Source organism: Butyrivibrio proteoclasticus P6B7, assembly GCF_000622085.1.
In the GTDB taxonomy this organism is placed as follows: Bacteria; Bacillota; Clostridia; order Lachnospirales; family Lachnospiraceae; genus Butyrivibrio; species Butyrivibrio proteoclasticus_A.
In genome coordinates, this window is the sequence record NZ_KK211398.1 from 1 (window position 1) to 50,935 (window position 50,935).

Sequence of the window (50,935 nt, forward strand, 5' to 3'; positions counted from 1 at the left end):
CATGGCTGGATTTGGGCCTGCGGTCTTGTGATCCTGGAGCGTATCGGAAAAGCGATAAAAAAGCCTGCCAAAAACACATTGGTAAGCTTTGCGGCAAGCGAGATCGGAACCGGAAAAGGCTTTGCCTATCAGGAGTTTCTGGATCAGCTTGGCGCGTTTCTCGGACCGGTACTGCTTTTTGTAACAGCTCTTGTAAAAGGTACAGACGACCTTTTTACAACATATAGAATCTCTTTTGCGATACTGCTTGTTCCTGCAATGATCACAATAGCTCTTGTTTTGACAGCAAAGATAAGATACCCTGATCCGGAGATCTTTGAAAAGCAGGAAGATAAACCGGCAAGCTTTGAATTCAGGAAGTCATTTGTTCTGTTCATGGCGGCCATCTGCTTTTTTGCTTTTGGCTTTGCAGACTTCACCCTGATCACACTTCATTCGGCTAATACCGGAGCATTTAATGAATCCATGCTCAGCCTGCTATATGCTGGGGCAATGGCTGTGGATGCCTTTGCTGCACTATTCTTTGGCTGGCTTTATGATAAGGTCGGGCTGAAGGCTCTGATCATTTCCACACTATGCAGCACATTCTTCTCATATTTTGTTTTTATGACTGGAAATGCCTGGTTGATCGGAGCTGGGATAATTCTGTGGGGGATTGGAATGGGTGCGCAGGAAAGTATTATGAAAGCAGCTGTCAGCGGAATCGTTCCGCGTTCCATGCGAAGCACCGGTTTCGGAATATTTGAGACAGGATTAGGTATTGCGTGGTTTCTGGGCAGTTGGCTTCTCGGTGCCCTGTATGATTTGAATCCTGTGTATCTTGTCACTGTGTCTGTGGTATCACAGTTTCTGGCGATTGTATTTTATGCTTTATGCCTCCGGTGCAATAAGACAGAGTGCTAACAATTCGAGTTTGTTGGAATGAGCATTATACCGGAAGTTATGATATGTGTGCTTGACAAAAATACTCCTATATCGTAGTATAAAACTACGATATAGGAGTATTAAATTATGAAGACAAATGGTGGATTTCTTGTTACAAAAATAAAACAGCTGGGTGATCGTATATTTGAAAGGATACTGGCAGAAAAAAACATTGATGCATTTAACGGAGCTCAGGGAAGGATTCTTTATGTCTTATGGCAGGAAGATGGTGTTCCTATTAAAATTATTTCCGAGAAAAGCGGACTTGCAATTACTTCACTTACAACCATGCTTGAGCGGATGGAAAAAAACGGACTGATAAGCCGCAAAACTGATGAAGCTGATAAGAGAAAAACTCTTCTGTTCCTCACAGATAAAGCCAAAGAACTTAAAGAAGCTTATGACTCCGTATCAAATGAGATGGGGAGTATTTATTATCGTGATTTTACGGATAAAGAGATTCTTCAGTTTGAAGAGTATCTTAACCGCATCAGGGTAAACCTTGAGGAATGGAGTGACAAATGAGTATTTGTATTAAAGATCAGATTCAGAACATGAATCTTGTTATAGGGTGCACTGTTGGATGTCCGTACTGCTATGCCAGAAACAATACGAGGCGTTATCACATCATAGATGATTTTGAAAAGCCACAGTTTTTTCAAGGAAAGCTTCGTATGATGGAAAAGAAAAAGCCGCAGAATTTTCTGCTGACCGGCATGAGCGATCTCTCGGGCTGGCATGAGGAATGGAGAGAGGAAGTCTTTAAAAAGATAGCAGAGAATCCTCAGCACCAGTTTCTTTTTCTTACCAAACGACCGGATCTTCTGTCTTTTGAAACAGATCTTGATAATGCATGGTTTGGCGTTACAGTTACGAGAAAGTCTGAGTTATGGCGTATTGATGCACTGCGGAGCAATGTGAAGGCAAAAAAATATCATGTTACCTTTGAGCCTTTGTTCGATGATCCGGGTAAGGTTGATCTTACAGGCATTGACTGGATTGTGGTGGGAACCATGACAGGTGCAAAGAGCAGGACTGTTAAAACAGATCCCGGGTGGGCTTATTCATTGACAGAACAGGCTCATGAACTGAACATTCCTGTATTCTGGAAAGAAGATCTTGTCCCGATTATGGGAGAAGAAATGATACAGGAAATGCCGGATGCTTTTAACAAAGTGCTGGAGGAACAGAGGATATGGAACAACCAGAAATCAAAGTAAATCATATAGAAACAAAAAGTGTAATGACAAAATCGAATACTCCTATTGGAGGATATTCGGTGAATCCCTATGTGGGGTGTCCCCATGCCTGTAAATACTGCTACGCATCTTTTATGAAACGCTTTACAGGGCATACGGAGGAATGGGGAACTTTCATGGATGTGAAAGACTGGCCTGAAATAAAGAATCCAAAGAAGTATGCCGGCCAGAAGGTGATCATTGGAACAGTTACGGATGGTTATAATCCGCTAGAGGAAACATATAAAAATACAAGAAGACTTCTGGAAGAACTAAAGGACAGTGGTGCAGACATACTTATCTGCACAAAGTCAGACCTTGTACTAAGAGATCTGGATCTGCTAAAAGAGATCAATGAAAATAGCAGACTTACAGTATCATGGTCAATCAATACTCTCGATGAAGAGTTTAAAGATGATATGGATGCGGCAGTAAGCATAGAAAGAAGGCTTGCTGCAATGAAAGAGGTATATGCGGCAGGCATTCGTACAATTTGCTTCATTTCACCCGTGTTCCCGGGGATTACGGATATAGAGGCAATCATAGACAGGACAAAAGATCAGTGTGACCTTGTATGGCTTGAGAATCTGAATCTTCGCGGAGGTTTTAAGGCAGATATCATGAAATACATTTCCGATAAACATCCGGATCTGGTGCCGCTGTATGACGAAATCTATAACAAAAAGAACCGCAGCTATTTTGAAGCGCTGGAAAAGAAAGCAGAAGAGCTGGCTAAAAAGTATGATTGCAGGTTTGTTGATAATGAAACTCCGTATGAGAGAGTAGAGAAAGGACATCCAACAATCGTAGATTACTTTTACCACGAAGAAGTAAGAGGAACTGCCAATAGTGGAAAGAGAAATGTAATACATAATCCTTGATGGAAGAATAAACCGGAATTTAACCCCGGAAATTGTTCTAAAAAACACCTAACCACTTCACTACGTTACCAATTGAAAAAATGTCCCCAAATGTCACCCAAATTCAAAAGATAAGGGGCAGCTTCGGCTGCCCTATATTTGTTATAATAAGGTGGTTGATATATATACAAAAGGGCGAAATAAATGGAGAAGAAAGACTACAAGTTTTGGGGCTGGGAGAACGCCAACGTTTCTCCAGTGACAGATGAATACAAGGGCATCAACAATCCACGAGATCTGTACGATGCTTTGTCAGAGATATGGTGTGCTGATACATGTGCACCAAGGATGAGAGCAGATTGGACCGAGGACAATAAGACTATGGGGCAGTGTTCAATAACTGCATTCCTTGCTCAGGATATTTTCGGGGGCAAGGTGTATGGCATCGAAAGAGCTGGTGGAAACTTCCATTGTTATAACGTAATTGGAGACTGCGCGTTTGATCTGACCAGTGAGCAGTTCGGAGATGAGAAGTTGGACTACACTGATAATCCCGAACAGTCCCGTGAGGTGCATTTTGGAAAAGAGGAAAAGAGACTCCGCTACGAGTTTCTTAAGAAGAGGTTAAAAGAGAAAAACAATGAGTAAACTAAAAGTTTGCCTTAGGCATATTTCAGAAGTCTTTTTATATGAATACTACTGTCTGGGCGATGATGAATATGAGATATCTGATGAGGATACGCTTACACCACATAAGGAGAAGTCAAAAGAGCTGCTTCTTTCCGGCAATTATTCTGGCGCTCAGCAGGAGTGGCTTGCCGCACATCTTGAGAATCCTGTGGATATGGAAGTGATTCTTGGAATCATCCTGTGCTGCAAACAGCTTGGGGATGCTGAAGGCGAGTATTCATACACTACTGAGTCATACAATTATTGCTGCACCAGAGCAGAGCTCGCGGCTTACTACAGAAACCTTGGCTGGTATTACCTGGAGAAGTACCAACCGGAAGTCTCAGCTGCATGTTATCTCTACAGCAAATACTTCGAGGATTCTCAGCAGGCTGATGCGGAACTGGAATTCCTGGAGAAGGCTATTGGTAAGAAAATTGCAGAAAAAGATCTGAATCAGATCCAGAAGCTTCTTAAGGATAACGAAATTCCTACAGAAGCCAATCCTGTGACGCTTGCTCTTTTGTACAAGGCTGCAGAAGAGGCGGAGAATGCTGGCGACAAAGATCAGGCACTTGACTGTTACAGGATGGTTTATGATCTAACTGCAGATGAAGAGGTTGGCAAAAGAATTAGTGGGTTCAGCTCATGACACTTAAAGAAGCCTACAAGATCCTCGGCGCGTCCAAACAGGATGACGACCGGGAAATAAAAGCAAAATACAAAAAGCTTCTCATTTTGTACCATCCGGACTCAGATCCAACCAGAAAAAGGAATCCTGAGGACGATGAAAAGATAAGACAGGTTATTGAAGCTTATAAGAAGATAAAAGAATCTGAAGGAGAATCTTACTTCGATACTTATGAATTTACCTGGGATGCTTTTGAGAACAAGGCAGCATTCTCCGAGAGGAATATCTACGTTCAGTTCAAGATGTATGATGAGGAACTGCCACTTTCCAAGATGGCCAGAGGAAGATTTGTCTGGGATCCTGATATGGAGGAGTTCAGGCTCTTTTCCAAAAGCGTTCTGGAAGCTTGCAAGGATATCATGACAGACTATAGCGCAATACTCGCACCCGACAAGGTAAAAGATATCTTTCATCTTATGATGCAGGAGTATGTTCTTCCAGCAGATGCAGCCAGGAAGATTGGAAAGAAGGTCCGTGAGGATGGCGATGTAGAAGTTTTTACTTTCAATGGATTTGTAAAAGAGAACCCTTCAGATCTGAAAGCTTCAGCACCAACTATAGGAGAGCCTTTGAATATTTTCCTCAGAGAAGATAGGGCTGTGGTAGAAGAAATAGTAACAGGCAAGGTGCTTGGGACAGTATCCTTTGATGAGGATGAACTTTACTATGTGGTGCTTCCGCTTCTGGAAGATCCTAAGGTTCAGGCACATGCTTCAGTTACCAAAGTTGAAAAGAGTCGCAGAGCTGGGAAACGCATGAATGTTGTGATAGAGCTTACAATACCAAAGAACCTGAAAGATACTCCTGTTGCTAACGGAAAACTTATAGAAAAATTGATACGGGCATAAAAAAGTACCTCCACCGGGAGCCTGCCGCAGTGAAGGTACCTTTACCTTTTTGGAAGATTGTTCATCGTGTATCTTCCTCCTTTCTCTTGCTACCATGTATATCGGATAGTAGCATCAAGGACTTAACCAAATGAAATGGTTTTCCTTTGATGATAATATCTTAATCAATTTTAGATACAGAATACATAACAGAATCCGCGTGATAACGACATTTATTTTGCTTTTTGAGATAAGACTTAATACAGATTCCTAAGACTTCGTTGCGATTGTGATGGAGTCTTTTTTGTTTTGCGACACAATATATTGTACTTTTTATGGTGAAATACGCTTCGGAGGCCACATCAGTTACTATTCACAGTTAATTGCGTAAGATGTTCTTTATTTTTTCTATCATGAAGATTACAATATTTCTGTTTGCATTTGGGAGGTATTGTTATGCTTAGAAAAATAATGAAGTATAGTGACTTGGATGAGAGAAAACTGATGGATATATATCAAGAGAGTAATTATGATAATACCGAGTATTTTTATCCAGACGAAAAGGATAAAGAAAAAGCAGTTAAGCTTGTGGAGACGAATTTTTGCGATTTTTTAAAGAATGATTTTTTCAAGCGAGAGGATAGTGTTTACTGGATATATGAAGAGAATGGAGAATGGCTCAGTGCACTAAGAACCAACATGGTTGAGCCTAGATTGTTCTATATTGAAGCTCTTGAAACACCTCCGGAAAGCAGAAAGAAGGGATATGCTGCGCATCTTATCAATCTTGTCCTTGAAAATTTGAAAAAAGAAGGAAGTTTTAGAGTATGTGACTGCGTGAGCAAAAAAAATACAGCATCATTGAAAACACATGAGAAATGCGGCTTTAAGATTGTTTCCGATAAAGGTTATGACTATCTTAGTAATGAAGAAAGCGATAGAGACTATAGCCTCGAGTATAACTATGTAGTTGATTAAATATTTATTAGTTGATGTGTATTCTAACCAGGCGGAGTTATGCTCCGCCTAATAGTTCTTCTACAGTATATGGTTCTCCAGAAGTCAGTCTTAAGAGGGCAGTGAATTCATTAACACCATTTCTGGCACTGGTTTCAAGATAAGTCCTGATATCTGCAAAATATGATGCGTATTCTATGCTCTGGAACTGGCCGGAGACCTTGCCTTTAGTCTTTACATATCTGAGCGACCTCTCGCTGAGGTTGTTTGTTGTCGGGATGGAGAAATCATTAACCCAGTCAAAGTAATTGCTCTTGTACTCTCTGATCCTGTTGAGAAGAGCATTCTCATCACTTTCATAATAATGTCCCAAGGGAGATTTTGAAGGCGAAGAACTGGAGGATGAGTGATTGCACTAAGCAATGGAGGAGCAGTATGAAAAGATTTTGTGTTGTTATGGTAATGCTTATGACGATTGCCACTGTTGGATGTGGAAATAACAAAGTATCAGATAGCGGAGCTGCTTCCAGCACAGTGAGTGAACCGGAAGCGGTTGAAGCCAGCACTCTTGGTGTGCCTGCGGTGAAAGACGGAGTTTTGAGGCCGGGAGAAGACTGTGCAGAGGTTGTTTTCGAGTGGGATCCGGTTGAGGGTGCTGAAGGATACGAAGTCTCTGAGGAGAATAAGTACTATTCAGAAAAGGAATACAGAGAACCTGAAACAGTTGAGATTACCGATAATTCTTACGTTACCGGTGCGCAGGATTATTTCGATTTCAGAATAAGAGTAAGGGCATTTAAAGGCAACGGAGCCGAGAGAGTTTATGGCGAATGGAGCTCTTTTGCCACAGGAAGTGCCTATGAAAAGCAGATAGTTTCAGTGGGCGGACCCTATGGAGAGATGTCTGTAGTTGTTCCGGAAGGATGGACAGCGGAGATTTCTGCAGTGGATGATGGGAAGCTCACTTATGGTTTATACGGATTGATACTAAAACCAAAATCTGCAGATGCAGGGCAGATAGAGCTCTTTTGCTCAGACGGTTTTGGCGTTTGCGGAACAGGACTTTCCCAGGAAGAGATTACATTAGCGGGATATACTGCGCATGTTGGCACATATGATGATCATGAGCATTGGGATTTCATTACTTTTGGAGATGAGCGTCCGCAGATAGTTGCCCAGAGCATAGACTGCGATTCCTGGATAAGCCATATGTGGGAAGAAGCAGATACCATTTTGGATACGCTTAAGTTTGATACCAGCAAGACTGAAGGCGGAATAGGACAGTACATTTCAGATTCTGAAGTTGAGGCTATTGGGCTCATGATGAGTGTTAGTAATGTGACGCCCTCAGGACTGACTGTTCATTTCAGGCAATACGAAGATAAGAATACCGGCGAGCTGATATATGGAGAAGACTACACACTTGAGAAACTTGAAGGTGAGAAGTGGGAAGCTGTTCCGATGATAATTGATAACGGAGTTTTTACTGATATCGGCTACAATATTCCAAAGAATGGGGAAGCTGAGATTGAAACTAACTGGGAATGGCTTTACGGAAATCTTGAACCTGGAACATATAAGATAACCAAGACAGTTTTGGATTCAGGAGCCAGCAGCGAAGGTGATAGTTTGAATCGGTATACTTTGAGCGCACAGTTTTTAATTGCCGGATGAGGGAGAATGAGATATGTTGAAATTCACTTGGACCAGAGAACCGAAGAGTTACAGCGTGACAGAGGATAAGATTACTGTGACGACATTACCGCATACAGATTTATGGCAGAGGACGTACTACCATTTCAGGAATGATAATGCTCCTGTGTTTCAAATGGAGACATAGGAAAAGTTCTTTTCCTTTGTGGTGAAAACAGATTTTGCTGACAGCCATCACCGCTTTGATCAGTGCGGAGTTGTGATGTACCTGGATAGTGAGAACTGGCTTAAGGGCTCAATTGAGTATGAGAACGAGGAGTTCCAGCACCTTGGATCAGTTGTTACCAACCACGGTTATTCTGACTGGGCAACTACTGAGATTCCTGCGTCAGTGAAGTCTATGTGGTATAGGCTGAGCCGCAGGGAAGATGATTACTGTATCGAGTGCTCAGATGATGGAAATAAGTGGAAACAGATGAGAGTTTGCCATATGCATGAGGGTGCTGGCAAGGTGAGATTTGGAATATATGCATGTTCGCCGGAAGACAGCTCTTTTACCGCAGAGTTTACAAACATAGCCCTGACAGAGTGTGCGTGGAAGGCACATGATGGACAGAAGCCGGATGAGGGATGAAATGAATAATTGTTTAAGACCCCACCATGGGATGTGCTTTGGATTAATGAAAAAGCACTCTCACTTCCAACAGAGTGAGAAATCAAGAAATATAATATCAGTGATTTTTAGGTCGTTATCCGTGTAGATGACGACCATATTTTAATTGTGTGATAGGCTTGTTTATGCAGATGATACGAATCGTGTCATACATGTCACCAAGCGTTTCTTTAGTTTTTTCATGATTCTTGTTACGGTTCATATAGCCTCGCGAACAAAACAGAAAGGATTATGAGAAATGAAAAGAAAAGGATTTAAGAGTTTATTATTTGGAGCATTGTATTTAATTGTATTTGTAGTCTGGACATTACTGATCCAAATCGTTGATGTTCAGCCTGTCGGGCAAAATGGGACAGACATAGGTTTTGCCACGATCAACTGCTATTTTCACAAATTGACCGGGGTTCATATGGTCATATACACCATAACTGACTGGTTGGGACTTGTGCCTATATTCATATGTTTGATATTTGCAGGTATCGGTCTTACCCAGTTGATACAAAGGAAGAGCCTGTTTAGAGTCGATTACGACATAATAGTACTTGGGATATACTATATTATAGTGATATTTGGATATCTGATATTTGAAATGATCCCAATCAATTACAGACCGGTCCTGATAGATGGATTTATGGAGGCATCTTATCCATCGTCTACAACACTCTTGGTATTAAGCGTCATGCCTACTCTCTGGTTTCAGGCGAAAAGAAGGATGAAGAATGAAGTCGTACTGAAATATGTATGCTTCTTTTCGGCGTTGTTCTCCATTTTTATGCTTGTAGGAAGAACCGTAGCTGGAGTACATTGGCTGACAGATATCATGGGATCAATTCTCTTGAGTACGGGATTATTTCTTTTATACAGGGCTGTTGTTCTTATCATTGATGACAAAGCAAAAGCCTGACAGGGGGTAAAATGGAGTTTGGCGAAAAACTGCAGGAACTTAGAAAGAATAAAGATATGACTCAGGAAGAGCTGGCAGAGGCTCTATATGTTTCAAGGACTGCAATTTCCAAGTGGGAGTCAGGTCGTGGGTACCCGAGCATAGATTCGTTAAAAGAGATATCGAGATTCTTTTCAGTATCTATAGACGAACTTTTGTCGGCAGAAAAGATGGTATCGATTGCCGAAAAAGAGAATAGGGACAATATCAGATATATTTGCGATATGCTTCTTGGAATCATAGATGTGCTTGCGATGATAATGATTGTCCTGCCCATATATCCCAATAGGATCGATGGTGTCTATTATGCGGTGAGTCTTCCTGATTATGTTCAGGCAGGAAGACTGAAGTGTATGCTCTACTGGGCTGTTTTTATTTTGTTGGTAATCATCGGAGCAGTTAAGATTCTTTTGACAAGACTGAGGCAGGAAAGGGGAAGCAGGATCATTACAGCCATATCAGTGATAGTGGGAATTACCGCAGTACTTCTTCTCGCAATGGGCAGGGAAGCCTATGGAGTTTCAATGCTGTTTCTGATGATTGTGGCAAAGGGAATTGTAATCTACAAAATGAGATAAATCATGTGTTTCAGGAGGGATTATGTCAAAGCATTTAGTAAGGAATACAGTTTTAGCAACAGTTACGGTTCTTTTGTTCTACTTTGCCCAGGGGGCTGCGGTGGTCATGGGACAGCTTGAGGGTCTTAAGGCTATTACAGCACAGGCGGCTATCATATGGAGCTGTGCATTAGTAGCAATTGCATTTTTTCTTGTCAAGGATCACAGTCTTAGAGGGCTTGGCTTTCAGAAGCCCGTGAGCGGTATAGCTACAAGGTTTTTGTATTACGTTCCACTTATAATTGTGGCCCTGGCTGCTTTTGCCGGTGGAATCATGTCTGATGACAGCGGACTGTTTATTCCTAATCTTATTTTTACACTGGGGATAGGACTGACAGAGGAACTATACTTCAGGGGTATCATTTGCAATATGTGGAAAGAAAAGGAGACAAAGGCCATCATTATTTCATCAGTTCTTTTTGGAATGAGTCATCTGCTGAATGTAATGGGTGGGGCTGGACTTGCAGAAACACTTTTGCAGATGGCGTTTGCATTTACCTACGGAGTTGTAATGGCTTTTGTGATCCTCAGGACAAAGAGTATCTGGCCATGCATTTTGCTACATGCATTTCATGATTTCTGCGGTTTCATCACGAATGAAGGTGATATGAAACTGAACATAATAGTTGGAACTATCCAGTTTGCAGTGCTTTTGGCGTATTGCCTATATCTGGTTAGGTTAATCACTTGGCGAGGTACTGACGAGCCTAGTGAGTAAGCTAGTTCTGACGAACGTAGTTCGGGCAGAACTTCATTATAAAGGAGAATGAAAACAATGAGTAATTATATAATTCGCTTAGAAGAACAGAAAGATTATAGAGATGTTGAAAATCTTGTAAGAGAGTCATTTTGGAACGTGTATCGTCCCGGATGCAGTGAGCACTATGTAATTCATGTGCTGAGGGACGATCCGGCATTTGTTCCGGAGCTTGATTTTGTCATGCACCTAAGCGTTCAGGAGAATGATCCGGGTGATCATTCTGTCGCAGAACAGGACGGAATGCTTATCGGTCAGAACATGTTTATGAAAACTGTTATTGAAGCTGATGATGGCAGGGAGATCCCGGTACTTACCATGGGGCCAATAGGAATCACGCCGGAGCTTAAGCGCAAGGGTTATGGTAAGAAGCTGCTTGATTACTGCCTTGAGAAAGCAACAGAAATGGGATTCGGAGCAGTTCTTTTTGAAGGAAATATCGGATTCTATAGCCACTGCGGATTCGACTATGCAAGCAAGTTTGGAATTCGTTATCATGATCTGCCTGAAGACGCAGATTCATCATTTTTTCTGTGCAGAGAATTGATCCCGGGATACCTTGATGACGTAACCGGAGTATATCAGACCCCTCAGGGCTACTATGTTAAAGATGAGGATGTAGAAGAATTCGATAAACAGTTCCCACCCAAGGAAAAGAAAAAGCTCCCGGGGCAGCTGTTTGATTGATGACAGAGGGAAGGGAGTCTTATGTTTGAAACAGGTCATGGAGAAGCATGTAGCGTTAATGGAGTCAGCTATATAGTTAAGAAGCTCATTGGCAAGGGTAAGGGAGGATATTCATACCTGGCAGTAAAGGATGGTAAGGAGTATGTCTTAAAACAGATACACCACGAGCCTTGTGCATATTACCAGTTTGGTGACAAGATCCAGTCTGAAATAAATGATTACAGAAGACTGACGGCGATTGGAATCAGAATGCCCAAAATGATTGATGCTGATATTGATAAAGAACGCATTGTGAAGGAATACATAGACGGTGAGACTATCTATGAGCTTGTTGCCAGAGATCAGATGGACCCTGATTATATAAGACAGGTAAAAGCAATGTGTGAACTCCTATATCCTGCAAAGACCAATATTGATTATTTCCCGACGAATTTTGTTGTTCATAATGGAGAGCTTTTCTATATTGATTATGAGTGCAATGACTATATGGAAGAGTGGGACTTCGAGAACTGGGGAATAAAATACTGGTCAAAAACTCCGGAGTTTTTGGAATACTATAAGGAGCATATGTAGATTGTAAGGCGATTATTACCCGGGTATAATTGTGAGAGACATATTTACTGATAACCAAAAAGAAGTGGGTTGATATGAAGGATTACAGAGAGCTTGCATGAGGCATATTTGAAATGGTGCAACAAAGCAAGAAAGGTTCTGGCATGAAAAGGATTATAATTTATTTCTCATTAGAAGGTAACACAGAGTATATAGCAGATGAACTGGCAAAGGTACTTCCAGCAGATAAATTAAAACTTGTTCCAAAGAAAGCGTATTCGACCAGTGGATTCTCAAAGTTTTTCTGGGGTGGGAAGAGTGCTGTTATGGCAGAAAAGCCCGAGCTTGAGGCATACGATCTGGACGTGTCAGCTTATGATGAGATTGTTTTTGGATTTCCTGTTTGGGCAGGAACGTTTACGCCTCCGCTTCGGACGTTTATTTTGGAGAATAAAGAGAACTTGAAAAATAAGACTATAGCTGCATTTGCCTGCCAAAGCGGTTCCGGGGCAGAGAGAGCTTTTTCTAAGCTAAAGGACTGCATTGGAATCACCAGCTTTGCCGCGACTGCGATTTTCATTGATCCGAAAGATAAACCTTCAGAAGATAATACGCATAGACTCAGCGAGTTTTGTCAGATGCTATAGCAGAATTTTAAGTAGTGTAAAACAGACCTATATCCGTGTAAAGGTAGGTCTGTTTTTGGTTTTAAGATAATATGAAATCAGGAGAAATAAAGAGGAGAATGATGATAAAAACAGAAAGAATAAAGATATATCCCGCTAGTAGGGAGCAGATGGAAAGAATAATCCAGGCGGAAAAGGATGATGAGCTTAAGAAGGCATATGGTGAAATGCTGGAGGGGTGCCTTACGCATCCGGATCAGTGGGACTGGTATGCCATGTGGATGATTGAAAAGACAGATGGAACACATATCGGAGATCTGTGTTTCAAGGGGCTTGAGGAGAAAAATCCTGAAATCGGATACGGAATTTTAGATGAGTTTCAGGGACATGGCTATGCAACAGAGGCTGTGAGCCTGACAATAAAATGGGCATTTGAACATCCGGAAATAGTGGCTGTTGAGGCAGAGACAGATCCTGACAATGCGGCGTCTCAAAAGGTGCTGATGAAATGTGGATTTGAAGTGAGTGGAGAGATCGGAGAAGAGGGTCCCAGGTTTATTGTGTATAAGGAGTAGGAATAATGTATTTCAAGAAATATGCAGATAATGATTATGAGGCAGTATGTGATTTCCTTATAGAACTAAATGCTCGAGATACAAGCTATATTAATTGGAACTGGGCGAGATTTGAGTGGATGTATGAGCATCCGGAATTCAATAAGGAATTGATTGAGTCCATTGGGCTTTGGGTTGATGATGGTAACGTTGTTGGTGCAGCAATCTATGATATGTATTTCGGTGAGGGATTTTGTGGAGTCTTACCTGATTATAAGCAGTTATATCCTGAAATATTAGATTATGCCTGCACCAATCTCATGGATGATTCTGGATTTTCCCTTGCAGTCTGCGATGACAACACAGATGAAATAGATTTGGTCTTAAACAAGGGCTTTATCAGGAATGAGCAAACAGAAAATATCATGGAGCTGGACCTGGAAAGGGAATTTGGAGCTCCTATGCCAGAGGGCCTTAAGTTTGTGAACCCGAATCCTGTTAAGGATATTTATGAGCTATCATGGCTTTTTTGGCAAGGGTTTGATCACGGAGAAGATAAACAAAGGTTTGAAAAAGAAGGAATCGCTACTCCAAGGGCGCGTAGGCACTTTAACAGGGATATCTGTGTGGCTGCATGCAATGAGGAGGGAGAACTCATTTCCATATGCGGTCTATGGTATAACCCCAAGACGGACTACGTGTATGTAGAGCCTGTCTGTACTATCCCAAGCTATAGGGGAAGAGGAATAGCTAAGGCTGTAATTCATGAAGCGCTGAGTAGGGCAAAGAGGTTAGGTGCTAAGAGAGCTTTTGTAATATCAGACATGGATTTTTATTACAGACTTGGATTCAGAAACAAATACCACTACAGTTTTTATCAAAACAAGGGGATTGAGAAATAGAACAATTATGATTGTGTAGGAGGTTAAGAAAGTGAATAAGTATATTGCATATTGTGGACTAAACTGTGAAGCATGTGAAGCACGTATTGCAACAGTAAATAATGATGATGATCTGCGTGAAAAAGTTGCAAAGGAATGGTCAGAAATGAATAAAGCTGATATTACACCGGAAATGATTAACTGTGCGGGATGCAGAACCGCCGGTGTTAAATTCCCCTATTGCGATTCAATGTGTACGATCCGTCAATGCGCTATGAGAAATGATTATGAAACCTGTGGAACTTGTAAGGAGGTGAAGAGCTGCGACAAAGTGTCTATGATTATCGGGAATAATGAAGAAGCGCGCCGGAATTTGAATCTTTGACGAGGTGTACTGGTTCTTATTAGTTTGTTTTTCTTTGACACATGGAAGTAGGAGGTCGTTTTGAGCAAACGAACTATAACTAAAGAGGAACTAAAGTCGGCATTGCAAAAGCTTGGAATTGAAAAAGGAATGACTTTGGAAGTACATTCTTCACTTAGCAGTTTTGGAGAACTTGAGGGCGATCCATATGGACTATGGGGGTTACGGTGATGATTTTGGAGGAGTACAAAAAATGACGGATACTGCAAGATTTGTTTTGGGAATTATCGGAATAATCGGGGGAATCCTGTGTGCTATAGCTGATCTGCTTTTGGACATTAAGGGACCGGACAACAAAAAGCTTGGGAAGATGGGAGTTATTGATAGCGCATGGGAGAGAATGGCTCATTTTAGATTTGTGTTGTCAGGTATACTGGCTATGTTTGCAGTTCCCATGTATTCATGCGGATTTATTTCACTTATGCAGATGGACGGGAACTATGCGATAAGTGCCATGATCCTCAGAATTATTTTTTTATGTGGTGCCATGGGTGGCTTTATGATACACATATTCCTATGCCTGCAGCCAACCATATATCAGGTTATTATGAAAAAAGATAATCAGGAGCTTGCGGAAGAGGTAATAAATTCGATTTTCAGACAGATATATGTTCCGTTCTTTGCACTGTATACGATGCTTGTGATAATTCCCGCTATAGCAGTTATGACTTTTATAATAAAAGGGGTCATGCCATTGCCTCTGTGGTGCGTACTACTTAACCCTGTTGTTTTTCAGATAGTTGGCTTGCTACTAAGGGCAACAAAGCTAAAAATATTTATTGATGCGCCAAGCTGCTGTGCTGCGAGTCTTGGATTGGCTTCTTATGGAGTACTTGCGCTTTTTGGCTTGTAAAGCTGTAGGATCAAACTTACACACAGAGCATTGGCAAGAAGGGAAATATCATCATGAAAATAGCTGTAATACAGGCAACTTCACAGATAAATAAGAATGGGCTTCTTTTTGATGCTGTAAATCAGACAGGATTCAGTGTAAAAAATTCTGTCTGTTTTATATAGATATAAAATGGTAGTGGAGATAGTGGTAGAATAATTACGTGTGATGTAAAACGCGGGGGGAATTCATAATGCTTCGTATAGCAATATGTGATGATGACAGATCCGACAGAGAGCGGATATGCGGGTTTGTATCTGAATATCTAAAAGGAAAAGAAATCCGGGCTGAAGTAAAAGTATTTGACCATCCGGACAAACTGATTCAGGACTGTGAGACCTTCAGACCACAAATATATCTTCTTGACATAGTAATGCCTATGGTCACAGGTATTCAGGCGGCAAGGGAACTTAGGTGGAATCAGCCTGATGCGCAGATCATTTTTGCTACTTCTGAGAGTTCATATGCATTGGAATCCTTTGATGTAAATCCCATAAACTATATACTAAAGCCGGTGGCTAAGGACAAGCTCTTTTCAACTCTTGACCTTGCACTGACGCGGATCGAGACAGATGACGGGAAATCTGTGACGGTCAAAATAAAGGGCGGTATGTGCTCCTTAAGGCTCGATGACATAATGTATATTGACTACCGCAATCATGTGGTCAGCTATCACATGGCAGATGGGGAGGTTGTTTCTACTCCAACTCTCAGGATTGGATTTATGGAATATATGGATGAGAACCATTCAGGGCAGGATTTCATCAGATGTCATGAGTCCATTAGTGTTAATCTTACTGCCATTGATAAACTTACGAAGACAGACATTACTCTTCGAAGTAAAGAGGTGGTGCCGGTATCCAAGAGCAGATATGCCGAGGTCGCTGACAGATATATGGATTACAGATTGGAGTAAAGACGAATGCATGATTTTCTTTTAGGCGCCATGATTATCAGTATATTCGCCATGTTCCTTGAAGGGTTCATTGTTTTTAGGAACCTTAAGAACAAGCTTCATGGATATCTTTTCATTAATTGCATGGTGATGCTGGTAAACAATACAGGCTACCTTTTGGAACTTTTATCGAAAACAGAGGATGAATATATTGCTGCGTTGAAATTTTCGTATGCCGGGAGAGTATGGATCATTTTCTCTCTTTTTATGTTTACGGTAGAGCTTTGTCATATAAGGGTTCATAAGCTTTTGGTAAGAGCATTTGTATTGTTTAACGTGTTGGTCTATATTTTTGTCTTCACACTGGAAAGCCACAATCTCTATTATTCAAAGATCTGGTTTGATAAGGATGGGCTTTTCCCGGTTCTTTTGCATAGAAGCGGCATTGTACATCAGGTGTTTATGCAGTCTCAGGCCGCTGTTATTATAGTTGTGTTTTACCTGCTGTTTAAGAGTCTGAAAAGCTACAGGGGCAAAATTGCAAAAAAACGAGCGATGATAATAATTGCTGGGTTCCTCATTGAGGCAGTTCTTTTCATCTGCCAGATCTCACATATATTCTTTGTCACATACTTTTTTGACATATCTGTATTTGGAAATGTGGCAGTCACGATCTCCATGTTCATTGCAATATTCAGATATAACCTTTTGGGAATTATCGACATGGCAAGGGAATATATTGTGGACAGGCTCTCTGAAGGTGTTATAGCTGTGGACCCGGATGGAAGGCTTCAGTACTACAACGAGCACGTAAAAGAGCTGTTTCCGGAGGTAACAAAGGATGCGGAAGGCGTTGTGGAGCGGCTTAGGGAGGCTATCGTAAAAGGGGATACGCTGGCAATAGGCGAAAGATTCTTTTCTCCGGAAGAAAAAGAGCTTTATGCAGATGGTGAACTTATTGGAAAGCTGTATGCTCTGGTGGACACGACTGTTCTTAAACAACGGGAATATAAGCTAAAAGCAGATGCTGCCATGCTGGAAATGGCGGCAGACAGCATGAAGGAGCGACTTGGCGCCACAGAAGAAATGCTCAGTCAGGACAGGGCAATGAGACATGACAGGAGACATTTTGAAGCTCTTATTCTATCCCTGATCCAGGATGGTAAAGTGGAGGAAGCCAGGAAATGCCTTGAGGAAAGGCTGTCCCAGGAACCCCGTTCCGGCCAGCGGTACTGTGAGAATCCCACAGTCAATGCAGCTATCACGCATTATGTAACAGTTGCTGAGAAAAATAACATTAAGGTAAACGTGTCTGCAAATATCCCTTACAATCCGGGTGTTGATGAGATGCAGCTTGCCATTGCGATAAGTAACCTCTTCGAGAATGCCATCCACGCCTGCGAGAAGGTGACCGAGAGCGACCGCTTTATTGATATTACAGCCAAGTTTAAGCAGCAGCTACTATTTGAGATTGTAAATTCCTGTGATGGAAAAGCAGAGCTTAATGAAGATGGTTATCCTGTCACAACCGAGGTGGGGCATGGTATCGGAACCCGCAGCGTTCTTGATTTTGTGCAGAAGACAAACAGTGAAATAAGATATATTGCTGAGGACAATAAGTTTAAAGTGAGAATGATCATATGAAACGAGTAGCATTGTTTTTATTAACCATAATCATATGCGCAGCTATTATCGCCGGTTGCAGTGTGGGCGCCGATAAAGGTGTAACTACCGTAACCTTCATGACCTGGAATCCGGCAGATTACGGTCCTGACAGTCCTATCTATAAGATCATAGACTCTTTTGAGAAAGAAAACCCTGATATCAGGATCAAATATATTTGTGAAGGTTCGGGAGACTACCAGAATCACCTCAGGGTAAAACTGATGGGAAGCAGTGGTCCTGATGTGTTTGGCATCGCTACCGGTACGGATTTTGATACCACCAGGGCATTCGAGGAGGAACTTACGCCATATTGCATCAAGGCCTGGGGAGCGGACTGGCAGAATAAGTTCATTGATTCCTGTATAGAGAATGTAAGCGATGAGAACGGGAATGTCTACGGACTTCCTCTGGGGCAGACCTACGCCGGATATCTCTGGGCAGATGTAAATATGCTTAAGGAATATGGCTGCAGCGTACCAACAAACTATCAGGAAATGCTTGAAACCTGCAATAAGCTACGAGAAAATGGCAGCTATCCCATGGCAATCGGAGCTAAGGATGCATGGCTTGATCAGGATATGTGGATGTCTATAGCAGCTGACTGTGACAGGGATGCATTATATGATGCCATAGAGGGCAAGGCATCCTTTGAAACAGAGCCTATTATAGAATCCTTCAGGATATGGCAGGAGAGTTTCAGTAACGGAGTGTTTCAGGACAAAGCCATAAAAATGACGTTGTATGACGACGTTAATGATATGTTTCAGCGTCAGGGAAGCATTCCAATGTTTGCAAATGGTTCCTGGGCCATGAACATGTACACTCTTCAGGATGAAAAGACCTATGAAAATTTCCATGGTGAAGGTGCAGATCATGAAGTTTTCCTTATTGACTGGAATGGCGATGGAATGATTGCGCCGGTGACAGCGGCTACAGATGTGATTCTCTGCATGAATCCAGAGTCAAAAGATAAGGAAGCAGCATTTCGCTGGATGAATTATCTTGTTAATGAAGGGCAGGAGATTCTTGTAAACCAGTATCTTGAGTACATGCCCTCCAGAACTGACATGGAACTGAATGTACAGGGGCTTAATGAGGATGGGCAAAAGAACCTTGAGTACATCGTTGAAAACGGTAAAACAAATGTTGCTGGATCAAGGATAATACCTTATGAAGACCTTTACATAGCTGTTCGAGATGCTCTTGCAGATCTGGCAAAAGACGAGATTACCCCGGAAGCAGCCGCAGCCAGAGTTCAGAAGGTCTCGAGAAAAACATTACGGTAGGAATGACAGTATCATTGAGGCACTTAAATGTGACGCCATGTAAAACAATACAGTGTAAAACAGACCTTTATCCGTGTTCGGAAGGGTCTGTTTTTTTATGCGTGTTAGATTGTATATGAGCAAAGAAGTAAGTGCTATTTATGAGGAGGAAAGAGCGGTAAATGGAAATAAATTCAAATAGATATGAAGTACCCAAAAGAGATGGAAGCGTCTGGCCGGAGGATATCTGTCCTGCATATACACCAAGAGAGGATGCCATACCCTCAATACAAGGCTGTTGGTACTGCAAATATGCAGATTTTCACCTTAAAGAAGAACGTGCTCTTGAGGTTGGGATATGTAAATGGCCTGAGAAAATTATTGAGTAGCTATAAGAATATAAGAGATGAGAATCGCAGTAATCCAGGCAGCATTTGAAAATTGGAGGAATCAATGAAGCTTACTAAACTTGGCATATGTGGTATTCTGAGTTTTATTTCTTACACTGCAATGGTAGTGTTTTCGCCACTTGCATATCCTGGATATGACTGGCTGAGCATGGCTGTGAGCGATCTTTCTGCGGTGGGTGCACCATCTCGGGATCTGGCAAACCAGCTTAATGCATTATATGGACCATGCGGACTTGTATCAATCATGGCAGTTTGTGTGGCGATTCAGAACTGCAGATCACAGCTTTTAAAGCTTGGTATATACTTTTTTGCTGCAATGGAATGGATATCCGATGTGGGATATAAGCTCTTTCCATGGGTCAGCGATGTTCCGGACACACATCCACAGAATATAATGCATCTTGTGGTTACTGCCGCAGTAGTTATCTTTTCTTTGGCTGCTCTGGTGCTCACAATTATTGGTGCAGCAAAAGAGAACATGAAATCCCTTTCCGTACTGGCAGGAGTATGTCTTTTGGCAATGTTGATGGGACCAATTGGAATGGCTCTTTTCCCCAAGTCGGTCTTTGGATTATTCGAAAGGTTCAGCACAATGTCAGCTGTAACATTTAATGCAGGTCTTGGTATTTTTCTTTTTGCTGGAAGGCTTGGAAAGGATTCTTAATAAGGACCGTTTTTTAAATCAGTGTATAGCAGGTCATTATCCGTGAAAAGGGTGGGCCTGCTTTTCTTTTGCTGTAATGTATGCTTAACGGCATCCCCCCACCTTTCCACGGATGAAAATGGAGGAAGAAAAAATGTTTAAGATCATAAAAAGATTTAAGAAGAAACCATTGGGATTAGTTACTGCAGATTATGAGATTAGATATCGCAGACAGATGCAGGGGGTCATAAGATAGGAGGAATAATAATGCTTATTGGATTAATTGGAGAGAATTGTAGTGGGAAGTCAACGTTGGCAAATAATATAAAAAAGCACTTTGGCGCGGAGGTAATCACCGGCAAGGATTATCTCAGGATGGCAAAGACAGAACAGGAAGCAGTCAGATTATTTAAGGAAAGGATTTGAAATAAATGAATTCAGTAAAAAAAACTCGGGATGGATTATTTGGTTCCGGTAAATTTTATAAAAATGCGCTCTCAATAGCTGTACCGATAATGCTGCAGCAGCTCATACAGAGTATGGTTTCTTTGGTGGATAACTTCATGGTCTCAGGACTTGGAGACGTGGCAATGTCAGGAGTTAATGTGGCGGGGCAGATCTTATTTGTCTTTATGGTCTATGTCAATACCATATGCATGGCCGGTGGAATATTCATGACGCAGTACTTTGGAGCAGATGATGAGAATGGAATGGGGCAGGCCTTCAGATTTAAGCTTGTCATGGGAATGCTGGCATTTATTCCGTATTACCTTGTGTGCATGGTGTACCCAAGACAGATTCTGTCTCTGATGGTAATAGGAAATTCTCAGGCAGACATGATACTTGACCAGGCGGTTAGTTACATGGGAATCCTTTTTTACGTAGGTCTGCCTATGACGATTTCCGTATGTATAGCAAGTTCACTCAGGGATATGGGAAAGGTAAGGATACCACTGGTAATAACAGTTGCAGCAACCCTGATAAATACCTGTCTTAACTGGGGACTTATCTATGGACATCTTGGAGCCCCGGCATATGGAGTAAAGGGGGCAGCTTACGCGACTGTCATCGCAAGATATATGGAGTTTATCGCTTTTATTGTGGTATATATCGTGATAAAACCGGACTTCAGATTCAAGATGACGGAGTTTTTCAGAATCGATGGAAAGCTCTTTGGAACAATGCTAAAGAAAGGTGCATTGATGCTCTTCTGCGAGATGGTGTGGGTTCTGTCTGAAACCATGACAACCGCGATTTACAATGGAAGAGGCGGAGCAGATGTTGTATCCGGTATGGCATCAGGCTTTGCAATTGCAAATCTGTTCTTTGTTGCCTTTAGTGGTATCTACTCCGCTACGGGTGTCATAATCGGAAAGACTCTTGGAACAGGGAAACTTGAAGAAGCTAGGACTCAGAAGAAGTGGATTCTGTCAGGCGCGGCGGTGCTAGGCATAATAATGACATTTGTGGGCTTTGGAACTACACTTGTTGTTCCGGTTGTATTTGGAAGATTAAGCGACAGTGCAGTAGATATTTGCAGAAGTATGGTCGTTTTGCTTTCATTCTTCATGCCGGTATGGGTTATCATGAATGCACAGCAGGCCATAGCCAGGGCAGGCGGCGACACTGCAATGGGAATGTACACAGATGCTTTTATCACGATCCTTGTAATGCTTCCCATGCTGTTTGTTCTTGCAAGATACACAAATGTCGGACCTGTAACAATGTATTTTGTGATCAAACTCCTTGATCTTGTTAAGGTTGTTATTTTCCATATCTGGCTTCGTAAGGGGCGTTGGCTTAAGAACCTTACTGTGCCACAGGCAGCCTGAATATGTTCATGCCAACTTTATATTGATCGTTGCACTTACACTTTCAAGCCCTTCGCCTGATACTGTAAGAGTACAGGTTCCGCTTGTATAGCCGCTTCTTATAATAGCAGTTGTACGGCCCCTGTAGGCTGTAAATGAGCCGGTTGTATAATTCTCGTCTGTTATTGGATTGGCTGAGCCAAAGGCGGCAAGAGAGCCTTCTCCCGTAACTGTTGCAGTAAGCTTGTTGTCAGCATCGGGAACAATATTTCCATCGCTATCTAAAAGCTTTGCCTGAACGTAGGTCACACTGTGGCCATCAGCAGGCATTTCCTGCCTTTCGGCAATCAGCTTAATGGAGCTTACAGCGCCGGTTGTTGCCAGAGTGTCTTTTGAAATAACATCGTTTCCCTTATAGCTTACAGCTTCAAGTGTTCCCGGAACATAGGTGATATCAAAGAGGAATGACTTTGGCAGACCACATGCAAGTCTTTCTCCCTCCTTGCAGATACCCATTGATTTGCCGTTAAGGAAGAGCTCAACACGCTCTGCGTTTGAGAATACGGCAACAAAAACAGGCTTATTGTCTGCATCCTTCCAGTTCCAGGACTTTCTGACATCGGTAAATCCCCAGTTGCTGATCAGCTCTTTTTTGTCGTGAGTGGCAGGATCGTAGGAGTACAGGTAAGTCTTATCACTTCCCCAGACAACTGAGCGATATTCGCCCTGAGGCAGAATATGTCCGCTTATATCTACATCCGCGTCGTTGGCAAGTCGCCATGGATAGGGTGATCCGTGTGACATCAGGGCAAAACCACCTATTTTGTGCATGGGATCATTTTCTTCTAAGAAGACGGATTTTCCGATACCTGCTTCACCTATATAGTCAAAGGCTGTCCAGGTGAAATCACCGATAACGTATGGGGTGGATTCAACCATGGGCCAGCGAATGCCGATTTCTTTGGGGTAATTCTCTGAGCCGAGGATAACGCGCTCAGGGAACATCTCGTGGTCAAGAGTGTATTTGTCTTCCATGTAGTTGTATCCAACAATATCAAGGCTATTGGTGAAGGCTTCAGAGAATTCCTCCCAGCTGGTGTCATTCTTACCGCCGTCTGCGTTCTGAAGTGGAGGATTGCCGTCAGCATCGACGCCGATGACCTTTTTCATATTTTCAGCAGCGAGCTCATCATCAAGACCGCTCCAGTAAGAGCAGATCGCATTTGAAACGGGGCGACTGGGGTCAAGGCTGTGAGCCTTATTTGCGAGTCGAGTTGCAAGGGTATAGCCGTTTCCAAGGCCTCCTCGCTCAGGAATCTCATTACCTGTGGACCAGATAGTAACTGATGGGTGGTTTCTGTCACGTTTCATGAAGGCTGTAAGGTCTTTTTCCCAATCCGTATCAAAGTACTGGTTGTAGTCCCCGGGCTGCTTCATGATCCCCCAGGCATCAAAGGCTTCATCAAAGACATACATACCAATACGGTCGCAGGCTTCCATAAGCGCAGAGGAAGGGGGATTGTGAGTGGTTCTGATGGCGTTGAAGCCTATCTCTTTCATTATGGAGAGCTTTCGCAGCTCTGAGTCATATAAAGAAACTGCACCAAGCATTCCGTTGTCATGGTGGAGACATCCGCCCTTTAGCTTGACGGATTTGCCATTGATCCTAAGGCCGTTGACAACGTCTGCAGTTACGGTCTTAATGCCGAATAAAACTGAAGTTTCGTCGCAGGTTTCATTGTCTGCCGGAATAAAGTGAGTCCTGAAGGTGCCAAGATCAGTCACAGAGCCACAGAGCCTGTAGAGGTTAGGATTCTCTGCATCCCAGAGCTCAGGTTTATCAAGAGTAATGCTGATATAGGCTGTCTCCGATGACGCAGGATTAACCTGGATCTTCTGGGATCGTGAGATTATTACCTCATCGCTTCCGTCTTTTGTCAGAAATGCGCTGACACCGGCCATCTTATTGTCCAGGGTGTTATTCTGTACCTGAATTTCTACGCGAATATAAGCCCTGAGGGCATTTCCTTCAGAGTCATACTCAATGCTTTTGGTGTAGCCGAAAATTCCTTCATCAGCGATGTGGAGCTTTGGAAAGTGAAGCAGTTCCACGCTTCTGAAGATTCCGGCGCCGGTATACCAGCGGGAGTTGGGCTGCATGCTGGGATTAACCGTTATTGTGACGCTGTTCTCCCTGCCAAAATAGATGTAAGGCGTGATATCTACAGAAAAAGGAGCGTATCCGTAGTGCTGAAGAGCCACTTTGCAGCCGTTTACAGCTATAGTAGCATTCATCATGACGCCGTCAAACTTAAGGTAAACATCGTCATTTTCCCACTCTGCGGGGATCATTACCTTTTTGGTGTAATAGGCTACACCCTCAGTAAAAAAGCCGCTTGAAGCCCCGGCAGGAGCATCTTTTTTTACAGAGCTGAAAATCATATAGTCGTGAGGGAGATCTACTTCACGAAGTGTACTTTCCCTGGATGGGTCGGGAAAACCATCTATAGTTCCGTAATTAAACTGCCATCCTTTATCAATATTCTGATTACGCATAGGTGAAAATCTCCTTGTTTTTTTCTAAATCATATATACAGGAGAAACAAAAGACAAGGTTTAATATTTACGACAAAATAGGCTTTTACGAACATAAAATCGACGAAAGAAAAATAATATACTCTAAAAGACTTCTTTATATTAAAAAATGTTCGAAGGGATAAAAAGATTTGGCATAGGCATGAGAGAGATCTCTGGGATAAAATTATCATGTAGAGATTATATTTTGACCGGAGGAAATTGTGAGAAACGTATATAAGATAAATGATAACTGGACCTTTAAAAGAGGCGAAAAAGCCCCTGAAACAGTCAGTATACCTCATTGTTACAACGCCGTGGACGGTCAGGACGGCTCAAAGATGTTCCGTGGAGTTACGACTTATGAGAGAGACCTGGAGGTAACGAGCGAGGATCTAAGGCGCACTGTAATCCTGGAAGTTGGTGCTGCGGCCCTTAGCAGCAGAGTATTTGTCAACGACAAGCTCTGCCATGAGCTTAGATGCGGCTTTTCAATGTTCAGAGCAGATATTACGAAGCTTCTGACTATCGGCAGCAATACAATCCACATAGAAGTCGGCAATGCAGTAGATAACACAATTTACCCCGCTATGGCCGATTTTTCTTTCTACGGCGGAATATACAGAGATGTAAACATCATAATTGATGATGATCTTCATTTTGAAGAGATAGGTAAAGGGCTTGACGGAATATATGTAAATCCCAAGGTTTGCGGGGATGATGGAGAGCTCTTTGCAGATGTTTTTGTCAAAAGAGAAAACGGATATGCAGGGAATGCAACCTGTATGCTCAAAGTCATCGACAGAGAAAGCGGTAAGGAAGTGGCCTGCGCATCTGCAGAAACTCAGGGCAGTCACACTAATTTGACCGCTACCATTTCGGAAGTGAGCCTGTGGGACGGAGTCAATGGTCCATTTTTATATGACGCAGTTTTTGAACTCTTTGACGAAAGTGGCAATCTGTGCGACAGAAGGACCATCCCTGTGGGCTTTAGAACAATCGAATATTCCCCGGAGAAAGGTCTTTTGCTAAACGGAAAGCCATACAAGCTCCACGGTGTAGCCAAGCATCAGGATTTCGGTGGCCTTGGGAATGCCATTACGGAAAAAGAGATGCAGACAGATCTTGCACTTATCATGGAAATGGGTGCCAATTCCGTGAGATGCTCTCATTACCAGCACTGTGACAGATGGTATGAGCTGTGTGATGAAGCAGGTCTTTTGGTTTGGGCGGAGATACCGGTCATAAGCTCAGTTCCGCAGAAGGCAGAGGCCGATGAAAACGCTATGAAGCACCTGGAGCTCCTTATAGATCAGGTCAGAAACCACACCTGCGTTTACTGCTACGGCGTGCAAAACGAAGTCTGCATGGTTTCCAAGAACCCCTACACCTTTGACCTTGTGGACAGGCTCAGCAAAAAGGCAAGAGAGCTGGATGAGAGCCGCTTTATAGCACAGGCCAATGAGTATGGCACCGAAGATGATTCACCGATCCTTAATTCCACGGATATTCTGGGCTACAACTTATACTATGGCTGGTATTACGGACAAATAGAGGATCTTCAGCCAAGGCTTGACAGTATACACTCTGCAAATCCGGACAAACCTCTTATACTGACGGAGTACGGAGTTGATACCAACGTAAGATTCCACAGCACAGAGCCAAAAGCCAACGATTACAGCGAAGAATATCAGCTGTTATTTTCTGAGAACGCCATAAATGCTGTAGAAGAGCGCAGTTTTATGGCAGGCGGATATGTATGGAACATGTTCGATTTTGGCAGCGCCGGAAGAACAGAAGGCGGAGAAAAGGGCAAGAATCAGAAAGGCCTTGTGACCATAGACAGGAAGATCAAAAAGGACGCTTATTATCTGTACAAAGCCCACTGGTCCAAAGAGCAGTTCATTTACATCGCAGGCAGGAGGTACGTCAACAGGCCCGGCGATATGACGGATATTACAGTCATTTCCAATGTAAAAGAGCTTTCGCTTAAGGTTAACGGTACTGATATAGATAAGAGGCCTGTAGAGGGCGCAATGACTGTATTTAAGGATGTAGCCATTAAGCCCGGTGAAAATGAGATTGTGGCTTATTGCGAAGAGCTTAGCGATCAGATCACTGTCAATTCGGTAAAAGAGCCTGATCCTTCCTATATCTGTGAGAAAAAGACTGACTCGGATAACGCTATTAACTGGTTTGAGGGGCTTGATCCCGTGACCATGGAAAAAGTGGATAAAACCGAGCTGGATCCAAGCTGCTTCACTTTTGAGGACCAGATCTGCGATATTTTCGAAAATGATGAGGCTAAAGCAGTGTTTATCAAGTACCTGAAGCCTATAACAGAGGGACCACGATTTGATCCTTCATCACCGATAACAGTAAATGCACTGCTTGGCTTTGTAAAAGCCCTGAACATACCGGAGTCGCTTCTTGTTTCCTGTGAGCAGGAGCTTAATAAGATTAAGAAATGAAGAGGTGAAAAATGAGTTTTTCAAAGGATTTTTTATGGGGAGCTGCTTCCGCAGCACACCAGATTGAAGGTGGATACTTAGATGACGGCAAAGGACTTGGAATCTGGGACCATTTCGAGCACGAAGAGGGACGCATTGAATTTGGCGAGAATGCTGATGTTTCCTGTGATCACTACCATCACATGAAGGAAGATATTGCTCTTATGAAGCAGATTGGCTTAAAGAGCTACAGATTCTCCGTAAGCTGGCCAAGGGTTATGCCTGAGGGAATCGGAAAGGTGAACGAAAAGGGACTTAAGTTCTACTCAGATCTTGTGGATGAGCTTAAAAATGCCGGAATTGAGCCCATGGTAACTCTTTTCCACTGGAATCTTCCCATGGCGCTCTATGAAAAAGGTGGCTGGAAGAACCCTGAGATTGCAGACTGGTTTGCTGAATATGTAGAGGTAGTGGTCAAGTGCCTTGGCGACAGGGTTAAATACTGGATGACCTTCAACGAGTATCAGATGTTTGTGGGACTTGGCTATCAGATCGGTGCAATGGCACCCTTTGAGAACAATGATATTAAGACCATGCTGGATATCTCGGTAAATGTCTTTAAATCTCACGGAAGAGCCGTTTCTGTTATCAGGAAATACAGTAAGCTTGAGGCCAAAATCGGAATGGCTCCCACAGGAAATGTGTGGGTTCCAAAGGATGACACTCCTGATGAAGTTGAGAAGTGCAGGAAATTGTCTTTTGCCATAGATCCGTATGGTTTCCTTATGGGAAATGCATGGTGGGCAGATCCGATATTCTTAGGACATTTCCCGGAAGGCTCAGAAGAAGCCTTTGGAGACATGCTGCCAAAGCTTACCAAAGAGGAGTGGGATGAGATAGCTCAGCCCCTTGATTTCTACGGCTTTAACGTCTATGAGGGAACAGTAAGATATCCGCTTGATCCAAACAACTACGGACCATACGAGTATCAGGGAAGCGCGTACACAATGATGGGCTGGAGCGTTACGCCAAGAGTTCTGTACTACGCACCCAAGTTCTTCTATGAGAGATATCATAAGCCGATCATGATCACCGAGAACGGAATGGCCGGCATGGACTGGAAGGCCCTTGATGGCAAGGTTCATGACTACCAGAGAATAGATTTCACAAACAGATATCTCTTAGAGCTTGAGAGAGCAATTGATGACGGCATCGAGGTCATCGGCTACCAGCACTGGTCAATCATGGATAATTTCGAGTGGTGCCACGGCTACAAGATGAGATTTGGCCTTATCTATGTCGATTATGAGACAATGGAGAGAACCCTTAAGGACTCTGCTTACTGGTATAAAGAAGTGATTGCTACAAACGGCGAGAGCCTTCATAAACATTAAAAATTCACCCCTGTTCCTTGGAACAGGGGCTTTTTTTACTTTATTCGTTTGATCTCGGCGAATCGGATCTCGAGAGGAGCCAGAACAGGCGAATATTCGTAGACTCCGCTTTCAATCAGCCTGTATTCTTTGTGCATTCCGGGAACGCAGTAGCCTTTTATTATCTCAACATCGCTTGGATCCAAGGGAACAGCACCCATCTTAAGCCAGATGTCATAAGCGCTTCCGTATTCTCTATTTACAAAGAGCTCTTTGATGCAATAGTTGCCATCCTCAAGATCTGTGAGCTTTATCTGGAACTGGAGGCTGTTTGTCATGTCAAAAGGCGTGTATCTGTTGGTTTCCGTCATATCAAACAGCTCACCCGAAGCAAACAGATTACCGTAGTGCACGTAGTTATAAGTGATGATCTGGTATGCATCTATGCTTCTTGTGATAAAGTACCCTTCTCCTCCGGCTATGAGTTCATCTCCCAGAAGGCTTGCAAAATAGAAGCTGTAGTATACGCTCTTTCTTATGCCGTTTGTGGTGTAGATGCCAAGTCCTCCGTGGAAAAGAGTATCCGGCAGAGCATTTTCTTCCAGAAGGTCTGTCAGTGACCAGTAGCCGAAGCTATCGAGCCTGTCGTAGTTCCTGAGGAGGTTTTTAAGTATATAGCAGGATTTAAAGCAGGTGTCACTGGCAAGATTTCTGTGGGAGAGGGTGAAGTTCCACTCTGTCATGTATATTGGCAGCGAGCCGAATCCTGCTGAGGAAAAGATCTTTTTGATGCTTCCGATCCATAGCGAGAAATCGTCAGTTCTTTTCGGGAAGGAAAAAGAAACGCTTCCGATAGTTACATTCTGCTTGGCTGTGATAGGAATAATGTCGGAATAGTAGTGTACATTCAAAAACTCCGGTTCACAGTTATTCTTTTTGGTATATGCAAGGAAATCTTTGATCCACTTGTCAGTTCCTAAGTTTTCCATATACAGAATTGAAGGGGATCCAAATACAAGCTTGTCGTCAACTCTTTTTACTGTGCGATAAGTGGCTTCGTAGAAGCGCATAAACAGTGGGTCATCGCCAAAGCCGAACATGGACTTGGGTGTTACAGGTTCATTCCATACGCAAAAGAGCCATGATCTGACTGTGTTGGTGCCATAGCGCTCCAAAAGATGCCTTGTGAAGTTGTCGATGAACTGTTCCCACTCTGACATGTGTTTGGGTGGGCTTGTTATCATCGGCGAATAGAAAATAGTCTTATTCGGATCGGCAGCGAGGTCCCTTGGCATGAAAGAAAGCTGTATAAGGGGCTTTAAACCGATGGAAATAAGGAAATCAAGCGCCATATCAACCAAAGTGTAGTGGAAGGTCAGTTTGCCATTAATTCTTGAAACGACCATCATGTCATCGGAAAGAAGGCCATGAAACTTGATGTATTCATAACCAATGTTATTTTGAAGGTCTATGAGCATGTTCTGAATGTCCATGTTTAACAGCTCTTTTGCCCTTCCGACGGTAATAAATTTCTTAAAGGTATGCTTTAAGGTTCTTACACCGCTGCTGACTGAAGCCACCACTTCCTCGGACTTTACGATGTTCCTGGTGCTGATGGTGTGTGGCTGATCTTTGATATCTCCAAGATACTTTGTCAAAAGATGCAGATAATTACTGGGCTCCATTTGCAGATAGTTCAGTGTTGAGCTGGCTTCAGCGGTCGCAGGAGTCTGGCCCCTTTGCTTTCTGTATGTACTTGGCAGTGTTCCGTACTGTTTTTTAAAGCTGCGCACAAAGGAATGAGATTCGGTAAAACCGTTCCTGACAGCGATGGTCTCAATGGAATCATTGGTTGAGAGCAGGTCTGAAAGGGCATGGTTCAGCTTGACTGTTGTGTAATACTGCGAAAACTTAACGCCCATGTTCTTGTCGAAAAAATTAGATAAATAGGGAACTGACAGATCTTCCTCTGCAGCCAGATCACTGAGGGAAAAGTTCTCAGCGTAATGGTCTTCAATGTATTTAAGCAGTCTTGTGAGTCTTGCTGCGTATTTCTGCTGGGTTTTAATGGCATTTGTGATCGGAACACTGAAATTTGCCAAAAGCTCAGCAACAAGATAATAAGCCAGGGAATAGTTTCTGTACTGGGATTCATATGAATTATGAGCATTCTCGTTGAGCATGGTGGCAATTGCGAACTTTAAGCCATCAAACTTGGATAAGTCATCTGTTGTTGTCGTATTGCAGTCAAATACCATTTCATCGAGGTTGGCATCAAACTGGTTCATTCTTGATAAATCTATCTGGATAGCGATCATAACGGCGCTTTCAGACCTTAGGGAATGAATGGTATTGCTATTAATAAGAATGATATCCTCGCTGGATAGTTCATATTCGGTATTGTCTATTGAAATGGTTATAACTCCGTCTAAAACCATCAAAAGTTCTATGCTTCTGTGCCAGTGATTATCAACAGAGCCCAGTTTATGCATGAAGATTTTAAGGGGAATATTAGGCGGGAACTCTATTATCTCGTGACGCTCTTCAAGATACATGATAAAACCTCATATAAGAAAAAATGTACGTTATTTGCACCTAATTTAAGGATATATCAAATGTTTTTTTCGGTAAAGGCAAAAAGGTACAAAAATTAATGTGTTGAATCGGCAAAAAGAGACCTGAAAATTAAAAAACAGTTTTTTCTTAAAAATTGTACATGTTTTTAGAAAGGGGTGACCTAGGGATGGGTACCCTGTAATTTGTATAATTGTTTCATCAAGAGAACAAGTGATTATTCCATGACATGGAGGAACCTATGGAACAGGAATTGATAATTGAAGTAAAAAACATGACCAAGAACTTTGGGATCACTAAAGCGCTCAGGGGAGTCGATGTAAAGTTTTACCGCGGTCAGATCCGTGGTCTTATCGGAGAGAACGGTAGCGGTAAATCAACCATAACATCAATCCTTGCAGGTATGCAGAAGGCTACCAGCGGCGAAGCGTTTTATAAAGGACAGCCCTGGGATCCCGACAGCATGGTAGAAGCTCAGAAGGCCGGAATCAGCATGGTACTTCAGGAAGCAAATACAATTCCTAACTGTACGGTTGCTGAAAACATCTTCGCAGGACGCTTCGATGAATTCTCCAGGTTTGGAATAGTAAATATGAAGAAGCTCAATGCTGCGGCTCAGAAGATGCTCGATGATTTCGATATCAAACACATCAAGGCTGCTGACAGCATCAACAAATACGGCTTCGAGGACAGAAAGCTTATTGAGATCGTGAGATGTGTTTCTGAGGATACAGAAGTTTTTGTTGTCGATGAGACAACCACAGCACTCTCTCATGAAGGAAGAAAGCTCATATACGACCTGATCCACAAGCTTAAGGACAACGGCAAGTCAGTAATCTTCATCTCCCATGATATGGAAGAGATCCTGGAGCAGTGTACAGACCTTACAGTCCTTAGAGACGGCGAGATAATCGGTCATCTTAACAGAGAAGAGATGGACATGCCCAATGCGGAACAGGTTATCAGATATATGATGGTCGGCCGTGAGATCGGAGATGCTTATTACAGAGAAGATTACGACATTTCACATGGCGATAAGGTTGCGCTGGAACTAAAAAACGTAACACTTGGAGAGATAAAGGACTTTTCACTCCAGGTTCACGAGGGCGAGATCATAGGATTTGGCGGACTTAGCGGCTGCGGAATGCATGAGATCGGAAGACTTGCATTCGGACTTGAAAAGCCCGAATCCGGAGAGGTCATAAGAGAAGGTAAGAAGATACACAACTGTAATGACGCCATCTCAGCAGGAATCGGATATATATCCAAGAACAGAGATACAGAGGCACTTATTCTCGAGGGTTCTATTCAGGACAATATCACACTTCCTTCAGAGAAAGACCTGGCAAAGAAGCTGTTCATCAAACCTTCCGATGAAAAGAACTTATCGGATAAAGAGATTGATTCCTTCAGGATCAAATGTAATGACGGTAATCAGTGGGTCAACACTTTGAGCGGTGGTAATAAACAGAAGGTTTCATTTGCAAAGTGGACTGCCAAGGGTTCTGATGTGATCATCATGGACTGTCCTACACGAGGCGTAGATATCGGTGTTAAGCAGTTTATGTACGCTCTGATCGCAGAGATGAAGAAACAGGGCAAAGCAATAATCCTCATCAGTGAGGAGATGGCAGAGCTCATCGGTATGGCAGACAAGATCGTGGTAATGAAAGATTTTGCCATCAGCAAAGAGTTTACAAGAAGTAAGGATCTGTCAGAGACAGATATTATCGAATACATGATCTGATCTAGGAGGAAAGAGATGTTTTCAAAAGCGTTTTTTAAAAAGCATGTATATGATATCGCGGCGTATGCCGGTCTGGCAGCGACTTTTATCCTGTTTCTCATATTTAGTAGAGAGAACCTCTCCTACAACGTAGGAACAGTACTGCAGGCAGCATCAGCGTATGCGATCTTATCCCTGGGAGCTGTGTTCGTTTATTCCATGGGATTTATGGATGTATCAATAGGACAGCAGATAGGTGTTTACTCCATCCTGATGATACTTATCTCGAATAAAATGGGCGGAAGCATTGCAGGAGTGGTACTTGGTTTTGTTGTTATCCTGGTCATCGCTCTGGTGTGCGGAGCCTTCAACGGAGCAGTTGCCGTATGGCTCAAGCTTCCATCAATCGTAACTTCGCTGTTCCTTATGTTCTTCTTTACAGGAGCACAGCTCCTTCTTATGGAGAGCACAGGAAATAACACAATTTCCATTGAGGCATGCATTAAGCCCTCAAGCAGAACAGCTTATAACTGGATCATTCTGGCAGCAATTGTGTTAGTTGCACTGGTTGTTACATTCCTCTTCAACTACACAAAGCTGGGAAAATATACAAAGGCAATCGGAGCAAATGAAGTGGTTGCAGCTCAGAGCGGAATCAACACCACCAGATGGAAGGTAATAGCATATATGACCTTTGGTGTGTGCGTAGCAATTGCATCCTTCATCATGCTGATGAGAACCGGAACAGCCGGAAAGGGAACCGGCGGCGGATATGCAATGGACGTAATGATCTGCCTTATCCTGGGCGGAATGCCTCTTTCGGGAGGAATGGTCTCAAAGGTAAGAAGTGCTCTGATCGGTACATTTACTTATGTGTTGCTGACAAATGATCTGACGACAATGGGTGTAGAGCTCAATTACATCAATTTCGTCAAGGCAATCATTTTCATAATCATTATTCTTATAACATGTCGCAAGAATAATGGGGTGTTACCAAGATGATTTTTACTGCTTTTGCAGGAAAAATACTTAATTTAAGGAGGAATTTATGAAGAACGCAGTAAAGAAGTTTTTAGCAATGATGCTTGCAGGCGTAATGTCAGTTTCACTTATGGCTTGCGGATCAAGCGGAAGTGGAGCAGCTAGCACAGAGGGTGCTGCATCAAGTGAAAAGGCAGGCAAGAACTGCACAATCGGTGTAGCTTTCTATCAGGACAGTGGTCTTGCAACAGAGGCAACAAAGGCTTATCTCGACAACATGGCAGATACATTAAACTGCAAATTTAAGTACACAGTATTATCTCAGACTGACGAAGGTGTAAACCTTACAAAGATCCAGGAGCTCATCGCTTCAGGAGTTGACGGAATCATCTGCACAATGGATTCCGGTACAGCAGCTATCGTACAGGAGTGCGAGGCAGCTAACGTATATATCGGCGGATACCTTTGCGACTACGATATTTCTTACACACAGGCTTATGATGCTGTATTTAAGAACGATCATTTCGTAGGAACAGTAATCGATGGTTATGCTCCTGATAACGTAGTAGTAGGACAGCAGATGTTTGACAGCCTTCTTGAGTACAACGAGAGAAACGCAGATGCTCCTATAACACACGTTTCACTGGCTATCTTCCCTGTATGGGCTTTCCCTGCGCAGACACTTGGAGCTCAGCAGTTCATCGCAGCTGTTGACGAGTACAACAAGACAGCTGACGTTCAGATCACATGCGATCCTTTGAATGAGGAGACAGACGTTTTAGCATTCTCACCTATGGACAGCACATACTTTGCTAAACACGAAGGTATTCAGGCAATCATGAGCTTCGCAGCAGGTACAGGTTTCGTATATCCTGTAATGGTTCAGACAGGCAACGACAAGAACATCAAGCTCTTCACAACAGGTTTTGACGGTGGTGAGGAGAAGAACTTTGGTTCAGCAGGAGCACAGACATATCAGCAGAACTGTGTAACAGCTGTTGAGACTATCACATATCCACTTGTACTTCTCTTAAACAAGATCAACGGCGTAGAGTTTAAGGACCAGCCTGAAGATGCAGAGAGAGTAAGCTGCGATCAGTTCATCATGAACAGTGATGAGGATATGGCAGCATTCCAGAAGAATATTTACTTCACAGCAAATGCTTCTGATGCCCTCTTCACACCTGAAGAAGTACTCAACATGACAGCTTATGCTAATCCTGATGCTACTTACGAGCAGCTCAAGAAATCTATTTCAACACTTACAGTTGATTCACTTAAGTAATTAAAAGAAATACTAATGAAATGGTAATGATGTGGGGGATATTTATTATCCCCCAGGCATCATCCTGGTAATGAGGAAACGATATGAATACAAATAAAGGCTTAGAGATATTCAAAAAAATAGGGTTATCTGTCATTTTTCCATTATTGATGTTTGTGGTGATGCTGATCATTACCGGTACTAATGAAAAATGTTATGTCAATGGAAAGCTGATCTTCCTGTCGGGAGATATGGTGCAGCAGGTATTTCTTAATGCTTCCATGACAATCTGCGTGGCTCTGGCAATATGGATCCAGCTCAAAAACGGAAGATTTGATTTCTCCGGAGGAGCAACCATGATCCTTACAGCAATTGTTGCAGGACACATTGGTTATGACACCAGAAACCCATGGCTTGCGCTTATTATTGCAGTAGTACTGGCAGTTGTCTTAAGCATGTTCACAGCAACCGTGTACATCTTAGGTCGCATTCCGATCATCATCTGTACGATCGGTATGACTCTTTTCTATGAGTCACTTACATACCTTGTATTTGGTGGACAGGGTATCAGAGTATTTTACTCCACCGTGGAGACATCAGTATTCGGAAGACTTCCCGGAATCTTCCTTCCTGCAGGACTCGCAATACTTGCATTTGTGGTATTTACCTACTTTACCGCAGCCGGAAGAAAGGGAAAGATCTTATCAAACAACCAGAGAGCCGGTGTAAACATCGGTATCAATGAGAAAAAGAATGTATTCACAACATACATTTTTTCAGGAATGATCCTTGGATTTGCAGCAATCATCTATGTATCACAGAATGAAGTTGGTCCTCAGTCAGGACTTGCCACATCAGGAATCATGTTCTCTTACATCGTTCCTGTATTTATGGGAACCTTCATTGGACTAGCAAGCTGTGACGTTGTTGGTATCGCGATCGCTGCAATCGGTATGGAAATCATGAACTACGGACTCAACTGTCTGAACCTTGGAGCAGGCGGATGGCAACAGATCATCCTCGGAATCTTCGTACTTGGATTCTACTCATTCTCAGCTCAGACAGATAAGATACAGGCATTATTTGCCAGAATGAAAGCCGGAAAGGCAAAAGCATAAAGAGGTTATTTCAATGGATTTAAAGGCAAAGCCATTTTATTTATCAGATGAAGATATTAAGTGGGTTGAAGAGACCAAGGCTTCTCTTACATTAGATGAAAAGCTCGGACAGCTCTTTTTCCCAATCGGATATTCCCCAAATGAGCAGTATCTGCAGTATGAGATACTCTCCAAGAATCCCGGCGGACTTATGTTCAGAACCGGCAAAACTGAAGAGCTATTTGATGCATATTCATATCTTCAGACAAACAGCAAGGTTCCGATGCTTCTTGCAGCAAATCTTGAGGCAGGCGGAGACGGAATCGTACTCGAGGGAACATCATTCGGAAAGCAGATGCAGGTTGCAGCAACAGGTGACCCCGAGCAGGCATACAGACTTGCAAAGGTTAGCTGCAGCGAAGGACAGGCAGTAGGGTGTAACTACGCATTCGCTCCTGTAGTGGATATCGATTATAACTATCACAGCCCCATAACAAATGTCAGAACCTATGGCTCTGACCCGGAGAAGGTCAAGAAATTCGGACTTGAGTATATGAGAGGGGCAAAAGAGTGCGGCTCAGCAGTAGCCATCAAGCACTTTCCCGGAGACGGCGTAGATGAAGTTGATCAGCATATATTAACCAGCGTAAACAGTCTCAGTTGTGAGGAGTGGGATGCGACATACGGCGACGTATACAAAACCCTTATCGACGAAGGCGCTCTGTCAGTAATGGTTGGGCATATCGCGCTTCCTTCTTATCAGAAGAAATTTAACCCGGGCCTCCCCAAGAAGCTTATACCGGCTTCACTCTCCCCTGAGCTTTTACAGAATCTACTCAGAGATCAGCTTGGATTTAACGGAATGATAATCACGGATGCTACCCCTATGGTTGGCTTCCTCTGCGCAATGGATAGAGAAAAATCAGTTCCGTACTGCATTGAAGCAGGTTGTGACATGATCCTTTTCAACAAGGATTATGACGAAGACATTCAGTTTATGAAGAAGGGCTACGAGGAGGGAATTCTCTCTGAGAAACGTTTGGATGAAGCACTTACGCGTATTCTTGCCATGAAGGCAGCGCTGAGGCTCCATGAGAAAAGAGCTAATGGAACTCTTGTACCTGACAAAAAGAATCTGCCTGTTATCGGCAGCGATGAGCACGTTGCCTGGGCAAAAGAGTGTGCTGATAAGTCGGTGACACTGGTAAAGGATACACAAGCTCTTTTACCTATATCTCCTAAAAAGCACAAGAGAGTACTGTATGAGATCATGGGCGGATGCGCTTCCGAGAAGAGAGTAGAAGAGACCTTCGTAAAGCTCATGGAAGCTGAAGGCTTTGAGATGATCCCCTATGTAAAAGAGGAATTTGATTTCAACAAGCCTATCAAGTTTGAGTCAGTTACCGAGTTCAGGAACAAGTATGACCTTGTTATCTATCTCGGAAATGTGGAGAATGCTTCAAATAAGACCACAGCAAGACTTAACTGGCACACAATCTTCGGAGCAGGCAACAATATTCCGTGGTTTGTGGAGGTTGTTCCAACAATGTTTATTTCACTGCAGATTCCGTATCATCTTCTGGATGTGCCTATGATCAAAACATATATCAACGCATATTCAAACCATGATTACGTGATCGAGTCAGTGGTAGAAAAGATCCTTGGCAGAAGCGAATTTAAGGGTGTAAGTCCTGTGGATCCGTTCTGCGGAAAAGAGTACCTGGCATATTAACTTTGGAGGTAGACAAATATGGTAATCGACAAATTATCGGATTTTGAAGGCTTTTTAGAGGTGGTAGAACAGTGTAAGGGAGAGGTTGAACTTGTCACACCTGAGGGCGACAGACTTAATCTTAAGTCCAAGCTTTGCCAGATCATAGCATTATCCAGCGTATTCCCTCAGATTGCTGAGATCCCCAATGTTGAAGTGTTCGCGCATCAGCCTGAGGATATGGAGAGGATCGCAAAATTCTTATTTAAGTAATTTGTAGCCTGGATATGAGAAATTCATGTCCGGGCTAATTCTCATATTTGATAAAGGGAAAACTAGTATGAAAATCGTTGATGTAAAGATAAATGGAATTGAAAATCCGATAGGGTTCTCCTACCCGAAGATAAAGTGCAGCTGGAAGGTGGCCGAGACAACAGGCAAATACCAGGTGCGCTCTAAGATCGTTGTGAGCGAAAGAGAGGATTTCTCAGAGATTCTCTGGAGTAAGGAAGACCACGATCTTGACTGGATCGGAGAGAATATTGATATAGATTTAAAGCCAAGAACCAGGTATTACTTCTATGTTGAGGTTACTGACGATGAGAATAATACTGCCAAGAGCGATGTATGCTTTTTTGAAACGGGCAAGATGACTGAGAAGTGGAAGGCTAAGTTCATCGGAACGAATGAGGAACCTTCTTTCCATCCATGTTTTGTAAGAGAATTTTCCCTTGATGGGGTAAAAGAGATTGCTAATGGCCGTATTTACGTGACAGGACTTGGTCTGTACGAGGCTTATTTAAACGGCGTTAAGATCGGCGACGACTACCTTGCACCATTCTGTAATGACTATAACAAGGGCATTCAGTATCAGACCTACGATATCACGGACCTTCTGAAGGCTGATAACAAGCTCTCTATCATCTGCGGAAACGGCTGGTATAAAGGCCGTCTTGGCTATGATGGCGATGTTTCATACTATGGCAATAAATTTGGCGTCATTGCGGAAGTTTATGTAAATGGCAAGCTCACTGTCATGACAGACGAGAGTTTCAAATATTGCGGAAGCGATATTGTTTCCAGCGATATCTACGACGGTGAGGAGTATAACCGCCTATATTGGAAGGACAAGAAGAACGAGTGCAAGCCTGTGACTGTATGGAAGGACAACAAAGATACAGTGGCAAGGCTTGTAGAGAGATACAGTCTGCCTGTTGTGGTAAAAGAGACTCTTCCTGTAAAAGAGATCATTGATACCCCTGCAGGTGAGAAGGTGCTGGATTTTGGCCAGAATTTCACGGGATATGTATCCTTTAAATCAAAGCTTCCAAGCGGAACCAGGGTTGTTCTTGATTTTGGTGAAGTCCTTCAGGAGGGCAATTTCTACAATGCCAACTACAGATCTGCCAAGGCACAGTTCACCTATGTTTCAGATGGTTCAGATGAGGATGTTCGCCCTCACTTTACTTATTATGGATTCAGATATGTGAGAGTAACAGGCTGGGAAGGTGAGCTGAGCGCAGAAGATTTCACCGGAAACGTAGTCTATTCAGATCTTGAAACCACAGTGTCTTTAGATACTTCAGATGCCAAGCTGAACAGACTTGCAAGCAATTGCTTGTGGGGACAGAAGTCCAACTTCCTTGATATGCCAACAGACTGTCCTCAGAGAGATGAACGTCTTGGATGGACCGGTGATGCACAGGTTTTTGCACCTACTGCATGCTTTAACATGGACACAAGGGCTTTCTATAGAAAGTTCTTATACGATCTTCATCTGGATCAGATGGATCACGATGGAATTGTTGCAAACTTTATTCCAAATATCAGCAAGGCTCCAGGCGGAAGCAGCGTATGGGGCGATGTTGCCACATTCCTGCCAATGGCTCTGTATGAGTACTACGGAGATGAGGATGAGCTTAGGGCCAACTATCCTCTGATGAAGGACTGGGTAGATCATGTCATTCATGAGGACGAAGAGCACGGTGATACCGGCCTTTGGAACTTTGGCTTCCACTTCGGAGACTGGCTTGCTCAGGACGGAATCAGCCCTCAGAGTATGAAGGGCGGCACAGATGACTATTTTGTAGCATCCGTCTACTACTATGAATCACTGATAAAGGCAGGAAGTGCAGCCAGAATCCTTGGCTATGTCGATGACAGCATAAGATATGCTAAGCGCGCAGAGAAGGTAAATACCGCTATCTTAAACGAGTATTTCTCACCCAGTGGAAGGCTTGCCATCGATACACAGACAGCGTACCTTATCTGCCTCAAATACAAGATATTTATCAGCAAAGACAAGATTATTGACGGCCTTAAACTCAGGCTCAAAAAGGACTGCTACAAGATTAAAGGCGGCTTTGTAGGAGCCACTATGATGTGTCAGGTGCTTGCTGAGAACGGTATGGAGGATATTGCCTACTACATCCTGTTCCAGGAAGGCTTCCCCGGATGGATGCACTGCATCAACCTCGGAGCGACAACGATCTGGGAGAGATGGAACTCAATCCTTGATGACGGAACCATCAGCGGAACCAATATGAATTCGCTCAACCACTACTCTTATGGCTCTGTAATGGAATATGTTTACCGTTTTATCGCCGGAATCCAGCCTAATTCCGCAGGATTTAAGAGCGCATATATTGCTCCTCAGCTCAGTTCCAAGCTTCAGTATGTGAACTTTGAGTACAACTCTGTAAGCGGTAAGTATTCATCCTGCTGGAAGATAAACGATGACGGCACGATCACTGTAAGATCCGAAGTTCCTTTCGGATGTTCTGCGGTTTACAGACTGCCCGGAACAAACGGCGAGGAGATACAGCTGGAGGCAGGAGTGTTTGAAAAGACCTATAAGCCCGCCAGAGATTACAGGCTCATGTATACCATGGACACAAGGCTTGAGGAATTTGCCGAGGATAAAAGAGCTCTCGACATAATAAAAGCTGATCTTCCCCTTGCATATAAGCTTATAGAAAGCAAGGACGTAGAGAGCCTTGGACTTACATTAAATGAGCTGCAGACCATGTTCTTTATGGGCTTTAACCCGCCAATGGTAATGGCAGCGGCAGAGAAACTGCTTGCACTTAAAAAGGAGTGGAAATAATGAGACAGGTTTTTAACCCCTATTTACCGCTATATGAATATATTCCTGACGGAGAACCAAGGGTATTTGATGGAAGAGTATATATCTATGGATCTCATGATTTTGCAGGCGGAGAGAAGTACTGCATGGGAGACTATGTGACCTGGTCAGCACCGGCAGATGACCTTACTGACTGGAGATATGAGGGCGTCATCTATAAGAGAACCCAGGATCCTTCAAATGCAGATAACAGGATGGATCTGTGGGCTCCGGACGTGGTAAAAGGTCCGGATGGCAGATATTACATGTATTACTGCTTCTCTTTTAATCCGGAATTTGGCGTGGCAGTCAGTGATTCACCTGCAGGACCTTTTACCTTCTACGGACATGTTAAGTATCCGGAGGATGTGATGGGAGGAAAAGAGCTTCAGGAGAACTTCCCATTTGATCCCGGAGTACTGGTAGATGATGACGGAAGAGTCTTTTTATACTACGGATTCAGCCCGGCTAAGCCACTTCCTGCGCCTCCGCTCGAAACATTCCTTGAAATGGGAATGAGCAGGGAAGAAGCACAGGCGCAGCTTCAGGCTATCGCTAATACCAAGTTCTCTGACGGAGCCTTTGTTGTAGAGCTTGATAAGGATATGCTCACGGTTAAGGGAGAACCCCATCTGATGGTTCCCGGCGAGAAGATCGCAGAGGGCACAGGATATGAGGGACACGGCTTCTTTGAGGCCTCTTCCATGCGCAAGATAGGCGATAAGTATTACTTTATCTATTCAAGCTCGGTTAGCCACGAGCTGTGCTATGCGACATCTGACTACCCGGATAAAGGGTTTACCTACAGCGGAGTGATCATATCCAACGGAGACATCGGATATAAGGGAAATGTAAAGCCCAGAGCCATGATGGGTAACAACCACGGAAGCATAATCGAAATAAATAACAAATGGTATATATTCTATCACAGACAGACTCACGGCACAGAGAGCTCAAGACAGGGCTGTGCTGAGGAGATAAAGATTGCTCCCAATGGCAGGATCGACCAGGTCGAGATCACAAGCTGTGGTCTGAACGGAGGACCACTTGCAGGAGAGGGAACCTATTCGGCAGCCATTGCATGTAATCTTATGTGCAAAGAGAATGACAAAAAGATTGTTTACGGACAGTCTCTTAAGGACTCTCAGCCTTATATTTTCCAGAATACTGCGGAGAGAGAAGAGGAGTCTGAGCAATATATTGCCAATGTCTTTGATGGCGTTGTGGCAGGATTTAAGTACTTTGACTGCAAAGGTGTTAACAAGATTTCGATAGAGGCAAAGAGTTACGGGGAAGGCAGGCTGGAAGTATTACTGGATTCTGAGGAAGCTCAGCCGGTTGGCGAGATCTCTTTTGCGAAAGCAGATGAGGGATTTGTATGTTATGAGACTGAGGCAAATATCCCGGATGGAATCCATGGTCTGTTCTTTAAATTTGCCGGCGAAGGAAAGATTGATTTTAAGAGTTTCGCATTTGAGAAATGAAAGGAGCCCCTATGAATTATAAGACTGTAATTTTTGATCTGGACGGAGTAATCTGTTTTACCGATGAATATCATTATCTTGCCTGGAAGGAGCTGGCAGATGAGCTGAATATTCCCTTTGACAGGACTATCAATGAGAGGCTAAGGGGCGTCAGCAGAATGGATTCTCTTGAGATAATTCTTGAGAAATACACAGGTCCTGCGCTTTCAGACGAAGAGAAGGAAAGACTCGCGACCAAGAAGAATGATATCTATAGAAAGAGTCTTGAGAAAATGTCTCCTGCAGACCTTTCGGATGAGGTCAGAGAGACTTTAAATGCCCTTAGGGATAAGGGACTTAAGCTTGCCATCGGATCATCAAGCAAAAATACCAAGTTCATATTAAAACAGATCGGGCTGGAAGGTTTCTTTGACGCCATAAGTGATGGCACCAATATCACAAGATCCAAGCCCGATCCGGAAGTGTTCTTAAAAGCTGCCGAGTTTGTGCTCGAGGAGCCAAAGGACTGCCTTGTTATCGAGGATGCAGAAGCCGGCATAGATGCTGCTATTGCAGGAGGCTTTGACGGCGCAGGTATCGGAAGTGCAGCAAGCTATGATAAGGCGACTTATCACCTTGAGTCTTTTAAGGACATCTTAAAGTTTGTTTAATTGTAAAGCTTCTCTTTGGCTGCTTTATGATTGTCATTACAGAGAATCAGGCAATAAAGATTTACTGTGGGAAGTAAACAATTAGTATAATTGTATTTATAAAAATGCTATAAACCGCATATTTTTGCACCATAATAATGATATAATGTACGTACATGGGGACAAATTCTGTCTCCATGCATTTTTATTTCTGAAATCATTGAGGGATGGTGCGCTGCATGAAAGTAATGCAGAATATAAAACGCTATTCAATCTTTTTAATATGCTTATTCGTGCTGGCTTTTTTGGGAACTACAGCTTCAGCTGATACGGGAAACAATGATGCAGACAGTATTGTCATAGGAGTTCCTGCTGACAGATGCCCTGTATTTTATTTGGATCCTGAGACAAAAGAGACAGTGGGGATAGGTGTTGATCTTATGCGCGCTGCTGCAGAAGAAGCTGGGTATAGTGCGTCTTTTAAGGTTATCACAGAAAAAACAAATAAAGATGCCTTGGATAATCCTGAATATGACATCATTATGCCCTTTGGCAGTGCAATCAAGAGTTCGTCCGGAAAAGAGACTATTGTAACGGAGAATCTTATTCAGACGCCATTTACTATGGTTACAAAGGGAGATAAAAAACTCCCTGTATTACATGAAAGCCATATTGGAATGCTCAGTTCCCTTGCTGGAGGAGCAGAAACAGTTAAGCAGCTTTATCCGGGAATAGAGATTACACTTTATGATACGATGCCTGAGTGTGTCAAGGCACTTAGATCAGGCGAAGTAGATGCATTGATGCATAATTCCTATGTGTGGAGCTATGTTTTACAGAAGCCTTCATATTCGGATCTGAAAGTTCAGCCTGCCACCATGTTTTCCATGGACCTTCGTGCAGGGACACTCGATACACCTGAAGGAAGACTTATTGTTGACAGGCTTAATGGGGGCATTGAAAAGCTGACAGATACACGGAAGCAGGCGATTATCCTGGACTATACTTCAAGACGCCTGTATCAAAATGACTTTTGGGATTATGTTTTTGAATATAGATATCTTCTGGTGCCTGGAACAATCTTCTTCATCTTATTAATTATAGGTATTGTTCACAGGCAGAGGGCTATACGTAGAAAGCAGGAAGAAAAGATACGTGAGCTAACAGAGAAAGATCCACTTACAGGAATGCTGAATCTGGAGGGCTTTAAAAAGCGTGTCGAGGAACTGCTCATTACGCACCCGGAGAATCAGTACCTTCTTTCCTTTAGCAATATCAAGAACTTCAAGTTTATTAATGAAAGCATGGGGAGGGAGACCGGAGATGATCTTTTGCGCTTTTGGGCTGAAAGGTCAACTGCAACTTTATCTGATGAGGAAACAATGGGAAGAATTACCGGAGACAGATTTGCAGTGCTTCGGAAATATACTGATGCGGAGCAGATGGGCCGCGATGAAAAAGAAGTATTTGAGCCTCTCAGAAATTACTTTATAGATAGAGGAAAAGAGATCCAGCTTCAGATCTGTACCGGTGTTTATGCGATTACTCCGGAAGACCACAAAAACATTGATGTGGATCGAATGCTTGATTATGCCAGAATGGCTGAGAAGAAAGTAAGGGAAACATTAAAGACAGGATATGAATTCTACAACCCTGAACAGTGGGAGAAGGGGAAGCAGATCATTGATATAAGTGGTCATCTTTCAGCAGCTCTCCAGTCAGATGAAATACAGGTATGGTATCAGCCTCAGGTGGATTATAGCTCTGGCACGATAAGTGGTGCAGAAGCTTTATGTCGCTGGAAGCATACAAAGCTTGGATGGATTTCTCCGGGAGTGTTTATCCCTGTATTAGAAGAAACAGGAATGATCTTTGATCTGGATAGTTACATATGGGATAAGGTCTGCCAGGATCTTCATCGTTGGAATGAGGAAGGAAAACGCCGTTCTGTTTCAGTAAACCTCTCTCGTTCAGACATAAGAGAAGACAGGAGTATTCCAGGTATTTTTTATGAACTTATAAAGAAATATGATCTTGATCCGGAACAGCTAAGGATTGAGATAACAGAAACGGCATATGTTGAAAGCCCAGCTTTCCTGATTAAAACAACTTCTGAACTTCGTGAATATGGCTTCCAGGTAGAAATGGATGATTTTGGAAGCGGATACTCATCACTGCATATGCTCAAAGAAGTTCCTGTTGATCGTATTAAAATGGATCTCCATTTTCTTACTGGAGCTGGAGATATGGAAAAGAGCCGTATCATAATCACGCAGGTGATCAAATTGGTAGAGCTACTAGGAATGAAGCTGATTGCAGAAGGAGTAGAGACCAAAGCTCAGGCTGATTTCTTAAAAGATAGAGGTTGCCAGGAGATGCAAGGGTATCATTTCTTCAAACCAATGCCGGTAGAGGATTTTGAAAAGGCATTTGATAAAGAGCTTGATTACGATAAACGAGCATAAGTAATGGAAAGCAGATGATAGATGGAGCGATGGCTTCTTATGTGGGGAGGTATTTCTAATGGAAAAGTACAGATATAGTGATGAGGAATTAAAACTTTTAGAAAACAGTCCTATACCCTTTGCAATTTACCAGTCTGTAGATAAGAGAGTGGTTACGATAGTTCTGTCTGAGGGCTTTTTTGAACTGTCCGGATACAAAGGCATGGATAAAAAAGAAATCTATGATCTGATGGATAACGATATGTATCATGATGCACACCCGGATGACATATCTTCTATAAATGATGCGGTTTACCGGTTTGTAACAGAAGGTGACGTCTATGATGTGATCTACAGAATAAAAAGGAATGGAGAGTATAGAATAATTCATTCCTACGGCAAACATATCTATAAAGAAGATGGAACACGACTTGCATTCGTCTGGTACACGGATCAAGGAGCCTTTGTTGGTGATGAATTGAATGAGAATGAGGATATATCAGGTGAATATAGAAGACTCCAACAGGAGAATGAGCGTCTTAGGAAAGAGGCTGATGCAAATAGAAAGATACTGAGTCTGAAGAAGTCGGTTTCAGATCTTTTAACCAATATGCCTGCCATGACATTTTCAAAAGATGTGGATACCGGGAAATATCTTGCATGTAATCAGTCATTTGCTAATTATGCTCATAAAGATACTCCAGATGGAGTTGTGGGCCTGACTGATTTAGAAATCTTTGACGAAGACACCGCGCTTCATTTTATTGAGGATGATAAAAAAGCCCTTGCGATGGACAAGCCATATATCTTCTACGAAGATGTTCCTGATGCTGCAGGTAATCCTAGGCAGTTCCAGACTACAAAGCTTAAATTTACTGATGATACAGGCAGGGAGTGCCTATTAGGACTGTGTCAGGATGTGACAGATGCCATGCGTATTAAGCGTGAATATACTGAAAAACTTGCACTTGTTCAGAATATGGCTGAAGTAGATGCTCTTACCGGCATAAAAAATAAAAATGCGTATAAGGAAAGAGAGAATCTGATGAATGGGAGAATTCAGGAGCATCGTCAGCCTGAGTTCGCCATTGTGGTATTGGATGTAAATGATCTGAAGAGGATTAATGATACAGAAGGACATGAAGCGGGGGATAAATGTATTTGTGACGCCTGCGAGATAATCTGTCAAACATTTAAACGTAGCCCTGTCTACAGAGTTGGTGGAGATGAATTTGCGGTTATTTCCCAGGATGAGGATTATGCTCGAAGCGAGGAGCTGGTTGGTTTGATTACACAGCATAATGAAGAAGCGCTTTCAAACGGCGGGCTTATCATTGCCTGTGGCATGGCCAAATATGATAAAGAGACCAGTGTGGCTGAAGTATTTGAAGCTGCAGACAGAAGGATGTATGAAAACAAAAAATATTTAAAAACACGGAAAGATAATGGATAGAAGATAATCATAAGTTAGAGACATGACAAGAGCCCGGTTCGTGATGAATCGGGCTATTTAATGAGGACGGGTAATATGATAAAGTTTTTACATTTGTTCAAAAACTATTACTTGGGAATATCGTTTATAGGTATAGCAGCATTTGTGATACAAGAGATTCCATATATCGTTATGCCATTGATAAAACCTGCATCAAATCCAATCATGAATATGTCGAATGAGATCAAATGGATTGGGACAGTACAGGGAATATTTGGTATTTTGTCTATGATTCTGCTGATGTTAATTGTAAGGGATGATGTTAAACTTATTCCGAAAGAAACAACAAAAGAAAAGATATTCCTTTTTCTTATGATTCTGATGATCCTGATCAACTTTATTGGATGGATACTGTACTATATGGGTTACCAGTATGGATGGCTGATCATAATCACTCAGTTTGCCGTTGTTCCGTTGTACTATTTGTTTTTAGGACTTTGGCAGAGAAATTACCTGTTGGCAGGAACGGCGGTTCCATTTTTTGTGATTCATACCATCAACGGGATTATGAATTTTGCCGTTAAAAGATAATATCTTTCATTCAGGCATTATCGATCAAGGAGGCAAGTAATGAAGCAATATATTGTTGATGCTTTTACAGACAAGCCGTTTTCCGGAAATCCGGCGGCGGTTTGTGTAATGGATAAATGGCCGAAAGAAGACTTCATGATGAAGTTGGCTATGGAAAATAATCTGAGTGAGACAGCGTTTATTGTCAAGGAGGAACAGGGGTATCATCTCAGATGGTTTACTCCCGGATCCGAAGTTGAACTATGCGGTCATGCTACTCTGGCATCTTCTTTTGTGATATTCAATTACTTTGAGCAGGATAAGGATGTAATAGAATTTAATACTCTCAGCGGAAAGCTGACGATTGTTAGAAAAGACAGGCTTTATGAGATGGATTTTCCTACATATGAACAGCAGGAGATACCGGTGACAGATGAAATGGAAAGTGCTTTTGGTGTGAGGCCCGTTAAGGCGATACTGGGGCCAGATCTTGTATGTATTTTTGAATCTGAGGAGCAGATCCGGAACATGAAGCCGGATCAGGCTAAACTTGCAGGGCTGCCCGGGCGTGGACAGAATGTTACGGCAAAAGGAAAAGATACAGACTGCGTATCGAGGAGTTTCTTTCCCAAACTCTTAGTTCCGGAAGATCCCGTGTGCGGTTCTGCGCATTGCCAGATAGCTGATTACTGGTCAAAAGAATTAGGAAAATCAGAGATTCATGCGTATCAGGCATCGAAGAGAGGCGGGCATCTATATTGTGAACTCCTTGAGCATGGAAGGATAAGAATTAGCGGAGAGGCTACATTGGTTGCTATCTCGGATATCGTTGTTGTTTTTTAGCTTTCAGGATAACGTATTATGGGCAATATAAAGAACGGAAAGTTCGTTTATAAAAATGAAGACGGCATGAAGAAGATGCATGAGTTCTACGATAAGACCCTTGCATCTCTTGATGTACCATATTCGGAAGATTATTTTGATACATCATTTGGCAAAACCCATTGCCTTCTTGTTGGTGATCCTGAAAAGCCAAGGATATGTACAATACATGGCGGAAACGGGATCACAACGTTGAATCTGAAACTGTTTCTTCCGTTGCTTCAAGAATACTGTATCATTGCACCGGATGTGATCGGTATGCCGGGGAAAAGTGATCCATACAGAAATATAAGCAGCAAGAAGGATGAGTACGGACTGTGGATCAAGGAAGTACTGGATCATTACAAAGAAGATCGGATATCCTTTGTTGTATCTTCCTACAGTTCCGCTATGTTTCTTTCATTTGCCAGGATGTATCCGGAGAATGTAAGAAGTGCATTGCTTCTGGTTCCGTCAGGAATTGCACATGGCTCGATCCTGCCTATGCTGGGCAAGATGGTCGTTCCGTTTATGAAATACTATTTTAGTCCTTCCGGGAAAACACTTGATGCAGTGATTGAGTCTATGGGTGGAAAAGGGGATTCGATATGGAGAGAATTCTTCGACATTATGATGTCCTCATACAAGATGGAGATGAGACCGCCCAGGGAATATAAGAAGAGGGAAATGATATCGTTTAAAGCTCCGCTTCTGATAATTGCGTCGGAAAAGGATATCTTTTTTCCGGCAGGCAGAGTATTCAACAAGGCAGGGAAAATCTTTGCAGGACCGGTCACGATGGTTGAAATAGACAGTAAACATCTGCCATCAGATGAAACTATGGTTGATGTATGTAAACGAACAATAGAGTTCTTTGAGAATACTTAACGAGAATATCTTCCAGTATTATAGACAATGACAAATCGGAGATTGGAGGGGGAAACTATGTTAGAAATATTAAAAGCGAGGTTTCAGGATAATAAGAATCTTCATATGGAACTGAGTTGGCTTGACGTGGAGAAACGTTTGCTTGAGCATCAGGGCTCCATGGATGTTTTGAGAAGGATGGAGGAGAGCGGCGGAGAACCGGATACCATCGGCTATGACGAAAAGACGGGAAAGCTAATTTTCTGCGACTGCGCAAAGGAGTCCCCTTCTGGGCGCAGAAGCCTGTGCTATGACGAAAAGGCATTACAGGGGCGTGCTAAAAACCCGCCGTCAGGCAGCGCCGAATGGAAAGCAAAAGAAATCGGCGTTTTGATCATGACGGAGGAACTCTATCGCCGACTGCAAAGTCTCGGGGAATTTGATTTGAAAACGTCAAGTTGGATCACTACGCCGGATGATATTCGCGACAAGGGCGGTGCATTGTTCTGCGAACGACGTTACGGAAGGGTTTTCACATTCCATAACGGGGCGGATTCGTACTATTCCGTGCGCGGGTTCAGAGGTTATACGCTTATATAAATTCAAATTTGTGATTAAATTTCAGAATAAATCAGAACGATAACTCGAGATTTGAAGAGGTGAAGCCATGGCATGGAAATGTCCGAAATGCGGCAGAGAGTTCAGCAGACAAAACCAGGACCATTACTGTGTGAAACCGCAGAATATTGATGAATACATTGCTGCCCAGGATGAGAAATATAAGCCCAGATTAATGGAGATCCGGGAGATCCTTCGTGATGCACTGCCGGACGCGGAGGAACGGATCTCCTGGTCGATGCCCACTTACTGGAAAGGTCGTAATATCATTCATTTCGCAGCATCAAAGAAACATCTGGGCATTTATCCCGGTGATGAGGCTACAGCTGTATTTACGGAGGAACTCTCTGATTATGACGTAAGCAAGGGCACGATACGGATCCCCTATGATCAGCCTTTACCGGAAGCACTGATCATAAGGATCGCAAAATGGTGCTTTGAGAACTATTCCAAATAAGGTGTAAAGTTGGGTAATATCTCAGATGGATGAAGTGATTTATGATTGCTATAGCGGTGGAATACCGCATAAGCATTGCATAGATATTATGATTTCCAATAAGCCAGTAAGAGAGAGTCTAAAGTAATTAGCAAAATAGTTATTCCGGGGTAATATGCATCTTGTGCGAGGTGTTTCAGTAGTCTGACTTTCGAACTTGAAGTTTGTTTTTGACTAATATTCCTCCGATTTAAATCTTAATATTCTTCCGATTCAAAATCTATTTTTTCTCCGATTCAAAACCTAATATTCTTCCGATTCGAAATTGAATATTTCTCCGATTTGAGATAAAACAGTCGTAAATATGGGAGAAAAATCATGAGTGAGAAAAAATATTTACCACGATTATAAAAACAGATATAGTAGAAGATAAGTATTTTGAAAAAAGAGCCAATTTTGGACTAGAGTCAGACAATATGAGCCTTGGAGCTAACAGATGAAAATAATGGTTAGTGCCTGCTTGTTGGGGCAGAATTGCAAATATAATGGTGGCAACAATTACAGTGAAAAAGTTGCGGAGTACATAAAAGGGCATGAGGTCATCCC

General features: G+C 42.7%; 47 protein-coding genes and 2 pseudogenes. 46 read left to right on the plus strand and 3 right to left on the minus strand.

What is annotated here, in order from left to right; genetic code table 11:
• From T541_RS0118005 to T541_RS0118040, 8 genes are all read left to right on the plus strand, one after another.
• A partial coding sequence (locus tag T541_RS0118005) for an MFS transporter (RefSeq protein WP_026653966.1) occupies positions 1-903 on the plus strand: 903 nt, incomplete at its 5' end.
• A gap of 108 nt (positions 904-1,011) precedes the next feature.
• Positions 1,012-1,449: a radical SAM mobile pair system MarR family transcriptional regulator gene (locus T541_RS0118010; protein WP_022762010.1), complete on the plus strand. Its 438-nt coding sequence runs from the start codon at positions 1,012-1,014 to the stop codon at positions 1,447-1,449.
• Complete coding sequence (locus T541_RS0118015) at positions 1,446-2,144, plus strand: radical SAM mobile pair protein A (protein ID WP_022762011.1); 699 nt, start codon at positions 1,446-1,448, stop codon at positions 2,142-2,144. The genes T541_RS0118010 and T541_RS0118015 overlap by 4 nt, the downstream gene beginning before the upstream one ends.
• Positions 2,120-3,043, plus strand: coding sequence for a radical SAM mobile pair protein B (locus tag T541_RS0118020; protein WP_022755164.1), 924 nt, complete (start codon positions 2,120-2,122; stop codon positions 3,041-3,043). Before T541_RS0118015 ends, T541_RS0118020 begins: the two co-directional genes overlap by 25 nt.
• A gap of 183 nt (positions 3,044-3,226) precedes the next feature.
• The gene (locus tag T541_RS0118025; RefSeq protein ID WP_026653967.1) at positions 3,227-3,670 is read left to right on the plus strand and encodes a YunG family protein; all 444 of its coding nucleotides are present in this window, start codon (positions 3,227-3,229) and stop codon (positions 3,668-3,670) included.
• A complete protein-coding gene (locus T541_RS0118030) occupies positions 3,663-4,343 on the plus strand; it encodes a hypothetical protein (protein ID WP_026653968.1) in 681 nt (226 codons plus the stop codon). Before T541_RS0118025 ends, T541_RS0118030 begins: the two co-directional genes overlap by 8 nt.
• Complete coding sequence (locus T541_RS20970; protein WP_051538350.1) at positions 4,340-5,230, plus strand: J domain-containing protein; 891 nt, start codon at positions 4,340-4,342, stop codon at positions 5,228-5,230. Before T541_RS0118030 ends, T541_RS20970 begins: the two co-directional genes overlap by 4 nt.
• A gap of 435 nt (positions 5,231-5,665) precedes the next feature.
• Positions 5,666-6,187 carry a GNAT family N-acetyltransferase gene (locus tag T541_RS0118040; protein ID WP_026653969.1) on the plus strand — a complete coding sequence of 174 codons (522 nt, stop codon included), beginning with the start codon at positions 5,666-5,668 and terminating at the stop codon, positions 6,185-6,187.
• A 37-nt stretch (positions 6,188-6,224) separates the two neighbouring features.
• Here the strand turns inward: T541_RS0118040 and T541_RS20325 are convergent, their stop codons facing one another.
• Complete coding sequence (locus T541_RS20325) at positions 6,225-6,539, minus strand: transposase (RefSeq protein WP_051538351.1); 315 nt, start codon at positions 6,537-6,539, stop codon at positions 6,225-6,227.
• Between the two features lie 62 nt (positions 6,540-6,601).
• Between T541_RS20325 and T541_RS20975 the strand changes: the two genes are divergently transcribed.
• From T541_RS20975 to T541_RS0118155, 19 genes and pseudogenes are all read left to right on the plus strand, one after another.
• The gene (locus T541_RS20975) at positions 6,602-7,840 is read left to right on the plus strand and encodes an immunoglobulin-like domain-containing protein (RefSeq protein ID WP_051538352.1); all 1,239 of its coding nucleotides are present in this window, start codon (positions 6,602-6,604) and stop codon (positions 7,838-7,840) included.
• A 13-nt stretch (positions 7,841-7,853) separates the two neighbouring features.
• A pseudogene (locus tag T541_RS20335) lies at positions 7,854-8,453 on the plus strand (DUF1349 domain-containing protein).
• A gap of 277 nt (positions 8,454-8,730) precedes the next feature.
• Positions 8,731-9,396, plus strand: coding sequence for a phosphatase PAP2 family protein (locus T541_RS0118060; protein WP_026653971.1), 666 nt, complete (start codon positions 8,731-8,733; stop codon positions 9,394-9,396).
• A gap of 11 nt (positions 9,397-9,407) precedes the next feature.
• Complete coding sequence (locus tag T541_RS0118065) at positions 9,408-10,013, plus strand: helix-turn-helix domain-containing protein (protein ID WP_026653972.1); 606 nt, start codon at positions 9,408-9,410, stop codon at positions 10,011-10,013.
• A gap of 22 nt (positions 10,014-10,035) precedes the next feature.
• Complete coding sequence (locus T541_RS0118070) at positions 10,036-10,770, plus strand: CPBP family intramembrane glutamic endopeptidase (protein ID WP_026653973.1); 735 nt, start codon at positions 10,036-10,038, stop codon at positions 10,768-10,770.
• A gap of 57 nt (positions 10,771-10,827) precedes the next feature.
• Positions 10,828-11,496 carry a GNAT family N-acetyltransferase gene (locus tag T541_RS0118075; protein WP_034467990.1) on the plus strand — a complete coding sequence of 223 codons (669 nt, stop codon included), beginning with the start codon at positions 10,828-10,830 and terminating at the stop codon, positions 11,494-11,496.
• A gap of 21 nt (positions 11,497-11,517) precedes the next feature.
• Positions 11,518-12,069: a hypothetical protein gene (locus tag T541_RS0118080; RefSeq protein ID WP_026653975.1), complete on the plus strand. Its 552-nt coding sequence runs from the start codon at positions 11,518-11,520 to the stop codon at positions 12,067-12,069.
• 143 nt (positions 12,070-12,212) lie between these two features.
• Positions 12,213-12,695 carry a flavodoxin family protein gene (locus T541_RS0118085; protein WP_026653976.1) on the plus strand — a complete coding sequence of 161 codons (483 nt, stop codon included), beginning with the start codon at positions 12,213-12,215 and terminating at the stop codon, positions 12,693-12,695.
• Positions 12,696-12,766: 71 nt separating this feature from the next.
• Positions 12,767-13,249, plus strand: a complete 483-nt coding sequence (locus T541_RS21270; RefSeq protein ID WP_242840806.1) for a GNAT family N-acetyltransferase — start codon at positions 12,767-12,769, stop codon at positions 13,247-13,249.
• 5 nt (positions 13,250-13,254) lie between these two features.
• Positions 13,255-14,130: a GNAT family N-acetyltransferase gene (locus T541_RS20345; protein WP_034467993.1), complete on the plus strand. Its 876-nt coding sequence runs from the start codon at positions 13,255-13,257 to the stop codon at positions 14,128-14,130.
• Between the two features lie 31 nt (positions 14,131-14,161).
• On the plus strand, positions 14,162-14,494 hold the full coding sequence (locus T541_RS0118100; protein WP_026653978.1) for a DUF3795 domain-containing protein: 333 nt from the start codon (positions 14,162-14,164) through the stop codon (positions 14,492-14,494).
• A 187-nt stretch (positions 14,495-14,681) separates the two neighbouring features.
• On the plus strand, positions 14,682-15,386 hold the full coding sequence (locus tag T541_RS0118110; RefSeq protein WP_034467997.1) for a DUF6796 family protein: 705 nt from the start codon (positions 14,682-14,684) through the stop codon (positions 15,384-15,386).
• Positions 15,387-15,618: 232 nt separating this feature from the next.
• Entirely contained in the window at positions 15,619-16,341 is a 723-nt protein-coding gene (locus T541_RS0118120) for a LytR/AlgR family response regulator transcription factor (protein ID WP_026653981.1), read from the plus strand.
• A 6-nt stretch (positions 16,342-16,347) separates the two neighbouring features.
• Entirely contained in the window at positions 16,348-17,964 is a 1,617-nt protein-coding gene (locus tag T541_RS20980) for a histidine kinase N-terminal 7TM domain-containing protein (protein WP_026653982.1), read from the plus strand.
• Positions 17,961-19,271: an ABC transporter substrate-binding protein gene (locus T541_RS0118130; RefSeq protein ID WP_026653983.1), complete on the plus strand. Its 1,311-nt coding sequence runs from the start codon at positions 17,961-17,963 to the stop codon at positions 19,269-19,271. Before T541_RS20980 ends, T541_RS0118130 begins: the two co-directional genes overlap by 4 nt.
• A gap of 161 nt (positions 19,272-19,432) precedes the next feature.
• A complete protein-coding gene (locus tag T541_RS0118135) occupies positions 19,433-19,639 on the plus strand; it encodes a hypothetical protein (RefSeq protein ID WP_044913968.1) in 207 nt (68 codons plus the stop codon).
• 64 nt (positions 19,640-19,703) lie between these two features.
• Positions 19,704-20,324, plus strand: a complete 621-nt coding sequence (locus tag T541_RS20985) for a DUF998 domain-containing protein (protein ID WP_026653984.1) — start codon at positions 19,704-19,706, stop codon at positions 20,322-20,324.
• 246 nt (positions 20,325-20,570) lie between these two features.
• Positions 20,571-20,729: a hypothetical protein gene (locus T541_RS21540; protein WP_155839581.1), complete on the plus strand. Its 159-nt coding sequence runs from the start codon at positions 20,571-20,573 to the stop codon at positions 20,727-20,729.
• Between the two features lie 5 nt (positions 20,730-20,734).
• Positions 20,735-22,135, plus strand: a complete 1,401-nt coding sequence (locus T541_RS0118155; protein WP_026653985.1) for an MATE family efflux transporter — start codon at positions 20,735-20,737, stop codon at positions 22,133-22,135.
• A gap of 6 nt (positions 22,136-22,141) precedes the next feature.
• On the opposite strand, the gene T541_RS0118160 is transcribed toward T541_RS0118155, so the two are convergent.
• A complete protein-coding gene (locus tag T541_RS0118160; protein WP_026653986.1) occupies positions 22,142-24,670 on the minus strand; it encodes a glycoside hydrolase family 2 TIM barrel-domain containing protein in 2,529 nt (842 codons plus the stop codon).
• Between the two features lie 242 nt (positions 24,671-24,912).
• Here T541_RS0118160 and T541_RS0118165 point away from each other — a divergent pair, with 242 nt between their 5' ends.
• Both T541_RS0118165 and T541_RS0118170 read left to right on the plus strand, forming a co-directional pair.
• Positions 24,913-27,159: a glycoside hydrolase family 2 protein gene (locus T541_RS0118165; RefSeq protein ID WP_026653988.1), complete on the plus strand. Its 2,247-nt coding sequence runs from the start codon at positions 24,913-24,915 to the stop codon at positions 27,157-27,159.
• Positions 27,160-27,170: 11 nt separating this feature from the next.
• Complete coding sequence (locus T541_RS0118170) at positions 27,171-28,532, plus strand: GH1 family beta-glucosidase (protein WP_026653989.1); 1,362 nt, start codon at positions 27,171-27,173, stop codon at positions 28,530-28,532.
• A 35-nt stretch (positions 28,533-28,567) separates the two neighbouring features.
• Here the strand turns inward: T541_RS0118170 and T541_RS0118175 are convergent, their stop codons facing one another.
• A complete protein-coding gene (locus tag T541_RS0118175) occupies positions 28,568-31,066 on the minus strand; it encodes a GH39 family glycosyl hydrolase (RefSeq protein ID WP_026653990.1) in 2,499 nt (832 codons plus the stop codon).
• A gap of 260 nt (positions 31,067-31,326) precedes the next feature.
• On the opposite strand from T541_RS0118175, the gene T541_RS0118180 reads away from it, so the two are divergent.
• The 17 genes and pseudogenes from T541_RS0118180 to T541_RS22225 form a co-directional block, all read left to right on the plus strand.
• Positions 31,327-32,832 carry a sugar ABC transporter ATP-binding protein gene (locus T541_RS0118180; RefSeq protein WP_034468000.1) on the plus strand — a complete coding sequence of 502 codons (1,506 nt, stop codon included), beginning with the start codon at positions 31,327-31,329 and terminating at the stop codon, positions 32,830-32,832.
• 15 nt (positions 32,833-32,847) lie between these two features.
• A complete protein-coding gene (locus T541_RS0118185; protein WP_026653992.1) occupies positions 32,848-33,813 on the plus strand; it encodes an ABC transporter permease in 966 nt (321 codons plus the stop codon).
• Between the two features lie 46 nt (positions 33,814-33,859).
• Positions 33,860-35,077 carry a hypothetical protein gene (locus tag T541_RS0118190; RefSeq protein ID WP_026653993.1) on the plus strand — a complete coding sequence of 406 codons (1,218 nt, stop codon included), beginning with the start codon at positions 33,860-33,862 and terminating at the stop codon, positions 35,075-35,077.
• Between the two features lie 83 nt (positions 35,078-35,160).
• The gene (locus T541_RS0118195; RefSeq protein ID WP_026653994.1) at positions 35,161-36,174 is read left to right on the plus strand and encodes an ABC transporter permease; all 1,014 of its coding nucleotides are present in this window, start codon (positions 35,161-35,163) and stop codon (positions 36,172-36,174) included.
• Between the two features lie 13 nt (positions 36,175-36,187).
• A complete protein-coding gene (locus tag T541_RS0118200) occupies positions 36,188-37,885 on the plus strand; it encodes a glycoside hydrolase family 3 N-terminal domain-containing protein (protein WP_026653996.1) in 1,698 nt (565 codons plus the stop codon).
• A gap of 18 nt (positions 37,886-37,903) precedes the next feature.
• The gene (locus T541_RS0118205) at positions 37,904-38,137 is read left to right on the plus strand and encodes a poly(A) polymerase (RefSeq protein ID WP_022766031.1); all 234 of its coding nucleotides are present in this window, start codon (positions 37,904-37,906) and stop codon (positions 38,135-38,137) included.
• Between the two features lie 67 nt (positions 38,138-38,204).
• Positions 38,205-40,970: an alpha-L-rhamnosidase gene (locus tag T541_RS0118210; RefSeq protein WP_026653997.1), complete on the plus strand. Its 2,766-nt coding sequence runs from the start codon at positions 38,205-38,207 to the stop codon at positions 40,968-40,970.
• Positions 40,970-42,472 (plus strand): family 43 glycosylhydrolase, encoded by a 1,503-nt coding sequence (locus tag T541_RS0118215; protein WP_242840807.1) that lies wholly within the window; start codon positions 40,970-40,972, stop codon positions 42,470-42,472. Before T541_RS0118210 ends, T541_RS0118215 begins: the two co-directional genes overlap by 1 nt.
• Positions 42,473-42,483: 11 nt before the next feature.
• Positions 42,484-43,122: a beta-phosphoglucomutase gene (gene pgmB, locus T541_RS0118220; protein WP_026653999.1), complete on the plus strand. Its 639-nt coding sequence runs from the start codon at positions 42,484-42,486 to the stop codon at positions 43,120-43,122.
• Between the two features lie 218 nt (positions 43,123-43,340).
• Positions 43,341-45,566, plus strand: a complete 2,226-nt coding sequence (locus T541_RS0118225) for an EAL domain-containing protein (RefSeq protein WP_026654000.1) — start codon at positions 43,341-43,343, stop codon at positions 45,564-45,566.
• A gap of 58 nt (positions 45,567-45,624) precedes the next feature.
• The gene (locus T541_RS20990) at positions 45,625-46,998 is read left to right on the plus strand and encodes a diguanylate cyclase domain-containing protein (RefSeq protein ID WP_026654002.1); all 1,374 of its coding nucleotides are present in this window, start codon (positions 45,625-45,627) and stop codon (positions 46,996-46,998) included.
• Between the two features lie 75 nt (positions 46,999-47,073).
• Entirely contained in the window at positions 47,074-47,568 is a 495-nt protein-coding gene (locus T541_RS0118235) for a hypothetical protein (protein ID WP_026654003.1), read from the plus strand.
• 39 nt (positions 47,569-47,607) lie between these two features.
• Positions 47,608-48,390: a PhzF family phenazine biosynthesis protein gene (locus T541_RS0118240; RefSeq protein ID WP_026654004.1), complete on the plus strand. Its 783-nt coding sequence runs from the start codon at positions 47,608-47,610 to the stop codon at positions 48,388-48,390.
• A gap of 18 nt (positions 48,391-48,408) precedes the next feature.
• Positions 48,409-49,296, plus strand: coding sequence for an alpha/beta fold hydrolase (locus T541_RS0118245; RefSeq protein ID WP_026654005.1), 888 nt, complete (start codon positions 48,409-48,411; stop codon positions 49,294-49,296).
• A 57-nt stretch (positions 49,297-49,353) separates the two neighbouring features.
• Positions 49,354-49,875, plus strand: coding sequence for a DUF4256 domain-containing protein (locus T541_RS0118250; RefSeq protein WP_022760379.1), 522 nt, complete (start codon positions 49,354-49,356; stop codon positions 49,873-49,875).
• Positions 49,876-49,942: 67 nt separating this feature from the next.
• On the plus strand, positions 49,943-50,350 hold the full coding sequence (locus tag T541_RS0118255) for an iron chaperone (protein WP_022762558.1): 408 nt from the start codon (positions 49,943-49,945) through the stop codon (positions 50,348-50,350).
• 475 nt (positions 50,351-50,825) lie between these two features.
• Positions 50,826-50,935 (plus strand): annotated as a pseudogene (locus tag T541_RS22225) (DUF523 domain-containing protein); the annotation flags it as partial.

What these genes read in the sequence shown, in the direction of transcription:
- T541_RS0118010 (WP_022762010.1), top strand. Translation starts at nt 1,012, where the DNA reads ATGAAGACAAATGGTGGATTTCTTGTTACAAAAATAAAACAGCTGGGT.
- T541_RS0118015 (WP_022762011.1), top strand. Translation starts at nt 1,446, where the DNA reads ATGAGTATTTGTATTAAAGATCAGATTCAGAACATGAATCTTGTTATA.
- T541_RS0118020 (WP_022755164.1), top strand. Translation starts at nt 2,120, where the DNA reads ATGGAACAACCAGAAATCAAAGTAAATCATATAGAAACAAAAAGTGTA.
- T541_RS0118025 (WP_026653967.1), top strand. Translation starts at nt 3,227, where the DNA reads ATGGAGAAGAAAGACTACAAGTTTTGGGGCTGGGAGAACGCCAACGTT.
- T541_RS0118030 (WP_026653968.1), top strand. Translation starts at nt 3,663, where the DNA reads ATGAGTAAACTAAAAGTTTGCCTTAGGCATATTTCAGAAGTCTTTTTA.
- T541_RS20970 (WP_051538350.1), top strand. Translation starts at nt 4,340, where the DNA reads ATGACACTTAAAGAAGCCTACAAGATCCTCGGCGCGTCCAAACAGGAT.
- T541_RS0118040 (WP_026653969.1), top strand. Translation starts at nt 5,666, where the DNA reads ATGCTTAGAAAAATAATGAAGTATAGTGACTTGGATGAGAGAAAACTG.
- T541_RS20975 (WP_051538352.1), top strand. Translation starts at nt 6,602, where the DNA reads ATGAAAAGATTTTGTGTTGTTATGGTAATGCTTATGACGATTGCCACT.
- T541_RS0118060 (WP_026653971.1), top strand. Translation starts at nt 8,731, where the DNA reads ATGAAAAGAAAAGGATTTAAGAGTTTATTATTTGGAGCATTGTATTTA.
- T541_RS0118065 (WP_026653972.1), top strand. Translation starts at nt 9,408, where the DNA reads ATGGAGTTTGGCGAAAAACTGCAGGAACTTAGAAAGAATAAAGATATG.
- T541_RS0118070 (WP_026653973.1), top strand. Translation starts at nt 10,036, where the DNA reads ATGTCAAAGCATTTAGTAAGGAATACAGTTTTAGCAACAGTTACGGTT.
- T541_RS0118075 (WP_034467990.1), top strand. Translation starts at nt 10,828, where the DNA reads ATGAGTAATTATATAATTCGCTTAGAAGAACAGAAAGATTATAGAGAT.
- T541_RS0118080 (WP_026653975.1), top strand. Translation starts at nt 11,518, where the DNA reads ATGTTTGAAACAGGTCATGGAGAAGCATGTAGCGTTAATGGAGTCAGC.
- T541_RS0118085 (WP_026653976.1), top strand. Translation starts at nt 12,213, where the DNA reads ATGAAAAGGATTATAATTTATTTCTCATTAGAAGGTAACACAGAGTAT.
- T541_RS21270 (WP_242840806.1), top strand. Translation starts at nt 12,767, where the DNA reads ATGAAATCAGGAGAAATAAAGAGGAGAATGATGATAAAAACAGAAAGA.
- T541_RS20345 (WP_034467993.1), top strand. Translation starts at nt 13,255, where the DNA reads ATGTATTTCAAGAAATATGCAGATAATGATTATGAGGCAGTATGTGAT.
- T541_RS0118110 (WP_034467997.1), top strand. Translation starts at nt 14,682, where the DNA reads ATGGACTATGGGGGTTACGGTGATGATTTTGGAGGAGTACAAAAAATG.
- T541_RS0118120 (WP_026653981.1), top strand. Translation starts at nt 15,619, where the DNA reads ATGCTTCGTATAGCAATATGTGATGATGACAGATCCGACAGAGAGCGG.
- T541_RS20980 (WP_026653982.1), top strand. Translation starts at nt 16,348, where the DNA reads ATGCATGATTTTCTTTTAGGCGCCATGATTATCAGTATATTCGCCATG.
- T541_RS0118130 (WP_026653983.1), top strand. Translation starts at nt 17,961, where the DNA reads ATGAAACGAGTAGCATTGTTTTTATTAACCATAATCATATGCGCAGCT.
- T541_RS0118135 (WP_044913968.1), top strand. Translation starts at nt 19,433, where the DNA reads ATGGAAATAAATTCAAATAGATATGAAGTACCCAAAAGAGATGGAAGC.
- T541_RS20985 (WP_026653984.1), top strand. Translation starts at nt 19,704, where the DNA reads ATGAAGCTTACTAAACTTGGCATATGTGGTATTCTGAGTTTTATTTCT.
- T541_RS21540 (WP_155839581.1), top strand. Translation starts at nt 20,571, where the DNA reads ATGCTTATTGGATTAATTGGAGAGAATTGTAGTGGGAAGTCAACGTTG.
- T541_RS0118155 (WP_026653985.1), top strand. Translation starts at nt 20,735, where the DNA reads ATGAATTCAGTAAAAAAAACTCGGGATGGATTATTTGGTTCCGGTAAA.
- T541_RS0118160 (WP_026653986.1), bottom strand. Translation starts at nt 24,670, where the DNA reads ATGCGTAATCAGAATATTGATAAAGGATGGCAGTTTAATTACGGAACT.
- T541_RS0118170 (WP_026653989.1), top strand. Translation starts at nt 27,171, where the DNA reads ATGAGTTTTTCAAAGGATTTTTTATGGGGAGCTGCTTCCGCAGCACAC.
- T541_RS0118175 (WP_026653990.1), bottom strand. Translation starts at nt 31,066, where the DNA reads ATGTATCTTGAAGAGCGTCACGAGATAATAGAGTTCCCGCCTAATATT.
- T541_RS0118180 (WP_034468000.1), top strand. Translation starts at nt 31,327, where the DNA reads ATGGAACAGGAATTGATAATTGAAGTAAAAAACATGACCAAGAACTTT.
- T541_RS0118185 (WP_026653992.1), top strand. Translation starts at nt 32,848, where the DNA reads ATGTTTTCAAAAGCGTTTTTTAAAAAGCATGTATATGATATCGCGGCG.
- T541_RS0118190 (WP_026653993.1), top strand. Translation starts at nt 33,860, where the DNA reads ATGAAGAACGCAGTAAAGAAGTTTTTAGCAATGATGCTTGCAGGCGTA.
- T541_RS0118195 (WP_026653994.1), top strand. Translation starts at nt 35,161, where the DNA reads ATGAATACAAATAAAGGCTTAGAGATATTCAAAAAAATAGGGTTATCT.
- T541_RS0118200 (WP_026653996.1), top strand. Translation starts at nt 36,188, where the DNA reads ATGGATTTAAAGGCAAAGCCATTTTATTTATCAGATGAAGATATTAAG.
- T541_RS0118205 (WP_022766031.1), top strand. Translation starts at nt 37,904, where the DNA reads ATGGTAATCGACAAATTATCGGATTTTGAAGGCTTTTTAGAGGTGGTA.
- T541_RS0118210 (WP_026653997.1), top strand. Translation starts at nt 38,205, where the DNA reads ATGAAAATCGTTGATGTAAAGATAAATGGAATTGAAAATCCGATAGGG.
- T541_RS0118215 (WP_242840807.1), top strand. Translation starts at nt 40,970, where the DNA reads ATGAGACAGGTTTTTAACCCCTATTTACCGCTATATGAATATATTCCT.
- pgmB (WP_026653999.1), top strand. Translation starts at nt 42,484, where the DNA reads ATGAATTATAAGACTGTAATTTTTGATCTGGACGGAGTAATCTGTTTT.
- T541_RS0118225 (WP_026654000.1), top strand. Translation starts at nt 43,341, where the DNA reads ATGAAAGTAATGCAGAATATAAAACGCTATTCAATCTTTTTAATATGC.
- T541_RS20990 (WP_026654002.1), top strand. Translation starts at nt 45,625, where the DNA reads ATGGAAAAGTACAGATATAGTGATGAGGAATTAAAACTTTTAGAAAAC.
- T541_RS0118235 (WP_026654003.1), top strand. Translation starts at nt 47,074, where the DNA reads ATGATAAAGTTTTTACATTTGTTCAAAAACTATTACTTGGGAATATCG.
- T541_RS0118240 (WP_026654004.1), top strand. Translation starts at nt 47,608, where the DNA reads ATGAAGCAATATATTGTTGATGCTTTTACAGACAAGCCGTTTTCCGGA.
- T541_RS0118245 (WP_026654005.1), top strand. Translation starts at nt 48,409, where the DNA reads ATGGGCAATATAAAGAACGGAAAGTTCGTTTATAAAAATGAAGACGGC.
- T541_RS0118250 (WP_022760379.1), top strand. Translation starts at nt 49,354, where the DNA reads ATGTTAGAAATATTAAAAGCGAGGTTTCAGGATAATAAGAATCTTCAT.
- T541_RS0118255 (WP_022762558.1), top strand. Translation starts at nt 49,943, where the DNA reads ATGGCATGGAAATGTCCGAAATGCGGCAGAGAGTTCAGCAGACAAAAC.